Below are 57,671 nucleotides of genomic sequence, written 5' to 3' on the forward strand. Positions count from 1 at the left end.
CGGGCAAAGGTTTTAATAGACAAAGCAGCGGCACACATTGAAGCTTGTTATGATCCGGAAAGGAAGGTTTATACCAATGCCGTTGGAAGTCCGCATTTGGATGCCAGCACTTTACAATTGATTATGATGAACTATCTGGATCCGGCTTCAGATCGGGCAAAGGATCATTTAATTGCGTTGGAAAAAGAATTGAAAACGGAGGACGGACTGTTTTATCGTTACTTGCATGCTGATGATTTCGGGAAGCCGAAAACAACATTTTTAATCTGCGCTTTCTGGTATGTGGAAGCGTTGGCTTGCGTTGGGCGTACTGATGAAGCGATTAAGGAATTTGAAAACATCATTAAATATTGTAATCATCTACTGTTATTTAGCGAAGATGTTGATGCTAAAACAGGTAGTCAGTGGGGAAATTTCCCGCAAGCTTATAGCCATGTGGGTTTAATGAATGCGGCTTACCGTATTGCGATTAAACTGGATAGACCGATCTTTTTGTAAGATTGTAGATTAAAAGCTTTGACAACTTTACGCGCACAATGCATATTAAAGTTGTCAAAGCTTTTATAATTTATTTTTAATCTTATAGGGTGAAAAAGGTCTGTGGGGACACAGACCTTGGTTTTAGATTAATGCTATTTCGTTGGATTTCAGATAAAAAAGTCGTCATCTTGACTAGAACGCAGTGAAATAGAGAGATCTATCTAGAAATATTTCTCAATATAGATTTCTCGACTGCGTTGCACTTCGCTCGAAATGACGATTTATTTCGTGATAAAAAAGCTTTGACAACTTTAACGTGCACAACGCATATTAAAGTTGTCAAAGCTATTATAAAAAGGTCTGTAGGAGCGCAGACCTTTTTATAAAAATATTTCTATTAAGTTACGTCATTCCCGTGCATACGGGAATCTTAAAGCAATAAGCATTAAGATCCCCAATCGAGCTGGGGATGACGCTACCGAGAAGTTAACCCCGCTCCACAAATTCTTCCTTCACCAAACTCCAAAGCAACTTTCTGACTTCTCTAAAATCATTGAGGTAATACTTTGCTTCCGAAATGTTATTGCCAACTTTTATGGTAAAAGCATCATCTGGTAATACCCTGAAAATATCTTCATCGGTATGGTCATCGCCAAGTGCCAAAATAAAATCTGGTTTCTTATCGTAAAGCCAATTTAAGGCCGCTTTACCTTTGTTAACCTCCATGTTTTTAAACTCAATTACCTTATTGCCCGGCATCAATTGTAAGCCTTTATCTGCAGCAAGTATTTTCATATGGCTGATAATCTCATTCGCCCTTAAATCGCCTAATCCTTCTTCTGCTTTTCGGTAGTGCCAGACTAAGGAATAACTTTTTTCTTCAATAAACGATCCTGGGGTGCGGTCTGTGTAGGTTTCTAGTAAAGTCTTTATTTCCTGTTTCCATTGGTCGGTGAGTAATGGCAGGCTGTTCCATTTATCTCCGTACGATTTTTGCCAGGCTCCATGCTCTGCAATCAGGTCTACCTTTAAATGTCCAAACCACTGTTCCAGGGTTTCGTTTCTTCTTCCGCTGATAATCACCACTTTGTTGGCATTATCAATGGTTAGGTTTTCTATTAAATCATAAAGTTCATCATCTGGTGAGGCATCATCAATATTTCCGGTAAAATCTACCAGTGTACCATCATAATCCAAAAACAGTACCCGATCGGTTGTTTTGGCATATTTTGCAGCAATTACTTCATTAATGGTATTTACCGCATGTTTCGTTAGTAACGATTTTTGAGAATCTTTCACTTCGTTTAATCTTAAAATAAAATTGTTTACCCAATGTTTCACATTGAATTTTTCTACAATTGCCCGCATGGCTATCATGCGTTGCTGTTGCTCATCCAAAGGCATTTTTAATGCAGTTACAATGGCTTCCATAATGTCGCCAAGGTTGTTCGGATTAACTATTACGGCATCTGTTAATTCTTTTGAAGCACCGGCCATTTCGCTTAATATAAGCACACCGTCATTATTGTTCCTACTGGCAATGTATTCCTTGCTTACCAGGTTCATGCCATCACGCATTGGTGTAACCAAACAGATGTCGGCTGAGGCATAAAGTGCCGATAACACCTCAATAGGGAAGGAACGGTAAAAATAATTCACCGGAATCCAGTTAATAGATCGGTAACGTGCATTTAAATTACCTACAAACTGATCAATCTGATCCCTTAGCTCACTATATTGAGGTACTGTATCGCGAGAGGGTACGACAATCATAAAAAGTTCTATTTTTCCTATATACTCTGGATGAACCTGAAGCAAAAGTTCTAAAGCTTTTAACCTTTCTAAAATACCTTTGCTATAATCTAGGCGGTCGATAGAAAGGATTATTTTCATCTCTTCTTTTCCGGTCCTGAAATAATCAATTTCTTTTTTTACCTTTTCGGTACCCGTTAAGTTCGAAAATTTATCATAATCAATTCCCATCGGGAAAGCTTCTACCACAATCTGCCTTTCGTTGCTATTGAGTACGTTTGATGAGGAATTTACTGGGAGTAGGCGTGTTGCCGTGCTAATAAAGTGGCGAACATCATCAAAAGTATGGAAACCGATTAAATCAGCACCAATCAGTCCGTTTAAAAGTTCTTCCCGCCACGGGATTAACCTGAATATTTCGTATGATGGAAAGGGGATATGCTGGAAAAAACCGATGGTAGCATTAGGGAGTTTTTCTCTTAAAATACCAGGTAAAAGGAGCAGTTGGTAGTCTTGAATCCATATTTTATCTTTTCTGCCCAATACCTGCATGGCACTTTTTGCAAATTTCTCATTAACAGATTGGTAGCAGTCCCAATAACTTTGTTCGTAATGTGCGTAAGTAACCAGATAATGGAATACCGGCCACAATACTTCATTTGAAAAGCCTTCGTAATATAAATTGATTTCGTTTTGGGTGAGAAAAACCGGATAGAGGTTTAATGCAGCGAGTTTTTGTGTAACTTCTTCTTGACGTTCTTCCGGAACCTCGATTCCGGGCCATCCGATCCAGATGGAGTTGCCTGATTTGTATACGTCGCCAAGGCCGGTCGCAAGGCCGCCTTCGCTGGGAATAAACGTGTATTCGTCGTTCTCTTCGATGATTTTAACGGGTAGTCTGTTCGATATTATAACTGTCTTCATGCTTGTATTTGATGTATCTATATCATTAAAAGCATATCAAATTGGTTTTGTTTGAATTTTTAGGTCAAAAAAACATTCAAATGATTAAACGTAGTTAAATACCAATGAAAAAGTGGTACCACTTTCAGGAGTAGAAATTACTTCAATACTGCCTCTATGCATCTTCATAATGTTGCGGCTAATCGTTAGTCCAATGCCAGATCCGTTTTTTCTGGTGGTGTAAAACGGAACAAATATTTTTTCCAAATCACTGGCATCAATACCTTTTCCGTTATCGGTAACATCAATATACAGTTTAGTGTTTTCTAAACGGTAATTTACATTTATATAAGGCATTTCCTTATTTTCGACTGCATAAATGCTGTTTGTAATCAGGTTGATTAATACTTGCTCTACTAATTTCAGATCCAGCTGAACGGTGATTTTTGAGGAAGTCTGTTCTACATCTAGCACCACATTTTTAACTTTTGCAAATGGCTGCATTAAAACTTTAATGTGCTTTAATATTTCACCAATGGTGTGCGATTCGAGGTTTGGAGTAGGCAGTTCGGCAATTAAGCGGTAATCTTTTACGAAATCCAATAAACCCGATGAACGCCTTTGGATGGTCTGTAGAGCTGTTTTAAGGTCGTCCATTTCATCCTCGGTCAAGTTATTTTTATCGGTTACCATTTTATTGATCGTATCCGATAATGAGCTGATGGGCGTGATGGAATTTAAAATTTCGTGCGAAATTACGCCAATTAATCTATTCCATGCTTCCGTTTCTTTTTGCTCAATTTCATCTTTAATATTCTGGAAACTGATGATGGTATAGTTTTTCCCGTAAAGGTTTAAGGGGATTACCTCTGTTGATAACTGGATCAGTTTATCCTGGATTTTTAGTTCCAGAAACCGCTTTCCGCCCGTTAAAATCTGCTCTATTTCTGTTCCAAATGCCGGGAGATGCTGTTTTAACCGGTGCCAGTACTTATAAGCGGGTACACCCAAAAGGTTTGACGCAGCCTGGTTAAAAAAGGCAATTTCCTCATCTTTTTCTTCTTTTGTATTGTTCACTACGATTACACCAACCGGAACCTGTTCTAAAATGGTTTTAATCAGTTGAAACATGGCTTCCTGTTCTAATCTGATCTGCTTGTGCACCTGTAAAATATCACTAAACGATTCGTATAATTCAGGAAAACTGCCTTTAGTTACTTTGTTTTTGAAGTTTAAAGTATGATCGCGGGTTTTTACTGCCAAAATGAAACGGTTAATATCCGACCGGATCTGATTGATATAATAATATAGCGAAATAATAGTCCCCAATAAAATCAATGCAACACCGATAATGGTGAACCAGAGCTGAGTATTTTTGATGAGGTAAAACAGGAGGTAGCCCAGCAGATTGATGATCAGCAGGCGGAATATTAAACGGAAGGTAAAGCGTTGGTAAAACATGTTTTTAAAGCTGAAAGCTTAAAGGTGAAAGACTAAAGCTTTAAGCTTTGGTCTTTTAGCTTTCAGCTTAGATTCCAAATTTCTCAATTCTTCTATACAGTGCTGCGCGGGTTAAACCCAGTTCGGCGGCGGCTTTTGATATGTTTCCCTTGTGCTTGTCGATGGCTTTCTGCACCATCATTTTTTCCATATCCTCGAGCGCCATTTCGTCGGGCATTGAATTGTTCTGTGCAAAACGTTGTGGACTCAACTGTAAATCATCTTCCGAAATTTCGTTTCCATCGCTCATAATTACTGCACGTTCTAAAACATGCTGCAATTCGCGCACATTGCCAGGCCATTTATACTTTAAAAGTACATCTTCTGCTTTATGACTTAATTTACGGGTTTCTTTGTGGTATTTTGAACTGAAAACCTGCATAAAATGATTCGCCAGTAATAAAATATCGCTTCCACGTTTCCGTAATGGTGGCAATAGGAGTTCAACAGTATTGATACGGAAAAGCAAATCCTGCCGAAATGTATTTTTTGCTACCATTTCGTTTAGTGGCATATTGGTGGCGGTGATTAAGCGTACATTTACTTTACGTTCTTTACTTTCGCCCAAACGGGTAACCGTACGGTTTTGTAAAACGCTTAATAATTTGGCCTGAAGCGGTAGTGTTAAATTTCCAATCTCATCTAAAAAAATTGTTCCTCCATCTGCCAGTTCGAAACGTCCGGGTTTATCCTCTTTTGCATCGGTAAAAGCACCTTTGGCATAACCGAAAAGTTCACTTTCGAACAAATTTTCGTTCAAGGAACCCAAATCAACATGCATAAAAACCTGATTTTTGCGCTGCGAGTTTCCGTGGATTTCATAAGCAAAAACCTGTTTTCCGGTACCATTTTCTCCTAGAATTAACACATTTGCATCAGTAGGTGCAACTTTAACCAAAGTGGCCTGTAGGTGTTTAATGCCATCAGCCTGACCAACGATATTCTCAAAACCACGGGTAAGGTCTTTTTGCAAGGAAGAATGTATTTTTTCGAGTTTTTTAACTTTTCTGGTCGATTCGCGTAGTTTTGAGGCCGCAGAAATGGTGGCGAAAAGTTTTTCATTTTCCCAGGGCTTTAAAATAAAGTCGGTGGCTCCTTTTTTAATTGCTTTAACCGCAAGTTCAACATTTCCAAAGGCTGTCATTAAAATGACTACATAATCTTTATCAATAGATAAAATGTGTTCTAGCCAATATAGTCCTTCGCGACCATCACTTGCACCTTTTTGATAGTTCATATCAAGCAGGATGATATCTACTTCATTTTTACTTAGTAAAACATTGATTTCTTTAGGCGATTTACAGGTAATTACCTGCTTTACCTGCTGCTTTAAAAACAGACGGGCACTAAGCAGGATATCGTCGTCGTCATCGATAATTAAAACTGTGGCGTCTAACATAACCTCTCCCTATTAAAGTTAGTATATTTTTATTCTTTTTTGCTTTCCCTCTCCTGCAGGAGAGGGAATTGTGTTTCTGTGTTTTGAACCCATCGTCCTTGTTGGGTGTAATTTTTTGCATTCCTTTTAAGGAGAAAGGTAGCTTTTAATAGCGTTTATAACTCTATCCAAGCTATTATTTACTTCTTCATTCGTAAACCGGATTACAGTTATACCAATCTTCATAAGTTCAATAGTTCGATTTTGATCATATTCTTGATTTTCGGGATTGTTGTGTATTCCTCCGTCAATTTCAATGATTAATTTAGCCTCATGGCAGTAAAAATCTGCAATATATTGATGTAATGGATGCTGCCTTCTAAATTTAAAATTTAAGAGTTTTCTATTTCTCAAACATTGCCAAATGATTTCCTCAGTCTCCGTTTGATTCTTTCGTAGTGCCTTTGAAAATTCAAATAATTTCGAATTGGCACCATGAAATAGGTTGTTTTTATATTCCTCCATATCTTACAGATTAATCTTAACCTATTAAAGATAATGGTTTTGTTTTTACGTTGTTGTTTTTAACCTTCTCTTTCTGCACCCTACTATCTCCTCCCTGCCCCCTCTCCTCTAGGAGAGGGGATCAAGGGGAGAGGCAAAAGTAATAAAACTGTCCGCTCCCGCACATCAACTGTCCGATAATGAACAGATAAAAATAATAAAAACTTGTAATTTGTTGATTTATAGAATTTTAATTGTGGTTTTGGGTTTTGGCACAAGCTTGGCATAAGGGAAATCGAACAGTACAACCGAACACATGGATAAGAAAATAGAGAAAAAAAGATTTAGCACTAAGACCTTGTTAATTATAGGTGGAGCAATTGCTTTTGTTGCAGTTGTAATTTATGGCTATACTTTGTCCCTCAAAAAAGTTTACAGTGCCGATGCCGATAAATTAACCATCAGTAAAGTAGAATATGGCGATTTTGAAGATGTGGTGCTATTAAATGCCAGTGTAGTTCCTTTAACTTCAGTAATTGTAAGTTCGTCAGAAGGTGGTACAGTTGCTGAAATTTTTACTGAGAATGGAGCTTCGGTGGTGAAAGGAACGCCATTATTAAGAATCTCCAATTCAAATGCCATGTTGAGTTATACCTCTAGTCAAACTGCTGCTACTGAACAGATTAATCAGTTGCGGAAATCGCGGTTGGATTTAGAGCAAAATCAGCGGGTTTTAAATCAGGATGTTTTAGATGTAGAAAATAGCTTAAGAACAGCAACCCGTCAATATAGATTAGATAGTTCACTTTTCGCCAAAAAAGTAATTACGCTACAAGAATTTAACAAATCGAGTCAGGATTTTGAATATTACCAGGGTAAGCTTAAAATTGTGCGTCAGGCAGTTAAGCAGGAAAACCAGAGCAGAAAAATGCAGCTGGCACAGATTGATCAATCGATGGGGCAGATGAACGAAAGTTTGGAAATGATCCGTAAAAATATCGAAAACATGACCATCAAAGCCCCGGTATCTGGTAAATTGTCATCCTACGATCCTGTAATTGGTAAATCATATAATTCTAACGAAATGATCGGAAAGATCGACGTGTTGCAAGGTTATAAACTTCAGGCAGGAGTTGATGAATATTATATCAATCGGGTGAAAGAAGGACAAACCGCTAGCTGTGAGTTTAATGGTAAAACTTATAACTTAACGGTGAGTAAAGTAATCCCAGAGGTTACTGCGGGCCAGTTTCAGGTAGAAATGGTATTTAAAGGTGCTGCTCCCGAAGGTTTACGCCGTGGATTATCATTACAGACCAAATTGACCTTATCGGATAACAGCAAATCATTGCTTCTGGCGCAAGGACAGTTTTTCCAGAGTACAGGTGGCTCTTGGGTATTTGTAGTAATCAATGGTAAAGCAACCAAGAAAAATGTTAAAATAGGGCGGAAAAATTATCTGTACTATGAAATATTGGACGGTTTGCAAAAAGGCGACGAAGTAATTACTTCATCTTACGATCAGTTTAACCAGTACGATCAGGTGGAGATTAACAAATAGGGTTAGCGTTAGGCGTTTGGCGTCAATTAACCAAATAGACAATAAAATTAACAATATAATCAGGTCTTGATACCTGGTATTATATACTTGATACTAAAAAGCTATGATTAAAATAGAAAATCTGGAAAAAGTTTACAAAACAGAAGAAGTAGAAACTACTGCACTTAACGGAATTAACCTTCATGTGGCAGCAGGCGAATTTGTTTCCATCATGGGACCATCGGGTTGTGGGAAATCTACCCTGTTAAATGTAATGGGTTTATTGGATAAGCCTGAAAGTGGAAGCTACAAATTTATCGATACAGAGCTTTTAACGCTTAACGATAGGGAACGTTCAAATTTCCGTAAAAGAAATATGGGATTCGTTTTCCAGAATTTCAATTTGATCGATGAATTAACTGTTTTTGAAAACATTGAACTGCCCTTAATTTATAATAAGATTCCTGCCGGAGAACGTAAGAAATTGGTAAACGAAATTATCGAAAGAATGAATATTGTAAACCGTAGTGGTCATTTTCCTCAACAATTATCGGGTGGACAGCAGCAGCGTGTAGCAGTAGCAAGGGCTTTGGTTACTAAACCAAAGCTGGTACTGGCCGATGAGCCGACCGGAAATCTGGATAGCTCGCACGGTAACGAAGTAATGGAGTTGCTTTGCGAACTAAATGAAACCGGAACTACCATCGTGATGGTTACCCACTCTAGTCATGATGCCAGTTTTTCGAATAGGATCATCAACCTGAAAGATGGACATGTAATATCGGAGAAGATCAATAAAAGCAGGAACGAGGAACTGATATAGAGGCTTAAGGTAAAAGGTTTAAGGCGTAAGGGTTAGTCCACCTTAAACCTTCAGCCCTAAACCTTACACCTAATAAAAAAAGATTTTAGTTTAGTTAATAATAGCCGCCAACAATCTTCCCCGGATGGGGAGATTTTGGATCGGCGCTAAAAAGGTGAAAAATTTAGGCAATGGAATTAATACACTAGAACCTTCAGCCTTTCAACCTTCCAACCATCAACCTCAAAAATATGTTCAAATTAAACCTTAAAATAGCCTTACGTAACCTCTGGAAAAACAAGGGTTTCTCACTAATCAACATTGGTGGATTGGCCATTGGCCTGGCCAGTTGCATGGTTTTATTACTATATGTTGCTTATGAGTGGAGCTATGATAAACAATTCTCCAATCATGAAAAAACCTATGTAATCTATCACAACTCTGAGGCAAGTGGTAAAGTTTTTAGTTGGGCATGGACACCGGCAGTAATGGCCGATGAGGTTAGGGAAAAAATACCCGGTGTAGCATATTCTTCACACTCGAGTTATCCGAGCAATTATTTAGTTACCTATGGCGAAAAGAAATTTAAGGATAAAGGCGTATATACCGATCCTTCATTTCTTAAAATCCTGGATTATAAATTTATAAAAGGTAACCCCGATAAGGTATTAAATGAGGTAAACAGCATTGTTTTAACTAAATCATTTGCAGAAAAACTATTCGGAAACGAAGATCCCATCAACAAAACCGTAAAACTGGATAATGCGGATGTATTAAAAGTTGAAGCTGTTATTGAAGATGTACCCGCCAACAATAGTATCAAATTCGAATATTTATTGCCATGGGCACTGTTCGAAAAAAGAGAACCATGGGCGAGGGAAAAAAATTGGGGCAACAACATGTGCCTTACATTGGTACAGTTAGGGAATAATAACGCTTTCGAAAAAGCCAATTCAGAAATTGCAGGAATTTACAAACGTAACCTACCCGAAAATAAAGATGTTGCCTTATTATTCCCTTTAGATAAATGGCACCTTTACGATGATTTTGTAAACGGAAAATCGGTAGGTGGGAAAATCGATCAGTTAAGAATTTTTCTTATGCTGGCCTTTTGTATCCTGTTGATAGCCTGTGTAAATTTCATGAACCTGTCTACAGCACGATCAGAGAAAAGAGCTAAAGAAGTTGGTGTGCGCAAAGCAATAGGGTCGTCGCGCCAATCTTTAATCGCCCAGTTTCTGCTTGAGTCGGTTTTACTGGCCATTATAGCAACTGTTGTGGCTTTCGCACTGGCCGAAATCAGTTTGCCATACTTTAACAACCTGTTGAATATCAATTTGGTTATTGCTTATAACGACTGGGAATTCTGGACCGCATTGTTCTCTCTAATGGTATTTACCGGTTTGGTGGCAGGAAGCTATCCGGCACTTTATCTTTCCTCTTTCGAGCCGGTAAAAGTGCTTAAGGGTTTTAATATTAAAGTAGGTTCATCGGTTTCTATCCGTAAAATACTGGTTGTTTTTCAGTTTGTATTTGCGGTATGCCTCATTATCTGCACAACAATTATTTACCAGCAGTTAAACTACATTAAAAATAAACCGATCGGGTATAATAAAGGAAACCTGATCCAGATTGCCGTTCAGGGAAATTTAAGCGACGAAGGCAAGCGCAATCTGCTAAAAGATCAATTGATCAAATCGGGTGCGGCAACAAACGTAACCTTTTTTAGCAGGGGAATAAGCGAGGGTGGAAACAATACCACGGCGGTTTCGTGGCCTGGGAAAAATCCGAAGGAAGATATTTTTTTTAACCAAAGGGGAATTGGCTACGATTTTACCAAAACTATCGGTACCGAACTGATATCGGGTAGGGAATTTTCGGCCAGTCATCCAAATGATACCAATAGTGTGGTACTTAATGAATCGGCTGTAAAAGTAATGAACTTGAAAAATCCACTGGGAACTGTAATCGATTTTTGGGGAAATAAGCTAACCGTGGTTGGTGTAATGAAAGATTTTGTGGTCGAATCTGCCTATCAAAGCGTAGCGCCGATGTTGTTTTATACCAGTAGCAGAAGTGGCGCATCAACTATTATTGTACGTTTAAACCCATCAGCCAATGTGAGCAGTTCGCTGGCTAAAATTGATGAACTGGTCCAGGGAGTAGAACCTAATTTTCCGGTCGACAGAAAATTTGTAGATGAATCATTCGAAGAGAAATTCCAGAACGAGAAATTGTTAGGCACGCTATCCAACTGGTTTGGCGGTTTTGCCATCTTTATTTCCTGTTTAGGTTTACTCGGTCTGGCTTTATTTATGGCCGAGCAGCGTAAAAAAGAAATCAGCATCCGTAAGGTTTTAGGTGCAAGTACAGCCAACATCCTCACCTTATTAAACAAAGATTTTATAAAACTGGTGGCCATTGCAAATATTATTGCCTTTCCACTGGCTTATGTAATAATAAATAAATGGCTTTCGGCTTTCGAGTACCGTGTTATTATTTCGTTTTTACCTTTTCTGCTGGCTATCCTGATTTCCGTTGTAATTGCAGTTTTAACGGTCAGTTTGCAATCGGTTAAGGTGGCCAAGGCTAACCCGATAGATGCACTTAAATATGAATAAGCCATGCGCATAGCGTTTGGCGATCAGCGTGTATTTGTCGCCAACCGCCAGACGCGCTACGCTAACCCTCAAAAATATGTTTAGACTCAACCTAAAAATTGCACTACGCAACCTCTGGAGGAATAAAGGATTTACCTTAATAAACTTAGGTGGATTGGCCATTGGCTTAGCCAGTTGTATGATTTTGTTATTATATGTAGCTTATGAATATGGTTACGATAAACAATTTACAGATTATGATAAAACATACGTTTTGTATAATAATCAAAAAACATCTTCGGAAACTTTTAGTTTTATGTCGTTTCCAAGTAAATTAAGGGAAGATATAAAAACCAAAGTTCCGGGAGTTGCTACTGTTAGTCGATTGTCTCATCCTGAATACCAGCTGCTTACTTACAACCAAAATAATTTCAAGGCAAGTGCAAGCTTTGCTGATTCGGATTTTTTAAAAATGTTCGATTATAAGGTTTTGAAAGGAAATCCTGCGACATTTCTGAAGAACCCTGACGGTGTGGTTTTATCAGAAACACTTGCTAGAAATCTTTTTGGAAATGAAGACCCACTAAACAAAGTAGTTAAATTGGATAATAAGGAAAGTTTAAAGGTGGAGGGGGTAATTGAAGACAGACCCAAAAACAGCACTTTAGAGATTGATTATCTAATGTCATGGACATTGTTTGAAAAATTAAATCCATGGGTGAAAGATAGTCCCTGGGGCAACAATTTTTGTATGATGTTTCTTCAGTTACAGGACAATTCATTCTTTGATAATGTGAATACTAAATTACATGGAATGATAAAAGCCCATGACAAAGATGTTAATGGAGAGCCCTTTATCCATCCACTTTCTAAATGGCATTTATACGAGAAATTTGAGAACGGTAAAAATGTAGGGGGAAGGATAGATCAGCTCAGAATATTTTTCCTGCTTGCTTTCTGTATTCTTTTAATTGCATGCGTAAATTTCATGAACCTTTCTACCGCTAAATCTGAGAAAAGGTCAAGAGAAGTTGGCGTGCGTAAAGCGATTGGATCTACAAGAAAAAATCTTGTCGGCCAATTTATGTTCGAATCAATTTTACTAACCAGCTTAAGTATGTTAGTTGCTTTTGTTTTAATAGAAGTCAGCTTGCCCTATTTCAACAAATTGCTTGGCATCACACTTCAGATAAATTATGCTGAATGGCAATTTTGGGGAGTATTGTTAGGCCTGACCCTTATTACAGGTATTATTGCAGGTAGTTATCCGGCATTTTATTTGTCATCTTTCGATCCTGTAAAAGTGCTTAAAGGTTTTAAGCTCGGTGGTGGTTCATCTCTTTCTATTCGTAAGTTTCTGGTGGTTTTTCAGTTTGTATTTGCTGCGTGTTTAATCGTTTGTACAGCAGTAATTTACCAGCAACTCAATTATATTAAGAATAAGCCAATTGGTTATAACCGTAAAAATTTAATTCAGATTCCAACAGTTGGCGAACTTGGTAAAATAGAAAAGCGACAAATTTTAAAAGATGAGTTGTTAAAGTCGGGCGCCGCTATTGCAGTAACTGAATACAGTCATTCACTAACTGGCGGGGGAAACAATACTTACGGAATCAATTGGCCAGGTAAAAATAAGAAAGATAAAATTCTTATTAACACCAGATTCACTTCCCTTGATTTAACGAAAACAACCGGAATGGAAATTCTGCAGGGTAGAGATTTCTCCAAGGATTATGTTGATACCGCAAATGTTCTGGTTAACGAGGCCATGGTTAAGGTGATGGGAATGAAAGATCCTGTTGGTAAAATGATCGACTGGGGGCAACCATTGCGAATAATTGGTGTCATGAAAGATTATGTGATGGAGTCGGCCTATCAAAAACCGACACCTTTGTTAATTGCTCAAAATCCTTACAGAGCCACTACTTTAATTTTGAGGTTGAACGCTCGGAATAACATTTCTAATTCTGTTAATACTATAAGTGAAATTGTAAAAAAGATAAATCCAGCCTATCCTGTAGATATAAAATTTGTTGACGATAATTTTGAGGCCAAGTTTAAAAATGAAAAACTTTTAGGCACGCTTTCCAACTGGTTTGGAGGCTTCGCCATTTTTATTTCATGTTTAGGCTTATTGGGATTAGCCCTGTTTATGGCCGAGCAACGTAAAAAAGAAATCAGTATCCGCAAGGTTTTGGGCGCCAGTACTGCCAACATCCTTACGTTATTGAACAAAGATTTTATAAAACTGGTTGCCATAGCAAACTTAATTGCATTTCCGTTAGCGTATATTCTCATTAACAAATGGCTTTCGGGATACGAATACCGCATTTCAATTTCTGCAATGCCGTTTATTGTAGCGATTGCCCTGTCGATGATTATTGCTGTATTTACCGTGAGTATTCAATCAATTAAGGTGGTAAAAGCAAACCCGGTTGATGCACTTAAATATGAATAAGCCATGCGCATAGCGTTTGGCGATGAGCGTGGATTTACCGCTAACCGCCAAACGCTTTATGCTAAACCTCAATAATATGTTTAGACTTAACTTAAAAATCGCGTTGCGGAACCTGTGGAAAAATAGGGGCATCACATCAATTAACGTTGGTGGCTTAGCTATAGCTTTGGCTGCATTTATTTTAGTTATACTTTATTTTACCTATGAAACCAGTTTTGATAAAACCAATCCGAACTACCATAACATTTATGTAGTTGGACGGATTGAGCCTGATTTTAAAACGAACTACACTTCCCCGCCATTAGCCAAAGCCATTAAACAGAACTTCCCTGAAGTAGAAAATGCGGGAATTACAAAACGCGGCTTTTTTGAATTTACCATGAAGAATGGCAAGAACACGTTATTTGCCAAAAACTTTATGCAGGCTGATTACAATGCAGCTAAAATTCTCGATTTGAAACCTACAGGTGGTTTAGAAAAACCTGCAGGAGAGGTTGACAGACTTTCTTACCTGAGTAAGGAAAATATGAAAGTACTGTTTCCTGACAAAACGGATAACAAACCGGAAATGGTAGGAATGGGACCGAGCAATTCTGGCATTACCAGCAAAATCAATGGTTCAATCGCTAACAATTTGCATTCAAATGTTACTTTCGACGGCATTTCAATCGGTAATGAAATAGGACAAGGAGAGAATTATGGATATAACAATTACACGACCTATATTCAGGTAAAACCCGGAACGGATGTTGCGAACCTGGAACAAAAAATTACAGACTTATACCGAAAAGAATTATTAAAAGGCGAAACTGACCAAAAAACAATAGAAGAAATAAAGGGTGTTTCAACATTTTTAGACCCGCTTGCAAATTTGCACCTCAGGCCAAAGGCCGGTAATGATGCGCCTTATAAAATACTAATCGCCCTTTCTGTACTTGGAATTCTGATTCTGGTTATTGCCTGTATCAATTTCACTAATTTAAGCATTGCTCAGGCTACAAAAAGGGCTAAAGAAGTCGGCATAAAAAAAGTAATGGGTGCTTATCGTTTCCAGCTTACCACACAATTTCTTGCCGAAATATTTATTCAATGTTTTGTCGCTACAATTCTTGGGTTAATTTTAGCTGAATTGGCATTGCCATATTTCAATAACCTTTTTCAGGTTAGTTTATCCATCTGGAATATTGAAAATAACTTATTCTGGCAATTGCCTTCAATTTTATGTCTGATTACCTTAATTGCGGGCACGTATCCAGCTTTAGTTTTATCCGGTTTTAAACCGGCATTGGTATTAAAGGGTAATTTTTCTACAAGTAAACAAAGCTCCTGGCTGCGAAATGGATTATTGGTTTTTCAATTCAGTATAGCAGTGATTTTTATTATTGGGTTGTTTATTATCAACTCGCAACTCAAATACATGCGAAGTGAGGATTTGGGTTTTACGGCAAATCAGGTCGTGTACATTAAGAACATCAGTATGTTTAATAAGCCTGAAAAATTCGCTCCCGTTAGAGATAAAATTTTAAAAATTCCTGGGATAAAATCGGCAACTGTAGCTACAGGTGTTCCTGATGGCAGCGAAAATGGAGGTAATGGTTATACGGTGAATGGTGTCCAGAAAAGCATTGATTTTGTCGATGTGGATTTTGATTACTTTGAAACACTTGATGTTAAATTAAAAGAGGGACGGTTTTTCTCAAAGTCTTTCAGTACCGATACTACGAATTCTGTTGTGATAAATGAAAGTGCTGTTGCGAAATATGGAATTAAAAATCCAGTCGGACAAACAATAAGAGGCTGTAATATAGATTATAAGATTGTAGGGATAGCAAAAGATTTTAAAGCACAAGGATTTGAAAGTGCCGTTCAGCCTACTATTTATGCAATTAAAAATCCTTGCGGAAATTCAAAAACGCAAATTATGGTTAAAATTGAGGAAAATAAAATGGCTGATGCTTTAGCTGCTTTGAAAGCACAATGGCCACAAATAAATCCTCAGGACGGCGAAGACTTTCGATATGAATTTTTAGATGAACTTTACGGCAAACTTTTCAAAAAACAGGAGCAGTTACAATCCGTATTTTTCGCAGCGGCATTGCTCACTATCTTCATTGCTATTTTAGGTTTGTTTGCCTTTGCAAAATACATCACCAACGGACGTATCAAAGAAATCGCAGTACGCAAAATTTTAGGCGCAAGTGATCTTCAAATCTTCAAATTAATTAACAGTTCATTTTTTATCATGGTGCTTGCGGCTAACGTAATTTCCTGGCCGGTAGCTTACATCCTTACTAAGAAATGGCTCGAAACTTTTGCCTACCGGATTGATTTACCTGTGTTGCCCTTTGTTAGTAGCGCAACAATTACCATTTTATTAGCTGTGATAACGGTAAGCATCCAGGCAAATAAAGCGGTTAAAGCAAACCCTGTTGATGCGTTGAAATATGAATAATGGTGTAAGCTTTAAGGGAAAAAGGCGTAAGGTTAATACGCCCAAACCCTAAATCTTATGCCCTAAACCTTATACCTCATGTTTAGATTAAACTTAAAAATCGCTTTGCGAAACCTATGGAAAAATAGAGGATATGCTTTTGTCAGTATTGCTGGATTGGCTGTAGCGTTAACTATTTTTATTTTAACCATGCTTTATTCCAATTACGAAAAAGGATATGATTCTTGGAATATAGGATATGAGCAGATTTACAGGGTAAACTACAAATCTTCAACAGAAGATGTAGCATTGAGTCCTGGAAATATGGCTACTATTAGCAAGGAAAGAATTCCTGCGGTTGAGGCTTCCACAAGGATACAGGATTATTGGTTTGGAGATATGCTGATTAAAACGAAAGTAAAAAGTTTATACGTTAATGACGTAGTTCTGGCCGACAGTAATTTTTTAAAGGTTTTTAGCTATCCTTTAGTTTATGGCGATGCAAAAACTGCCTTGAGTAAGCCTCAAACTATCATTCTTACTAAAGCTATGAGTGAACGTATTTTCGGTAAAGGGGTTAATCCAGTGGGTGAAACCATTTTGGTTGATAATATTTTACCCAATGTTGTTACCGCCGTAATTGATGAAGGCAGATTTCCCTCTCATTTTCATTTTAATATGATTCGTAGATTTAGAAAAAGTGTTAACGATGAGTTTTACAGTAATAATTACTATACCTATGTTAAGTTAAATCCACAAAGTAATATTGCTCAGGTAGAAATTTTATTTAATAAAAACCGTACAGAGGTTTTAAATGCAGAACTTGCTAAAGTTCCAAATGATGAGAAACAGAATTTCACCGATTTTATAAACCAAAATAAGCTTTACCTCCAGCCAGTTAAAGATATTCACTTAACTAAAGCCAATGTAGAATACGAATTTCAAAATAATGGAATTGGTAAATACCTGTATTTGATGTTGGTTATTGCCAGCTTGGTTTTAATAATTGCTGCGGTTAATTTCACCAACTTATCGATAACAATTGCCACCAGAAGAGCAAAAGAAACAGGCGTTAGAAAGGTTTTAGGCGCACACAGAATGCATATTGGGCTACAGTTTATTTTGGAAACCGCAATGCAGTGTCTGTTGAGTTTGGGAGTGGCAATAATAATGGTGGAACTTTTTTTGCCAACTTTTAATGCTATGATTGGTTCTGCAATTCAGCTCGAAAATATTGCTGATTACAAAGAAATATCAGGTCAGATTTTAATTTTACTATTAACCATAACCTTAATTGCTGGCCTTTATCCAGCTTTGTTGATAAGCAATGTAATCCCTGCTAAAGTTTTAAAAGGAAATTTTTCCAACAGCAACAATGGTTATTGGATAAGAAATGGATTAATCGTTCTTCAGTTTTCCATTGCAGTACTATTTATTTCCGGAATTTGGGTAATTAATAATCAGCTCACTTATATGCAGCGGAAAGATTTGGGTTACAAGCCGAAGCAAGTTTTAGCCGTAACCATGCAAGATAAAAGTGAAGAGCATTTCAGAGCAGTAAAAAACATACTTAAAAATATTTCAGGTGTAAATAGTGTTTCCAGAGCAGATCACATTCCAGGTGAGGATATGGGCGGAAATACCTATTCCCATGCTGGCAAATCATATGATGCGAGTTTCATTTCGATAGATGTTGATTATTTTAAAACAATGGGGATGAAGTTATTAGAGGGAAGAGCATATAGCCAAACTAATCCTAGCGACACGTTAAATTCTTTGATTTTAACTGAAACTGCCGCTAAAAATTTTAACTTAATTAATCCTGTTGGCAAAAAAATGAAATTTCGAGGCAGGGATGTAAAAATAATCGGATTGGTTAAGGATTTTAATCATTACAGTCCAGAGAAAGAATTTCAACCAATTGTTTTTCAGTATATTAAAGGTAATCCATTGCGCTATGTTCTATTGGATATTTCAGCTCAGCAAAGTGCTCAAACTATAGCACAAATAGAAAGTGCCTGGACAAAGCTTGAACCGAATTTTCCAATAAAATATTCATTATTAGACAGATCTTTCGAGAAATTACTGCAAAAACAATCGCAGTTAAGATCAATAATTGGGCTGCTTTCTTTCATTACAATTACACTGGCTCTAATGGGGATTTTTGCCATCGCTGCATTTACTACACAAAGGCGAAGTAAGGAAATAAACATTAGAAAAGTTCTCGGCGCTTCAATATTTGACATTCTAAGCTTGCTAAATAAAGGATTTGCGAAATTGGTAATCCTGGCAAACGTAATTGCCTGGCCTTTTGCTTATTTCATTTTAAAAAAATGGCTTAACGGATTTGCATTTAGAATAGATATGCCGCTTTTGCCCTTTATTTTATCAGGAGTAATTACGCTGTTTCTCACCATTATAATTGTGAGTTTACAATCGTACAAAGCCGCTAACGCTAACCCTGTTGATGCGTTGAAATATGAATAAAGGCTGAAAGCTTAAAGACCAAAGGCTAAAGCGAATTGGTCTTGATACCTGATACTAAATACTTGATAATAAAATATGTTCAAATTAAACTTAAAAATCGCTTTGCGAAACCTATGGAAGAACAAAACGTCTTCTTTCATTAATGTAATCGGTTTGGCTATCGGCCTTGCAGCCTGTTTAATGTTGCTGTTATATGTTTCGTACGAATGGAATTTTGATAAGCAGGCGAAAAACTGGCGCAATGTTTATGTCGCCATGACGAATGTTCCTGGCGAAGGAAACAAAATTGCTGGTACTTTCAATGGTTCTACAACGGCTTTAGGTCCGCTCTTGAAAGAAAAATTGCCGGAAGTGAAATATGTTGTCCGAATGGATTACGGCAAAAAAAGCTTAATAGCAAACGGACAAAATAGTTATAAGAAAAATTCGAAGTTTGCCGAACCTGATATCCTTAAACTGTACGATTATGAGTTTATTGCGGGCGACCCGAAAACAGCATTAAACAATCCACTTTCGGTTATTTTAACCGAAAGTACAGCCAAAACCTTGTTCGGAACTGCTGATGTACTGAATAAATCCGTTCGTTATCAGGATATAGAAAACCTAACCATTACCGGTGTAATTAAAGATTTACCCGAAAATAGTTCTAATCGTTTCGAGTTTTTAATGCCGTGGTCATTTTACGAGATTATTGATGCCAGTGCAAAAGATTTAAACTGGACGAATTATAGTTTTGTAACCATGGTTTCGCTTAATCCTGATGCCAATATCGAGTTGGTAAACCGAAAAGTTGAGGATTTGGTAAAGGCCGCTACACCTCAAACCCCGCAATCGCAACCACATTTTTTATACCAGGCTAGCAGGCTACATTTATTTGGCAAGTTTGAAAATGGTAAAAGTGTAGGCGGCGATATTGAACAGATTTGGCTTTTTATGGGTTTGGCTTTTGGGATATTGCTGATCGCCTGCATCAATTTTATGAACATGGCTACGGCCAAATCAGAAAAACGGGCAAAAGAGGTGGGCATTAAGAAAACCATTGGTGCCAATCGCAGTTCATTAATTTTTCAGTTTCTAACCGAATCAATGGTGTTAACTCTGGTTGCCGTTGTCGTAGCAATAGCATTGATAGAACTTTGTCTGCCCGCGTTTAATCAGCTCCTGAATATAAATCTAGGGATTTCATACTTTAATACAGCAAGCTGGGTTGGTATCCTGGGAATCGTAATTGCCACCGGCTTAATTGCCGGCAGTTACCCGGCATTTTACTTGTCGGCTTTTAACCCAATTCAAACGCTAAAAAGAAAAATTTCGGCTAAAGGATTTTTAAGCATCAGCTTAAGGCAAGTGCTTGTTGTTGGTCAGTTTTGTTTTGCAATCATTCTGATCATCTCCACTTTGGTGATCTACCGCCAAATTCAATACATTAAAAATAAACCAGTAGGTTTTGACGTAAATGCTTTGGTGGAGATTCCTCAGGATGGAGAATTGAAAACCAAATTCGAAACGTTTAAATCAGAACTACTTAAATCCGGAGCGATAAAGTCGATGTATCAATCGTCAGTTAGTCTTTCTCATCATGGCCGCAACTTTATGGATATTACATGGGATGGCATGACGAAGCCCGAAAATACAGTGATGTTTAATCAGGTGGCTACCTCGTATGATTTTATCAAAACCAATGGTATTAAATTACTTGAGGGACGGGATTTCTCGAAAAACTTCGCATCAGATACCAGTGCCTTGCTGGTGAGTGCCTCGGCTGTGAAAGTATTTGGCTATAAAAACCCCATCGGTAAAAGGGTAAATCTGTATGGTACAAATGCTTATATTATTGGTGTTTTTGATGATTATGTTTGGGATTCGCCCTACAAATCTAACAACCCCCAGGTTGTATTTTTAAATCCAAAACAAACTGGCACCATTACGATGCGCCTGAATAACGAAAACAGTTTGCAAAGCAATATTGAAACCATTAGCAGAATCACAAAGGCTTTTAACCCAGCATATCCAACGGAAATTACATTTGTAAATTCATTATATCAAGAGAAATATAAATCTGAAAAAACCTTAGGCATTCTTTCCAATCTATTCGGTGGACTGGCCATTTTTGTGTCGTGCCTGGGTTTGTTCGGTTTGGTTGCATACAGCGCAGAGCAAAGAACCAAAGAATTTGGTGTGCGAAAAGTGCTCGGTGCATCTGTGGCCAATTTAATGCAACTGCTGTCATTTTCTTTCATCAAAATGATTATTGCTGCCATCATTATCGCTGTGCCGGTAAGTTATTTTGCAATGAATAAATGGCTGGGCAGCTTTGAGTTTCGTACTGAAATAAGCTGGTGGATAATTCCTGTTGCAGCAATAGGCACTTTAACGATGGCGATAATTACCGTAAGTTTTCAGGCGTATAAAACCGCAAAATCGAACCCGGTTGATGCATTGAAATATGAATAAAAGCTGAAAGCTTAAAGACAAAAGACTAAAGCGAACTGCTTGAGTCTTGATACCCGATACTCACTACCTGATACTAAAATATGTTCAAATTAAACTTTAAAATCGCACTTCGAAATCTTTGGAAAAACAAAGGTTTTACATTGATCAATGTAGGTGGCTTAGCTATCGGCATGGCCTGTTGTTTAATGTTACTTTTGTATGTATACTACGAATGGAGCTTCGATAAACAATATAAAAATGTCGATAGGGTATATTTTGCCGCATTAAATTTAAAATTTAACGGCAAGCTGGCTACTACCATGGCGGTTCCGAATAAACTAGCCAAAGCCGGCGCTTCAGAACTGCCTGGCATTAAAAGTGCAGCCCGCATGTCGATGAATAACGGAGAGAAGTTGTTCAGCCGTAATCAACATAATTTTAAACTTTCGGGGATGAATGTTGATCCCGATTTTTTAAAGATCCTCGATCACAAATTCATCTATGGAGATCCAAATACGGCTTTAAACGAACCGAATAACGTATTGATCAGCCAATCTACTGCTAAAAAACTATTTGGCGGGGAGAACCCGATCGGACAAAGTATCAAATATGATAACAGGATCAGTTTAAAAGTGACAGCCGTTATAGAAGACCTTCCCAAAAACCAGAGTATGCAATACGATGTGTTGCAGCCATGGGCTTTTTTTGAACAAGAAAATCCTTCGCAAAAAGAAAATGCATGGGGTGCCATTACCTGTTTAACCTTATTTCAGCTTAAAGATAACGCTTCTTTAGAAGCAACAAACGCAGCATTAAAACACTTCATCGTAAACAAAGAACCCGATTTAAAAGAAATGACATACGAACCTTTTCTTTTTCCTTTAAGCAAATTTCATTTATACGATGATTTTGATAATGGGAAATCGGTGGGAGGTAAAATTGACCAGTTGCGATTATTTACTTTTCTGGCCATTTGTGTATTATTTATCGCTTGCATCAATTACATGAACCTTTCTACCGCCAAATCTGAAAAACGGGCGAGAGAAGTAGGGGTGCGAAAAGCTTTAGGATCTACCCGCAACACCATCATGGGGCAGTTTATGGTAGAATCATTCCTGCTGTCGTTTTTAGCCATGTTGATCGCGTTCACGCTACTCGAGGTTTCATTACCTTATTTTAACAACCTGCTCGATATTTCAATCAAAATTAATTATGGCGCAACCGGCTTTTGGGCAGTATTGCTTGCTATGATTTTGATTACCGGTCTGCTTGCCGGCAGTTATCCCGCATTTTACCTCTCCTCTTTTATCCCTGTAAAAGTACTTAAGGGATTTAAAGGCTCAACAGGTTCATTATCCATCCGTAAAATCTTGGTCGTGGTACAGTTTAGTCTTTCCATCTGCATGATTATTTCGGCTATTGTAATTTACAGCCAGATCCAGCACCTTAAAAATAAGCCTTTAGGTTTTGATGAAACGGCATTGGCACAGATCGACCTGGAAGGAGAATGGACAGAACCCGAAAAACTCAAAACCTTTAAAAACGAACTGGAAAGGGAAGGCGCCATTGTTGCTGCAACCGAATATGCCAACTCTTTTACCAGTGGCGGTTCAATTACGGGCAATATTCAATGGCCAGGCAAACCCAAAAATGATGTCTCGATTATTAATTATAGAAGTACAGGTTTCGATTTTGCCAAAACAACTGGTGTAAAGATTCTTGCAGGTAGAGATTTTGATCCTAAATTTTCAGCTGATACCTCTACATCACTACTCCTCAATCAAAGTGCTGTTAAAATAATGGGGTTAAAAAATCCTGTCGGCACCGTTATCCATTGGGGCGATAACCCACCGCTTAAAGTGGTAGGAGTGGTGCAAGATTATTCTAACGAATCGCTTGCTTCTAAAATACAGCCAACAGTTTATTATTACAATATTAAAACGAGTCGGGTTTTGCTGCTTAAGCTCAATCCTAAGCAGTCGCTTTCAACTTCTATCGGAAAAATTAAATCGATAAGTCAGAATTTAAACCCAGCTTACCCTATAGAGGTGAAAATGGTTAGCCAGGGCATGGCCGAAAAACTCCGGAGTGAAAGGTTACTTAGCGTACTTTCGAACATTTTTGGAGGATTTGCCATTTTTATCTCCTGCTTAGGTTTATTGGGTTTAGCACTTTACACCGCTGAACAGCGCAGCAAGGAAATCAGTATCCGTAAAGTATTGGGCGCTAATCTTTCTGATATCCTTGTCCTTTTGAACAAAGATTTTATGAAACTGGTAATCATTTCCAATGTGATCGCTATCCCCGTTTCCTATATTCTTGTTGCCAAATGGCTGGAAAAATATGATTATAAAACAGCAATAACACTTTGGCCATTTATACTCGCTGTTTTAGCTTCTGTTTTTATAGCTGTTTTAACCGTGAGTCTGCAAACGTTCAAAGTAGCAAAAGCAAACGCAGTAGATGCACTGAAATATGAATGAAAGCTTAAAGACAAAAGACTAAAGCAAGCTGTTTGAGTCTTGATACCCGATACTCACTACTTGATACTAACACTACGAAAATGTTCAAACTTAACCTCAAAATCGCCTGGCGAAACCTCTGGAAAAACAAAGGTTATACGTTTATTAATGTTATAGGCTTATCAATCGGGATGGCCAGTTGTATTTTGATCTTTATTTTTATCCGTTATCAAATGAGTTTTGATGAAGGATTTAAAAATGAGAACAGGATCTTCAGAGTTGTTACCAACTGGAAATACAATTCATATGATGACTTTTCCGCAGGTGTTCCAATACCTTTTTCTGCCGCCGCCAGAAATGAGATCGCAGGATTTGAAAAAGTTGGAACCATTTTAAAAAGGGGTAGTGTTATCAGCGTAAAAGATGCAGCTGGTAAAGAGAAACTTAAGTCACGCGAAGCTGTTTATTATACCCAGTCTGATTTTTTTGATGTTTTTAGTGATATAAAATGGATTTATAGTGCTCCGGAATTGGCATTGTCAAAACCAAATTCAGCTGTTTTATCAGAAAAATACGCGATTAAATTTTTTGGCAGTGTAAAAAGTGCTATTGGGAAAACCATAACTATAGGAGATAAAACCAATTTACTGGTTGCCGGAATAATTGAAGACCTGCCACAAAACAGTAGTTTTCCACTTGGTGTTGTAATTAGCTATGAAACCTATGCCGGGAGATTTAACGAGAACTGGGACTCTGTAAATTCAAGTACTTCAAGTTATGTGTTATTAAAAGATGGACTAACAGCCAAAGATGTTCAGGCATCGTTAAGCAGGTTTAATCAAAAATATTATCCGATTCAGAAAATAACGGGCAATCAAACAAATAAGCTTCAGCCGTTAAGAGACATACATTTTAGTGAGAAGTACGACAACTTCGCCGATTCATCAATTAATAAAAGTGAACTCTATGGACTTGCTGTAATTGGCTTATTTCTCATCATCACAGCCTGTATAAATTTCATTAATTTAACCACGGCACAATCAGTTAACCGCTCAAAAGAAGTTGGCGTTCGCAAGGTGATGGGCAGTAAAAGAAAACAACTTGTAAGCCAGTTCCTGACAGAAACTTTCGCCGTGAGTCTGGTTGCCTTGCTCATCGCCTGTGTTATCACTGAACTGGCTATTCCGCCGATGCAGAATTTGTTTAAAGGCAGGATCGAATTCAGCCTGTTCGCTCATCCGGTAATATTCATTTTTATGGCTATTCTTGTTGCGTTTGTGAGTTTTCTGGCAGGTTTTTATCCGGCAATAATTATTTCGAAGTTTAATCCTGCGCTTGCCATCAAAAACAAAATTTCGCTCAATAACGGAGGTTTAAGTCTCCGGAAAATTCTGGTTGTGGTTCAGTTTTCAATAACCGTTATATTGATTATCGGAACTTTAGTAATCATTAGGCAAATGCAATATGTTCAGGAAAAATCCTTAGGATTTAATCCGAACGCTGTAGCGATGGTTGGCATACCGACTGATAGTTTAAGCAAAATCAAATACAACACTTTTAAGGAGAGAATACTTAGAATTCCGGGGGTAAAAGAAATGAGTTTTTGCCAGTCGGCCCCATTATCAAGCAATATTAATTCCAGTGATTTTACTTACAACGGTATTAAAAATGGGGATTTCGAATTGAGGAATATGCGTGCCGATGAAAATTTCTTCAAAGTTTTTGATTTGAAATTGATAGCTGGAAAAATCTTTCGTAAGAGTGATACGGCGAATGCTTGTGTAGTAAACGAAACTTTTTTGAAGAAGATGCACATCCTTAATCCGCAGGATGCGATTGGAAAGGTGATTCTTGCGAGTGGAAACACCGTTCCGATATCTGGTGTGGTGAAAGATTTTAACGACCAGTCTTTAAAAGAACGTATTTCCGGATTAGCAATTTTTCCTGGTAATGATCAATATTGGAATGTTGCGATAAAAATGGATGCTGAAAAATTGGTTTCTTCAATGAAAGAAATTGAAGCAGTTTGGAAAGAAAGTTTTCCCAATGGGATTTTCGATTCGGGTTTTGTAAATGAAAGTATAAATAGCTATTATGAAAGTGAGCAAATCATGGGAACATTATTTAAGGTTTTCGCAGGCGTGATCATCTTCATTTCCTTCATTGGTTTATTTGGATTAATTTCTTTTGTCGCTACACAACGAACCAAAGAAGTTGCCATTAGAAAAGTATTAGGCGCTTCAACCATCGAATTGGTCAAAATGCTGAACGGTTCATTCCTGATTATGGTTTTTATCGCAAATCTGGTGGCCTGGCCGCTTGCATATTTATTTGTTTCAAAATGGCTTTCGGGCTTTGTCTATCGTGTTGATATCAGTGTCTGGCCATTTGCATTGGCAATGGCAATATCAATGGCAATAACACTAATAACAGTAAGCATCCGATCTTATAAGGCAGCTGTCGCCAATACAATTGATGCCCTTAAGTACGAATAGTGATTTGCGGATAGCGCCTGGCGTTATGCGATAAGTCTTCGCTAACCGCCATACGCTCTACGCCCAAACCCTTTACCTTATGTTCAGACTCAACTTAAAAATCGCACTGCGTAGTCTATTTAGAAACAAAGTTTATGCAGCCATAAACATTGGTGGTTTGGCTATTGGTTTAACCTCTTGCTTACTACTGTTATTATATGCCGGTTATGAGTGGGGTTATGACCGACAATTTAAAAACTCACCGCATATTTATCAGGCGATGATTAATTTAAATGACCAGAAAGGAGAGGTGATCAGAACAATAAACCAATCGCAGAATGTGATGTTGGCTGCACTTAAAGAAGAATTTCCTGAGGTATTATACGGTACCAGAATTACCGATGTTTATAAAAGATTGGTGGCCAATGGACAAGAAAGTTTAAAATTAGATAGCAGGTACGTCGACCCCGATTTTTTAAAATTATTTGATTATCATTTTATCAGTGGAAATCCTACAAAGGCATTAAATGATCCCAATTCCATTGTTTTAACTGAAACAGCAGCAAAACGGATATTCGGTACAACAGATGTGCTTAATCAAAAAGTAAGATTTGAAAATCAGGTTGACTTAAAAGTTACAGGTGTAATAAAAGACCTTCCTACCAATATTACCTATGGTTTCGAATCGTTAACCACATTTACTTTATATGAAAATTTAAACCAGTGGCCAAAAAAACCAAATTGGGGTAGTCATGATTACTACACTTTAATAAAAGTAAATGAAAATACAGATATAGAAGCCTTTAATTTAAAGTTAAAGGGCTTTGTAGGCAAACACTTTGCTGCAGCCAAAGAGGATGTATTTATTTATCCTTTAACAAAATTACACCTATATGGAACATTTTTAAATGGTAAAAGCATTGGGGGCAATATTAAGCAGTTGCAACTGTTTGTTGGTTTATCGATAGGTATCCTACTTATTGCCTGTATTAATTTTATGAATTTGGCAACTGCCAGCACACAAGGCAGGGCAAAAGAAATTGGCGTCAAAAAAACTATGGGTGCATCCAGATCAAATCTGGTTTTTCAGTTTATGTTGGAATCATTCATTTTAACCTTAATAGGCATTCTGTTAAGCATTATTCTACTCGAATTCAGTTTGCCAATGTTTAACCGGTTATTAGGGATTGAAATTGTGTTTGATTACCTCAATCCAATCAATTGGATATTGATTTTTAGTGTTTTGGTTATAACCGGCTTCATATCAGGAAGCTATCCTTCATTTTACCTTTCTGGTTTTAACGTGATACAATCACTCAAAAAATCCTTAAATTTTAAAAAAGGATATGCCTTAACTTTCAGGCAGGTTTTGGTTGTCATACAATTTGGCTTTTCGGTGGTATTAATTATGGCAACCATAACCATTTATAAACAAATCCAGTTTATTAAAAACATGCCTTTAGGTTACAGATCAAATGGACTGCTGGAAGTAGCTCACGAAGGATTGTTGTATGAAAAATTCAACCTGTTAAAAACAAGATTACTTTCTAGTGGCGCTGTTGTAGGTGTAACACAATCATCTGGCAGTATTTCTAACAAAAACAGCAGTGTAAGAGGTCTGGGTTGGGTTGGGATGAGCGAAAGTGATAAAATGATCGATTTTGACCAGATCTACACCACTTATGATTTTACTAAAACGGTAAACATCAGGTTGTTGGCAGGAAGGGATTTTGATCGGAAATTTGCTTCAGATACAGCGGCAATACTTTTGAGCAAAAAAGCGGTTGAAGTAATGCACCTGAAACGTCCGGTTGGTACCAGCATTGTATACCAGGGAACAAAAAGAAATGTGGTAGGGGTTTTTGATGATATTGTTTGGGATAACCCAAGTAAAGTTGCCGCACCTATGGTTATTGCTTATGCAGATATCAGTGATGTAATTACCATGCGCCTAAATCCCGATAAAAGTTTAAGTGAAAGCACTAGCATTATTAATAAGCTGGTAAAAGAATTAAACCCAAATTTTCCTGTCGAAATTAAATTTATCGATGGTTTAAACGAAATTAAACTAAAAAATGAAAAGATTTTGGGCACTTTGGCAAATCTTTTTGGATGTTTGGCCATTTTCATATCTTGCTTAGGTTTATTCGGTCTTTCATCTTTTAGTACAGCGCAAAGAATAAAAGAAGTAAGTATCCGTAAAATCTTAGGCGCTTCCATTACAGAGTTGATGACTTTACTTTCTTTGAGTTTTTTAAAATTAATATTTATCGCAATCGTAATTGCAATTCCAGTTGCCTATTATATTATGAATAACTGGTTAATGCATTTCGAACTCAGAACAAGCTTAAATTTGTGGGTGTTTATAGCAACAGCAACACTTACACTGTTAATTTCAATTTTAACAATTACCTGGCAAACCTATCGCGCCGCAAAAACAAATGCAGTTGAGGCTTTAAAATACGAATAATACCTGCGGATAGCGTTTGGGGCTCAGCGTGGATTTCCCGCCAACCGCCAACCGCTTTGCGCTTAATCCTAAAAATATGATACAATTAACCAACATCGAAAAATACTACGCAAACAAAGGCGTTAAAAATTATGTACTCCGTTTGGTAACCACAACCATTAAACAGGGAGAATTTGTTTCCATTATGGGGCCATCAGGTGCCGGGAAATCGACCCTGCTCAACATCATTGGCATGCTCGAAGAACCGACCTACGGTACTTACGAATTTTTGGGAGAAGATGTAACTTCACTTAACGAACGTAAACGCATTGAACTTTACCGCAATCACATCGGTTTTGTATTTCAGGCTTACCATTTAATAGATGAGATGACAGTGTACGAAAACATTGAAGCCCCTTTATTGTACAAAAAAATTGGTAGTTCTGAACGCGCCAGCAGGATTGCAGATCTTTTAGACCGTTTTAATATCGTGGCCAAAAAGGATCTGTTTCCTAACCAGCTTTCTGGCGGACAACAGCAATTGGTTGGTATTGCAAGGGCACTAGCTGCTCAACCGTCAATTATTTTGGCAGATGAACCAACCGGCAACTTGCAATCTGCACAGGCAGAAGAAATTATGACGCTGTTTAAAAAGTTAAACCAGGAAGATGGGATTACCATTATCCAGGTAACGCATTCGGAGAAAAATGCACAATACGGAAACAGGATTTTGCACATTGCCGATGGTGTGGTGAAGGAAGACTTAGCCGTCTTAAGTTAGGTCAACATTAAAATATTAAGGGTAAATACAGCTTTTGAATGTAATAAATTCTATCTGTGTTTACCCTTTTTATCTGTGGTTAAATTAACTTTGCTTCATGCAAAAATCTTTTATCGATCAAATGGGCAGGGAAATTTCTATCAATTTCCCACCAAAACGGATTATCTCTGTGGTACCCTCACAAACAGAATTATTATTTGATTTAGGGTTAGACCAGGAAATTATCGGATTGACCAAGTTTTGTATCCATCCGATAGAAAAATTTGCAGAACGGACCAAGGTGGGCGGTACAAAAAAGCTGAATATCGATTTGATTAAAGATTTGCAGCCCGATCTCATTATCGGTAATAAGGAGGAAAATACGCAGAGCGATATTGAAGAATTAGCCGAATATTTTCCTATATGGATGAGTGATATCTTTACTTTGGATGATGCCATGAAAACCATTGCACAGATAGGGGAGCTCGTAGACCGGCAGCCGGAAGCGAGTTACCTCAATCATTTAATATCGGCAGGTTTTAACGATTTAAAAACACTTGCCCTCCAAAATCATATTGATAAAAAGGTAGCCTATCTCATCTGGCGTAAGCCGTATATGGCCGCAGGAAAAAATACATTTATTGATGATGTTCTGCTGATTAACGGTATGACGAATGTGATTACGGAAGAACGTTATCCATCGGTTATACTAGCAGAACTGAAAACTTTAAACTGCGAACTGATTCTACTCTCGTCAGAGCCTTATCCATTTGGAGAAAAACATATAGAAGAAATCAGGGAGGCAATTCCTAATGCCAAAATTTTATTGGTTGATGGTGAGATGTTCAGCTGGTATGGAAGCAGGTTGGTTAAAGCCGTACAGTATTTTTTCGAATTCCAAAAACAACTTTATTAATCATCCCGTTTTAATTTTTGTAAATTGTAGCATAAAATTAAATCAACCCGTTTAAACAATCATGAAAAGAATATTAGTATTATCCTTATTTATTGCTGCAATATCTGGCTGTAGTACTATGAAAGACGCACGCCATACCGGTTCTATTACTGAAAGCGGAACTATTGAAAAACTTGGAGTGAGCACCTTTCAATACGGTACACATTTATTAAAAGCCGACAATAAAACTTATGCTTTAAAAAGTGGTTCGATCAATCTTGATACTTATTTAGATAAAAAGGTTACGATTAAAGGAAAAAAGGTTGCTGGTTATCCTGTTGACGGTGGACCGGAACTGATCGATGTAACGCTGGTGAAATTTTAGGTAAGATGGAAATGCAAGAAGGATAGCGGGTTGAGTTTACTGCGTCTCACAGACCATCTATGATCAAATTTTTATAAGTCATAAAAATTTGATTTTTCAATTTAGTTTCTATCTTTGCAATCCTTAAAACATCCTAACTGCGGAAGTGGCGTAATTGGTAGCCGCACCAGACTTAGGATCTGGCGCTTCACGGCGTGGGGGTTCGAGTCCCTTCTTCCGCACAAAAGATAAACCGTTCCGATTAAAGATCAGAACGGTTTTTTTGTGGCATAGACTTTATTTCGTAATCAGTATTACCTTAGCTATTTTTAACCACAGATGCACACAGATAAACACAGATTTTATATCTGTGTGCATCCTTTTCATATTAGTCAGTGATGTTTACGCCTGCTTTTATATGCTGGAGGCTAAATTATGCTTCTTTTCAGTCCCAGAGGAGAATGTCATTATATTAAGGCTTTTAACCACAGATATATACAGATGGTATATTTTTTACCTGCCGTTAGTTATGTTTACGCCTGCCTTTTATGCTGGAGGCTAAATTATGTTTTATTCCCGTCCCAGAGGGACGTCTCATGGGTAGCCAATTGCAAATTGGCGTTTTCGTTCCGTAGGAACGTTTGGTGTTTAAACATCAATCTCTCTGCCGGCTCTGCCGTCTAAACCTGATCGAAGTGGTTCCGATTTTTCATCGGAAAGAACGGAGAGCAGGGCTGTATTACCCTAAACGCTATTGAATCTGCTTTCCAAAAAGAATAAAGGCTTAAATGAACCAATATTTTATTTCAGCAATAGGCCAGCTTTAATTTAAAAATCATTATGGTTTTTGCCTGCCTACATCATCACAAAAGCAACCAGCAAATCTTTTGAGTAATTTTTTCTCCTTAAAAATTAAAGAGTTAGCGGTTTTTGACCAAAATAATCAATAAAATATTGCAGATGCCTTTTGATTATTCAATCTTGTTTCTATCTTTGCAGTCCTTACAACATCCTAACTGCGGAAGTGGCGTAATTGGTAGCCGCACCAGACTTAGGATCTGGCGCTTCACGGCGTGGGGGTTCGAGTCCCTTCTTCCGCACAACAAGATAAAGGCCGTTCCGATTTAAACATCGGAACGGTTTTGTTTTTAAAAACATTGATTAATAAAAATTGATGTGCCGTGCCGGTTATGTCGATATATGGTTTTTCTCAAATCTCATATCTCATATCTCCCGTCTAACTGTACATCACACTATATCTCAGAAAAAATGAATATTACACAGGAAAAAACCGGCAACTTAAATGCTGTTGTAAAAATCAAGATTGCACCTGCTGATTACACTGGAAAAGTAGAGAAAGCCATTAAAGATCAAGCTAAAAAAGCACAATTACCTGGTTTCCGTAAAGGAATGGTTCCTGCTGCCCACATTAAAAAAATGTATGGCAAAAGTATCCTGGTAGAAGAGGTTAACAACTTGTTAAACGATACCTTATCTAACTATATCGCTGAGCAAAAATTAGAAATTTTAGGTCAACCACTTCCTAAAATGGATGATGAGCGTGAATTTAAATGGGACAATACAGATGATTTCGAGTTTGATTATGAGTTAGGTTTAGCGCCTGCTTTTGATGTAAACCTTTCGTCTAAAGATAAATTTACAGAATACGTAATTAAAGCTGATCAGGAAACTTTAGAAAGCCGTATCAAAAATATCCGCCGTAGTTATGGTAAAATGACTAATCCGGAGGTTTCGGCTGATGATGATGTACTTTACGCCGAATTAACCCAGGTAGCTGAAGATGGTACCGCTGTTGAAGGTGGTATTACCAGTACTGCGAGTGTTCGTTTAGATCAAATTAAAGATAAAAAAATCCTTAAATCGCTTATCGGTTTAAAGAAAGATGACGAAGTTACCATCGACATTCAAAAAGCATTTGAAGATGCTGCTGTAATTGCAAAAGCTTTAAATATTTCGGAAGAAGAAGCTGCTGCTTTAAAAGCAAACTTCAAACTTCACGTTAAAAATGTTAACCGTTTAGAAGAGTCTGATTTAAACCAGGAGTTTTTTGATAAATTATTTGGTGAAGGTACGGTAACTGACGAAGCTGGTTTCAGGGCTAAAATTACCGAAGAAGTAGAAGGTCTGTTTAAACAAGATGCTGAACGTAAATTATCAAACGATATTTATGAAGCACTTTTAACTAAACACGCTTTTGAATTGCCTGATGAATTTTTACGTCGCTGGTTAAAAGCTACAAACGAAAAATTAACCGACGAAGAATTAGCTGAAGGTTATGATGATTTCGCTAAAAACCTTAAATGGACTTTAATCGAAAACAAAATCATTAAAGATAATAGCATTGAAATCAAATATGAGGATGTAGTTCAGGCGGCTAAAGCTAAATTAGATGCACAGTTCAGAATGTACAGCCCAAGCCCACTTCCTGAAGATCAACTGGCTCAATATGCTGTTCAGTTTTTACAGGAAAAAGAAAATGCAAATCGTGTTTTCGAAGAGGTAAAAGCATTAAAGACTTTCGAACAAATCAAATCTGTTGTTACTTTAGAGCAAAAAGATATTGATTACGATAAGTTTTTGGCGCTAGTGGAGAAAAAAGCATAGGGCATAGCGCTAAGAGCTTTTAATATCATAATATAAAATCTTATTTTGCTATATGGCAAAATTTAGATTTCAAGACTTGCTAATTTGGCAGAGAGCCATTATAGTGGGCAATAAATTAATTGATATTTCTGAAAAATTAGAAGAAATAAAAAAGTTTAGATTCGCAGAGCAGCTTCGAGGAGCTGCTCTTAGCGTATCCAATAATATCGCAGAAGGGTCTGGTTCCAATTCTGCTGCCGATTTCAAACGTTTTTTAAACTATGCACATCGGTCCGTTTTTGAAAATGCCAATATTCTTTTGGTGTTAAATTTAAGATTACTAGTTTCTGACAAGGATTTGGCAGATTTATTGGAAGATTTGGATATTTTAGCGAGGATGATTTCCAGCTTTTCTAAAAGTTTGAAGTAGCAGGGTGCTATATTGTCATAGATTTCGATATGGTATACTCTTTGTCTAAACCAACATAATTAAAATATTATTTATATTTTGGTTTTTTTATTATTCACGAAACGATGGGGAACAGGAGCTTAAAACTCTATGCCCTCTGCTAAAAACTCATAACTCATGAACATAGATTCACAAGAATTCAGGAAATTTGCCGTTAAACATCAGGGAATTGGTGGTTTACACGTAGATAAATTTATTGCTCAGGCTAATTTGGATCCTAAGAGCATGACGCCATATATTATTGAAGAACGCCAGCTTAACGTAGCGCAGATGGATGTTTTCTCAAGATTAATGATGGACCGCATTATCTTTTTAGGTGATGCCATTTACGATCAGAATGCCAATATTATCCAGGCGCAGTTGCTGTTTTTACAATCTGCAGATGCTGATAGAGACATTCAGATTTATATTAACTCACCAGGTGGTTCAGTTTACGCAGGTTTAGGTATTTATGATACCATGCAGTATATCCAGCCTGATGTAGCAACCATCTGTACCGGTATGGCTGCATCAATGGGAGCCGTTTTATTGGTGGCAGGTGCAAAAGGTAAACGTGCTGCATTGCCGCACTCAAGAGTAATGATCCACCAGCCATCAGGAGGTGCACAAGGTGTGGCATCTGATATGGAGATCAACTTGAGAGAAATGTTGAAATTAAAAAAAGAATTATACGATATTATTTCAGAACACTCTGGTCAAACTTATGATTGGGTAGAGAAAGCTTCAGATCGCGATTACTGGATGACTGCCGATGAGGCAAAAGGTTTTGGTATGGTTGATGAAGTATTATCGAGAAACGCAAAGAAAGATGGCGAAACAAAATAAAGAATCCCGTTGCTCGTTCTGCCATTCTGGCAAGCATGAAACTTTAATGCTGATTGAAGGCATGGATGCATTTATCTGTGATAAATGTGTTACGCAGGCCAATCAGTTGCTTGCACAGGAATTAGGAACCAAAGGGACAAAAAATATTCAGGAGGCGATTAACTTATTAAAGCCTCTTGAAATTAAACAACACCTTGATCAATATGTAATTGGTCAGGATGATGCTAAAAAGGTACTTTCTGTTGCCGTTTACAATCACTACAAACGTTTAAATCAAAAAATTGATAAAGACGAGATTGAGATCGAAAAATCGAATATCATGTTGGTGGGCGAAACCGGAACAGGTAAAACGCTTTTGGCTAAAACCATTGCTAAAATTTTGCATGTGCCTTTCTGTATCTGCGATGCAACTGTTTTAACAGAAGCTGGTTATGTAGGTGAAGATGTTGAAAGTATTTTGACGCGTTTGCTTCAGGCTGCTGATTATGATGTGACGGCTGCGGAACGCGGTATCGTTTACATTGATGAGGTAGATAAAGTGGCACGTAAAAGCGATAATCCATCCATTACCCGTGATGTATCAGGTGAAGGTGTTCAGCAGGCCTTATTGAAGATTTTAGAAGGTACGGTAGTTAACGTTCCACCTCAGGGCGGACGTAAACACCCAGATCAGAAAATGATCCCTGTAAATACGAATAACATTCTATTTATTTGTGGTGGGGCATTTGATGGTATCGAACGTAAAATTGCCAACCGTTTGCGCACGCAGGCTGTAGGATATAAGGTAAAGAAAGATGAGACCGTTTTGGATCTTAAAAATCTTTATAAGTATATTACACCTCAGGATTTAAAATCTTTTGGATTAATTCCAGAATTAATTGGTCGTATACCGGTTCTTTCTCACTTAAATCCATTGGATAAAGAATCTTTAAGAAACATTTTAACCGCACCTAAGAACTCATTGATCAAGCAGTATGTGAAGCTTTTTGCTTACGAAGACGTGAAGCTTGCTTTTGATGAGGATGTTTTAAATTTTATTGTAGATAAAGCAATGGAATATAAACTGGGCGCACGTGGTTTAAGATCGATCTGTGAAGCGATTATGTTGGATGCGATGTTTGATACGCCGACGCAGACGGATGTCAAGGAACTGCATATCAATCTCGATTACGCGATAGAGAAATTTGAAAAGGCCGATTTTAAAAAGCTTCAGGCCGCTTAAAAAATCAAATCCTTCCCGTAATTCGGGAGGGATTTTTTGTAATATAGTATTGTTAACGCTATGCGCCATGCGCCTGGCTCTAAACCAAAAAATATGAACGAAGAAAAAGACGTAAAAAAAAACGAGGAAATTGTAGAAAAATCTAAAAAAGTAAAAGAAGTAGAAAGTCCTGTTAAATCTGGATTAAAATCCAAAGATGAAATTGTTAAAAACTGGTTGCCACGTTATACTGGCAGGACCTTAGATCAATTTGGCGATTATATCCTGTTAACTAATTTCAGTAAATATGTAAGTATGTTTTCTGAATGGAACGACAATGCGCCGATTATGGGTTTAGATAAGCCTATGCAAAGTGTTACCGCAAATGGTATTACAATTATCAACTTTGGTATGGGAAGTCCCCTGGCTGCAACCATGATGGACCTATTAACGGCCATTAAACCTAAAGCAGTTTTGTTTTTGGGTAAATGTGGCGGTTTGAAAAAGAAAAACCAATTGGGCGATTTAATCTTGCCGATTGCGGCCATTAGGGGAGAAGGTACTTCAAATGATTACCTGCCGGCAGAAGTGCCTGCTTTGCCAGCCTTTGCGCTGCAGAAAGCGATTTCTACTACCATACGCGATCATGGTAGAGATTATTGGACAGGAACCTGTTACACTACAAACCGCAGGGTTTGGGAGCATGACAAAGAGTTTAAGAAATACTTGAAAACTTTAAGGGCGATGGCGGTAGATATGGAAACGGCAACGATTTTTACCACGGCCTTTGCGAATAAAATACCGGCTGGTGCCTTGCTTTTGGTTTCCGATCAACCTATGATTCCTGAGGGAGTTAAAACTGCAGAAAGTGATAGCACTGTGACAGAAAAATATGTAGAAACGCACCTACGTATTGGTATCGATTCATTAAAACAATTAATCAATAATGGATTAACGGTTAAACACTTGTTGTTTTAGCGTGTAATTAAGCTGACCACAAAGACTCAAAGCTCGCCAAGACATTTTCTTAGTGTGTTTAGTGTCTTGGTGGTAATTGGCCTATATTTAAGCTTTAAAACCTGGCAAGTAGCCATGCGTCACCAGGTCATCCTCATTATCGATGTTGTAATTACATTTGTTGTGCAACAGTACAATTCTATCAGAAATATCCAAAATGGACTTATAGTAATGATCGGTAATAATAAAGCCCTTATATGCTTTTGTTCTATTGATGTGTTTCTTTAACTCTTCAATCCAAATCGGAGATAATTGTGAAAATGGTTCATCAAGAAGTATATATTCGGCATCGCTATAAATCATTAGTAAACATTCCATAAACCTTCGTTCTCCGCCAGATAGATTATAAAATCTGGCATTTAAATTACTGGCAACAAATTCAATTTGCTTTAATTCTGCATGTCCGCGTTTGCAAAAAGTATTAATGGCCTGCAAAATAGAAATCTTGCCTGGGATAAAGTTATCCTGAGGCAGATAGGACAGGTTTTTAGATAGGTAACCTTTTTCGTATACTTTGTTGTTTATATTAAGGTGCTTGAAGTTCGCTTTGACGCTTCCAAAAATGATTTTTAATAAGGTTGATTTACCCGATCCATTCCTGCCCAATAAACCAACTACTTCGCCAATTTTACAGTTTAAGTAAACACTGCTTAATACTTCGCGGTCTGCAAAAGATTGGTTAACACTGTCGATAAAAAGTCCCTGCATGTTGATGATACAATTAAAATTCCGATAAAAACTATTAAATCATATAAAACCAGGTTTGTCATGATTTTTCTAAATCCTACGCCCTGATTTTTGAAATAATATGCGGTAGATTGATAAAACATAAAGTAGATGGCTATTGAAAATAACCAGCCAATAAATTTGATGAATAGGGCAAAGCTGTAAATCCCTGGCTCCTTAAAGCCATTTAAAATGAAAAATACCGATGTGAGTAAGCTAACCAGTACATTCCATAAAAAAATGGGCTTGTATACAGTTAAGGATTTTTTGAGTAAACCAATCGACATAATTTAAAGATATAAAATCATAACGATAAACTTAGTTGTCTGTAAATAAAAAAGATCGGTAGGGGGTAATCGTCATTTCGTCCGTAGCGGAGAAATCTAATAAACAAAAAAAGACCAGCCTTAGCTGATCTTTTAATATTGATATACATCTAATCTCTTATCCTAAATAAGATTTTAAGATTTTGCTTCTTGAAGTATGACGTAAGCGTTGTAATGCTTTATCTTTAATCTGACGAACACGCTCGCGTGTCAAGTTAAATTTCTCACCAATTTCCTCTAACGAAAGTGGGTGGTTAGAACCTAAGCCGAAGAATAAAACGATAATTTCTCTTTCTCTCTCAGTTAAAGTAGATAAAGAACGTTTAATCTCTTCAGATAAAGATTCGTTGATCAATGAACTATCCGTATTTGGCTCATGGTTTTCCAATACATCCAATAATGTATTTTCTTCACCTTGTACAAAAGGAGCATCCATAGATACATGACGACCAGAGTTACTTAAAGTATCTGAGATTTTATCTACAGTTGTCTCTAAAATATCTGCTAATTCTTCCGGAGAAGGCTCACGTTCGTATTCCTGCTCAAGCTTAGAAAACGCTTTGCTGATTTTACTTAACGAACCTACCTGGTTTAGAGGCAAACGAACAATACGGCTTTGCTCAGCAATTGCCTGCAAAATAGATTGACGGATCCACCAAACTGCATAAGAAATGAACTTGAAACCTTTAGTTTCATCAAAACGTTTTGCCGCTTTAATTAAACCTAAGTTACCCTCGTTAATCAAGTCTCCTAAAGTTAAACCTTGATTTTGATATTGTTTTGCAACAGACACAACGAAACGTAAGTTGGTTTTAGTTAAGCGCTCTAATGCGGCCTGATCGCCCTCACGGATTTTCCTTGCTAAAATTACTTCCTCTTCTGCTGTTATTAAATCTACTTTACCAATTTCGTGTAGGTATTTATCTAACGACTGACTTTCACGGTTGGTTATGGATTGCGTTATCTTGAGTTGTCTCATTTATACGTTTTGTGTGCTCTTTAATTATTGAAGTGTGCAAAGTTACGAAATTGTACGGCAATCCGAAAGGATAAAATGCTGAAAATGTTACCGTTTGCACATGTTTTTTACACTTTTACTTACAACAAAAATCATTCCAATAAAGTTTTTGACATATTTTAACCAATACAAAGGATTATAGTTGTATTTCAATTATTATTTATTGTAAATCAATAAATATATTTTGATTTGTAATAATTAATTTTTTATGTTTGTCTGGTAAATAATTAAATAAATATGACGTTTCTTAAATTTCTATTTCTCAGGTTAAAAAATGTGCCTGTCAATTATTGGGTGATTTTAGCCCTAAGATTTTTTGTCAGATTACTAGGCGTAATAACTGTGTTTTACTTTTTGGTCTGCCTGGATTCTGAAAGAGCGAATGGGACAAAGTATCTTTATAACTTAATTTCTACAGTTTTTTATGCACTGTTTTTTGTGTTTTTAGAATGGTATTTAAAAGCTTCATTAAAAAATGATCAAAAGAATGAGGTACTTAAATGGCTTAATATTTTAAAATGGGTTCCACTTTGTGTTACAGTAATTTTAGTATGTTTAACGGCGAAACTCAACTCCTTTATCTGGCCAAAAGAAACTGTTGAATATATAATTTATTCTTACACCCGTGTGTGGCCAATGGTTTTTATCCCAAATTTAAGTTTTATCATTATCACCCTGCTAATTTTTTATGCTTCAGCGATACTCGTTAGGAATAAGCAGCTAAAAGAAGAAAACGATTTAACGATATAACTATGAATAAACTTCTAAAAATTTTTAGGTATGCCGGATTTAGCCTGATTTTTATAGCACTGGTATCTATCGTCAGTCATTTAATTAGTGCTGTGGGTAATTACAACGCCGGACAAATTTCGATTAACCTAACTGAAAATAATGTTGCACAGCAAGTAAAAACCATTGGGGCTGCCAAGTTTACCAATAGTCATTTTGGCACTTATGCATTTAAACCGACTTTAAAGCAGGCCATTATTTTATCAGACAAGGAACTTGATGGCATTGGAGCCTATGCTGCTTTTTACCTTATTATTGGAAGTGTGATTCTGTTTTTAGCTTATACCAGACCAAAATGGCTTGAAGATCTTACTGAAAATAGATTATGGCAATTGGTGGGGGCAGGGGGGATTTTATTTTTTGCTTTAAAATTTCTGTGTTTTTTCCTGATGAAGGGTTATGTTGAGGATTTGATTGGTAAAGCATTTACATATCAGCCTATGGATGCCGGAAATATCAATTTAGGTGTAATCTCGATCATTGCCATATTCAGTATTATTTATGAGTTGCTCTCGTACTCGAGGAACCTTAAACAAGAAAACGATTTAACGATATAATTATGAAAACGCAGAATCAAATTAGGTTAATTAAAATGGGTTATTTGGCAACACTTTTAATCGTAATATTGTTTTCGCTTAAAGATGCATCCAAGAGCTTTGAAGAAGGATATAAAGACGGTGGGAAAGGCGGTCTGTTGGGTATGGTAGAGGGTTTATTTATATTGATCATTATGTTCTTTAGCTCAAGGGTGTTGGTTTATCTCTATCGATTTATTAATTCGGTAGAGATGGGCAATGTTTTTAGTACCGAAAATACAGGGCGACTTACGCGTATGGGATGGTATTGCACTATGATTCCGTTTCTGCTGTTTATTTACAACGCTATGGTTTATGCAAATCAATCAAATAATCTACAGGATATAGTATTCAGGATAATTGAAAATGTTGATTTTCAGATCTGGCTGTTGATTTTTGGTTTAACCCTTTTAACAATAGCATTTGTATTTAGAAAAGGTATTGAGTTGAAACAAGAAAACGATTTAACGATATAAGCCATGCCTATAATTATAAATTTAGATGTAATGTTGGCGAGGCGTAAAATGTCGTTAACCGAATTGAGTGAGCGGGTAGGGATTACGATGTCTAATTTATCGATATTAAAAACCGGTAAGGCGAAAGCAATCCGTTTAGAGACTTTAGAATCTATCTGTGCAGTTTTAGATTGCCAGCCCGGAGATATCCTTGAATTTAGAGGGGAGTAAACCTCGCAGGTTTTTAAAACCTGCGAGGTTTGATCAGACCAAGGACCACAAACCGTTCTTATTAAACCTGATAGAGCGGAAAGCCCACAGCGCAGCGAGGACTTGAAGAGATAGCAGGACTGTCGCTTGCCAATTAACAAAGGAACTTACATTTCCAAAAAAAATGACCACCTAAGGCATCTTAGTACATTTAAGCTAATTGCCATTAGATTTAGATCTATCGGGTTTTCTGACAATGATAGTTTAAAGAACACCCCGTCCTGCGGACACCCCTCTAAAAGAGGGGAATAAAAAAACCTTCCAGTTTTCACTGAAAGGTTTATACGATATGATTAATGCTTTAAGCTTATTACGCTTGTTCAGCCAATACTTTAGTTACTAAATCAGCAGCTTCTTTTAAAGCGATTGCTGAGTAAACCTGTAAGCCAGACTCATCGATTAATTTTTTAGCTTCTTCAGCATTTGTACCTTGTAAACGGCAGATAATTGGTACAGGGATATTACCAATTTCTTTATAAGCATCAATTACACCCTGAGCAACACGGTCGCAACGAACGATACCACCGAAAATGTTGATCAAAATTGCTTTAACGTTTGGATCTTTCAAAATAATATTGAAAGCCGCTTTAACTGTTTGCGCATTTGCAGTTCCACCCACGTCTAAAAAGTTAGCAGGCTCACCACCAGCCAATTTAATAATATCCATGGTTGCCATTGCTAAACCAGCACCGTTAACCATACAACCTACGTTACCATCAAGGTTAACGAAGTTTAGGTTCGAGGCACTTGCTTCAACTTCCATTGGATCTTCTTCTGTTACATCGCGCATTGCTGCGTAATCAGGGTGACGGAATAATGCGTTTTCATCTAAATTAACTTTAGCATCAACAGCAATTACTTTGTCATCAGAAGTTTTTAATACCGGGTTAATTTCGAACATTGAAGAATCTGTAGCTTCGTAAGCTTTGTATAAAGCAGTTACAAATTTAACCATTTCTTTATGTGCAGCTCCGCTAACACCTAAGTTGAAAGCTATTTTACGGGCCTGGAAACCTTGTAAGCCAACTTTAGGATCAATTTCTTCTTTGAAAATTAAGTGTGGCGTATGTTCGGCAACTTCTTCGATATCCATACCACCTTCGGTACTGTACATGATGATATTGCGACCTTTTGCACGATCTAACAAAACAGAAATATAGAACTCTTTGGTTTCAGAAGCACCTGGATAATAAACATCCTGAGCCACTAAAATTTTACTCACTAATTTACCTTCTGGGCCGGTTTGAGGAGTAACTAGTTGCATACCAATAATATCGGTTGCACGTTGTTTAACTTCTTCAAGGTTTTTGGCTAATTTAACACCACCACCTTTACCGCGACCACCAGCATGGATTTGCGCTTTAATTACAACCCAGTCAGAATTGTAATCTATTTTAAGTTGCTTAGCAGCCTCAACAGCTTGCTCAGGAGTATCGGCAACTATTCCTTCTTGAACGTTAACACCGAAACTTTTTAATATTTGTTTACCCTGGTATTCGTGAATATTCATTTGCTACAAAATTTGCCCAAAGCTACAATTTCAAACCCTTTAAACAAATAGAAATTGCCGATTTTTTCAGAAAATGAACGTTTTATGTTAATCGGGAAATTAGTGCCGGTAATGTGCGGTAGTTTATGGTATCCAGCTGATTTCGCAGAGATTTTTCATTTGAAAGTGAGGGGCCGGTTCTTCGTGGCGGCTGGTGGCCCTGCTTTTCGCTATAAGTCCTCACTACGCTCCGGGCTTACCGCTGCAATCAGGCTTAAAAACAAAGTTGGTTCCTGCAAATGCAAAAAAAAATATTTCCTCTGCGCTAATCATCTTAAATCTGTGGTAACAAAAACGGTTAATAGTGTTCTTTAACTTCCCGCAAACGGTGTCCCAAAAATACCAACCGCTAGTTCTGCCCAGATGAGAAATAGCGCCAGTAAAATGACAACAAGAACTATTGTTCTTAAAGTGCCGGCTTTTAAATTTCTAATCACCAGTTCGATGGCCAAACCCGTGCTGAGCAATAAAACTCCTGCGGTTACAAAATCAGATAGCGTCCAATCCACTTCATTTGTAAATTGCATAGCCACCAATGGAATGGCCAATAAAAATGCCGTTATGCTTAAAATGATGATCATTCTTAGTTTGCCTAAGCTAAGTTTTTCTTGATTTTTCATGGTTTTTATAATTATAATATACGATTTAAATAGTTGAAAATTAAACCTTTGCTTCCCGGTGCTAAATTGCACCGGGAAAACCAAATCCAACAAAAGTTTAGCAAAGGCGAGAGGTTAATTATAAAAGATTTTGATTTAATTCTTTAAATGAAAGTGGCTGTTGCTCTTCTTTTTCATAAAGGATAGATTTACCCGCAACCTTACCTAATTTATATTTCATCCTGTTGAAATAGCGATAAAAGTTAAGCTTACCTGCTTTAAATAATGTTTTATGTGCCTGCCAAACCACTAAACTTGTACAAAGGAAGAAGCACGAATAGGCATGGTAAGCAATCCATTTCATGAAAGCATTCTTTTGATTAAAAATGATATACAAACGTTCTCTTTGAAAAGTAATGTGAGCAGCCTCATCGATTAGTATATCGGTACAGATTTGTTTGAGCAATGTGCAATTTGTGGCATCTTTTAGTGCCTGGTAAAATATTTGTGCGGCGCTTTCTACGGTAATTACTGCGATTGTCCAAAGCTCCATGTTGGTGTTGAAATATCTTATTTTTCGGAATAACGTATCGCCCCAATTTTTCTTAATTCTCTTTTCTTCGATTAAATCGAGGTATTTACCTAAGTTGTTGCCATGTTTTTGCTCTTCTTTAATGAAAAGTTTAACAGCCTCCAGGTATTCTTCATCATTTATAGCTTTTGCATATTTTTTTGAAGCGTTAATCAAGTGCTTTCCTTCCGACGTTTCCCCAAGCTGCCGAGCCTGCAGGGACTTTAGTATGTTTTGTTTTTCTAAATCAGAAATTTCCGGTTCAAGCGTCCAGTCAATCCTGTTAATTTTGCTGTTATTTGAGAAGTAATTGGTCCAGTATGCTGAGGTTTGTGTTTTCATGATATTGCTGATTAATTTATTCTTCAGTCGATGTGCAGATTGAAAATTTTATGAACAGTATGGTTCAAAACGAACCACGCCAGTGCAATTAATGCTGATGCCATGGCTATTATTTTATATCGTCTATTCATTTAGTTTTTATTTATTCAAGCCAAAATATTCTGCCGTATTCCAATCCTGTAAATTCCATGATAACCAGCTTGATTTTTCATAATGCTCTTTAAAATAACCAATCCGTTGATCTAATTTTCTCATCAATGCTTCTTCCGGCTGGTCTACTTTAGCAATTTCCGAGTCATTATTCTTAGAAGGATGGATCTTTGACCGGTTTTTATCAAGAATAGGGAGTGTTTTTTCTGACAGAGAGGTTAAATAATACGGATCGATCGAAACGGCATCAACATGATTCAGGTTATATTTCACGATTAAAACATCCCAGTTAATGAGCGTAAAAGTCAGCAATAATGCAAACCAGATATTTCCGTTCACCTTGAAAAGGTAGAATATGGTTTTCTGTCTGGCTACTTTAAAATAAACAGTTGCCAAACCAATGATACAAAGAGTGGCAAATACCAAAACACCGATTCTTTTATGCGTTAAGCCGTGAAATTCGATATAATAGCCATCGCGGATGAATACTGAGATGATGAGGATAAAATTCTGAACCATCCAGGTATAGGCCAATAACCTTAAGGTTTTACTTTTATGATAAAAGTTTAAGTTTCCCCTAAAATAATAGAGGATTACAGCCATGGCCATTACAATACTGAAAATCAATGAATTCGTGCCCTGGTGCAGTTCTCCCGAAAAATTGCCTGAAGGTTCGTAGCCAAACCAAAGTGTGGTAATATCAATGGTATTTAACATGAGCAATAAAAGGTTAAGTGCAGTGAACGAAATGATTCCCACGATGTACTCCGTTTTTAGTGCCATTTTTCGGGTCAGCAAGTTGCCGGTAAATGTTTCTACCACATTGTACCATATCGTTTTCTGACCTAAGCTTCTTCTCATCCGTACCAATTGCTCTTTACATTTCAACTCAGCTTTTTCGAGGCTTTTATCAAAAAATGCGAGCAGTAAACCTGCTGTTAAAGCCAATCCAAAGCAAAAATGTATGATGCGTTCAAAACTCAAGTCTTTAAAAAAGAAGTGGAATACGTTATCTAAAAAGTTGCTAATGCTCGTTAAGATGGTCTCAGCATAATGTGCGAAAACATCACTTGCAGCTGCATACAGACATGAAAATATGATTACAATGATGATGGGTATGAAAATATATTTAATCAAAGTAAAAACGGGCTTAAGGCTCACATTGCCAATACTGATTTGGCTTAGTTGTTTTATTGCATTAAACGGCACTGTTACCATCTGTAAAATGCCCGCTAAAAAAGCAGTAAAAACTGTCCTGATCTGTTGATTATGGGCAAAACCAATAAACATTAATAAGCTGATGTAATAAGTTGCCACAGATAAATCGGAATTGTTAATGACTACCAGTATTGCTGCCAGCAAGTGTGCCAGCCCGTAAATTTTCAGTTTGGTGCTTTTGGCTACATCCGGATTAATAAAGGTAGTTACCAAGAGGTATATGCTATAAATAAGCAGATTGAGCGCAAGTCTTTCTTCCCAAAAGAGAAAAGTAAACAGCAGGCCGCCCAGTAGGACAGATAATAACATGAGGTTAGACTTATTTTTCATTTTTTAAAAGTTTTGATGGTTAGTTTAGGGCTAAAAAGCAATAAAATATGCTTAGGGGAATGTTTAGGAGCATGAAGAGCATTATAGTCGCAATTTTTCGCCAATGGTTTTGTTGCCTGAAGCACTCGAGGAGGAGGACGAGGAAAAATACCCCATTTATTACGGTAGCAAAATAAATGTAGAACAGTCCGATGAACATAAGTCCGTTAACTTTTAGTGCAAAGTATGCCAAAAGTATGATGGTGCCAATCAAGGCAGAACACACGGCCATCCATTTGCCAGTTTCAATGAGTTCAGGTCTTTTTATTTCTTCTTTTTTCATTTTTTAAAAGTGCTTTGTATTTCAAAGTAAATAGTTAAAAAAAATAGTTTATAGCTTTCTAATCATTTTTTCAAGTGCATCCAAATGTGCTTTAAAGGCTTGTTTGCCCAAAGCGGTAATAGAGTAGGTGGTGCTGGTTTTGCGGCCGATAAAACCTTTATGTACTTTAATAAATTCAGCCTGTTCCAAAGTATTCAGGTGCGAGGCCAGGTTGCCATCAGTCAACTCAAGCATTTGTTTCAGGTCGTTAAAACCAATTTCATCGTTTACCACCAGGATAGACATTACGCCCAACCTAATCCGGCTATCGAATATTTTATTTAAATCTGCTATAGGGTTTTTCATTCTTACTGACCTCTCTCATATTTAAAATACATTAAAAGACCATAAACAATGTGCAATACACCAAAGCCAAAAGCCCAAAAAATTAAGCCATAACCCACGTAAAACATGCATATCAATCCAAGTATTACCTCGCAAAGCCCCAGGTAGCGAATGTCGCTGTAAGTATATTTACTGGCGTTAATCAGCGCTAAGCCATAAAAGATTAAACAGCTCGGCGCAATAATGGTATAAGTATTCGGATGGTTAATTAATAAAGCAATGATGAATAAACCTCCTGCAAACAGCGGAATAAATAAGTTAATTAAAAGTGATTTAGAGGTTTTATCCCAGATGGGAAGATTGTTTTTCTGACTTTTTCTATAAGTAAACAGAATGCCGCCGGCTAAAGCAATTACTAAAACAAAGATACCAAGTTTTATCAGGTTAAACTCCAGGTCCATTTCACCATCTACGCCATAACCGTAACCCCGTTTATTAATGAATTTGTTAATTTCATCATTTGCAAAATAAGCTCCAATTAAAGCGATAGCGCCTGCAAAAACACCAGATAATCCACTTAAAGAAATAAATCTTGATGACCTGTCCATCATTTGTCTGATATCTTTCAGGGTATTTAATTGTTCTTCCGGAGTGTTCATTTTAAAAGTGCTTTGTTTTTCAAAGTTAAATAGAAAATTGATATCTGCAAATCTTTTTTGTTTTTTTTTGGTTAATGGTAGGTTAGTAGTTGGTTAATGGTCACATAGTTCATGGCTGATAGTCTGAATATTCAAGAGATATATTTAATGGTAATTGTTCAATAATCAATGTGAAATATGCAATAAACTATTGTCAGTTAAAGCGTAAGCTAATCAACTATTAGGCGCTTATTCATGAATCAATAAAGATTAAACTATTGGAAAAGTACCATGAACTAATAAACTATCAACTATGAACCAATAAACCTTTGGCCAATGAACTATTGAACTAACAAACCATTTTACTAAATTTGAACCATGCTAAAAGCCACTGGAATAAGAAAATCGTACGGAAATCTGCAAATTTTAAAAGGCGTAAATTTTGAAGTACAAAAAGGGGAGATTGTAAGTATTATTGGGCCATCTGGTGCAGGTAAAAGCACTTTATTGCACATTTTAGGAACATTGGATAAACCAGATGAAGGATTCGTAGAATTAAAAGGTACGGTTATAAACAAATTGAGTGGCGATTTATTGAGCACTTTCCGAAATCAAAACATCGGATTTGTATTTCAGTTCCATCATTTGTTGCCAGAATTTAGTGCCATTGAAAATATCTGCATTCCGGCATTTATTGCCAAAATCAATAAAAAACAGGCTGAAAACAGGGCGCTTGAGCTGTTAGATCTGTTCGGGCTTAAAGATAGGGCGCAGCATAAGCCCAATCAACTGTCTGGCGGTGAACAACAACGCGTGGCCATTGCCAGGGCGCTGATCAATAATCCTTCAATTATATTGGCTGATGAACCTTCAGGGAATTTAGACTCTGAAAATGCAGCAGGATTACACCAGCTGTTTGTGACGTTGCGCGATAACTTTCAGCAAACTTTTGTAATTGTTACGCACAACGAACATCTTGCAAAAACCAGCGACCGTGTAGTGAGCATGAAAGACGGTTTAATTGTCTAAGGTCATGATCATTCTCTAATTCACTCATTCGATCACTTAATCATTCATTAATTACTAATTTATTCATTCAATTATTATACCTTGAAAATACTGATAACAGGAGGGAACAATGCCAAAGCTTTAAAGCTGATGAAAGCGTTCCCCAGCCATTTTGTGCTATTGGCCGATTATGGTGATGTGCCGGCGATAGTTACTGAAAACTATGCCTTTTCATCTCTGGGGCTGCTCAATAAAGATAGCATTGCCCATATTCTATTAAATTTTTGCATCACAGAAGCCATAGATTGTATTATTCCTCTGCACGACTATGAAGTTCTGCCCCTGGCTAAATCTGCAGTTCTTTTTGGGGAGTATGGAATCCAGGTACTTTTGCCCCATGCTGATGTAATTGCTGACTATTTAACTACAGAAAAGATTACCCGTCAAAATTTTGCGGTGTTTATTCATGGTGACCGGATTTTTTCAACCGAAGAGAGCCTTGTTTCTGTAAATGGTTCTTCAAACCTGAATGGGGTTTTTGGCTTTAACAGTGCCGATGATTTAAAACTTTTTACAATTTAACATGGATGCAAACCAATACGTCAAAGATAAGCAGATCGTAATTTTTGAGTTAGATGATGTGCTATTTCCGGAGAAAGATTATTTACTACAGGTTTATTATCTGTTTGCCCAGTTTATAGAGTACACCGAGCAAAAAAGCGCACAGCCCATTCTCGGGTTTATGCGTATCGAATATGAAAATAATGGCACAGAAAAGCTTTTTGAAAAAACAGCAAACCAGTTCGGCATTGATCCAAAATATAAGTATAATTTCGACCTGCTGCATCAAAATGCCCGCTTGCCTTTAAAGCTTTTGCTTTATAAAAATATGCTCAAATTTATGCAGGAACTTGTAATAGACCGTAAACAAATTGTTATTGTAACGGCTGGCAACCCTGAACAACAACTTAATAAAATTAAGCAAACAGAATGGAATGGTCTGGAGCAATATCTAACCGTATACTTTGTTGATGAACTTGGTCAATCTAAAGCAGAAATTTTTCAGAACATATTAAACAACAACAATTTATCCGTCAACGAAGCGTTAGTTGTTGGTGCAAATAATTTTGATGAGCAACAATCTAAATTAATTAATTTGCCGTATATTGTGTCACTAGAAATTTACAAGTAAATATGCTTAGAAAATTTATTTCGCAAAATGCATTTTTATATGCTTTGCTTATTGTGGTTGGATTTACTGTGTCGTGTAAAAAATCGGCGAACGATACTGTTGCCAATACTGTTCCGCAAGGTGCTTCAGGAACCAGGGAAGAATTGACAAAAGATTCGATTTACCTATATGCACAGCAAACTTACTTTTGGAATGTGGGGATGCCAAGCTACACTTCTTTTAATCCGAGGCAATACACTTCAAATAATGCTGTTTTAAATGCCATTAAAGCTTTGCCTAGTACAGGCGGAAAAGATAAATATTCTTTTATTGATGATGGGAGCGTTGCTAGTCAACTTGGTGGGGTAGGTGGTGATTATGGTTTCTCTGCCAATTTTGATGCTACAGATTTATTAAGAGTGAAGTATGTTTATCCAGGTTCTCCGGCTGATTTGCAGGGATTAAAACGTGGCTATCAGATTACCAAGGTTAATGGTGGTGGAACTTCCAGATCGAGCAGTATCGATATTGCCAACTTGAACACTTCAATATTTGGAGATAATCCTTCTATTTCATTAACAGTTGTAAAACCGGGTGGGGGCACGCAGGACATTGTAATTAACCGTGCCACTTACACTATAAATCCTGTTTTATATACCAATACTTATACAATAGGCGCGAAAAAGGTAGGCTATATTGTATTTAACAGTTTTACCACTAACGCCATTCCTGCTTTAGACGCTGCTTTTGCGAAATTTACAACAGATGGTGTAACCGAACTTGTTGTAGATTTAAGGTATAATGGTGGTGGCTCGGTATCTACGTCCGAAACATTTACAAACCTGATTGCACCACCGTCACAAAATGGGAAGGTAATGTACACCACCTACTGGACCAAGACCATGCAGGATGGGGACGCAACCATTTTACAGAACCAGAAGTTTTATGCCAAAGGGAACGATGGTGTAACCAGGCTTTATTCTTATGCCGATGTATCTTACAAACCAACTTTAGCTGCAGGAAATCAAGAAAGTTTCGCGAAAAGAGGTAGTTTAAACGGTTTGACCAGGGTTTACTTTTTAGTTTCAAGTGGTACGGCATCAGCCAGCGAGTTATTGATCAATAATTTAAAACCTGTTATTGATGTTAAATTAATTGGTAAAACCACCTATGGCAAGCCTGTTGGCTTTTTCTCTATCAGGATTGATAAAAATGACCTGTATATTCCGCAGTTCCAGACTAAGAATCAATTAGATCAAGGCGATTATTTTTCGGGTATGACGGTTAATAAAGATGTTGCAGATGATTTAAGCAGGGATTTTGGAGATCCTGAAGAAAGAATGTTGGCACAGGCCTTATATTATTCTGCAAACAATAACTTTACGGCACTTGCAAAAGATAATATCTTAAGCAGCACTTCGGGCGCTACAAGGGCCAAGATAGATGCCGCAAACGAAAAGCTTAATCATGAGTTTAAAGGAATGGTTGAAACCAGGGCGTTGAAATTTAAATAGTTAATACATATTATAAATAAAAGGGCCAGTTTTGTATCTCAAATCTGGCCCTTTTTTATAGTTACTGCAATATTTGAGTAAATAAGTATTGCTTTTTTTCTAAAAAATTGATAAGCTTGTTTAACATTAATCGTTAAAGAGACCCATGCCAATAGAAATTGTAGAAAAGGAACATATCAGTTATTTAAATATTATCAATGCTAAGGAAGATCACTCCCATGAACTTCAAACCAAACTTGATGAAGCGCAAAGGTTAGGTAATGAATTTAAATCAAAAGCCGTCATTACTTTTAATACAACCATCGGCCCGAAACGTGTTGACACAACAGTTTGGGCAGTAACAGAGAAATATATACAGCTAAAAAACAATATTCATATTCCGTTAAAAAGTTTAATTGACATTGATTTTTAAGCTTGCTTTAAGGAAATAAATCATCCCGAATTTATTTAACCTTATTACATTATGAGCACGCTACATAAAATTGCCTTAACCTTTATTAAATCTATTGGCCCGGTAACGGCCAAAAACCTTCTTGCCTATTGTGGAAGTGCCGAGCAAATATTTTCGGCAAATAAAAAGCAGCTCTTGCAGATTCCAGGCATTGGAGAAAAAACAATTGAAGCCATTCGTGGTACCGATGCCTTGATCAGGGCCAGGCAGGAATTGGATTTTATTGAAAAACATGGGATAGAAGTATTATTTTTTTCAGACGAGAGATATCCTAAAAGGTTAAAGAATTGTATCGATTCGCCCATCCTGCTTTATGCCAAAGGTACAGTTGATTTTAATCAGCAGCGTATCGTTAGTGTAGTTGGAACCCGTAATGCAACAGGTTATGGAAAAAATCTCTGTAAGGAATTGTGCGAAGTTTTAGCGCCATATCATGTTTTAATTGTTAGTGGCCTGGCTTACGGTATTGACGTAACCACACATAAAGAATGCCTGGCAAATCATATTCCTACTGTTGGGGTACTCGGTCATGGTTTAGACCGGATGTATCCAAAAATTCATAAAACAGTTGCCCAGAAAATGGTTTTGAATGGAGGCCTGCTCACCGAGTTTCCAATCCTGACAAATCCTGACCGTCCTAATTTCCCACAAAGAAACCGGATTATTGCCGGCATTGCAGATGTTACCGTTGTAGTTGAAGCATCAATAAAAGGCGGAGCCTTGATTACCGCAGAAATCGCAAACTCTTATAATAAGGATGTGTATGCTTTTCCGGGTAGAACAAATGACGTTTTCTCAGAAGGGTGTAATTTCCTGATTAAGACTAATAGAGCCGGATTAATCACGAATGCTAATGACCTGATTTATTACCTGGGCTGGGATGATGAGGTAAAGGTAAAGCATAATGTTCAACAAACCACCTTACAGCTAAGCCTTACGCCTAACGAGGAGCGGGTTATTAGCGCCTTACAAAATGGTCAGCTTTCTATAGATGAACTTTGCACGCAATTGAATATTCAGCAAAGTAAACTGGCCATTGTAATCCTTACCTTAGAGATGCAGGGCGTTATTGTTTCGTTACCAGGGAAAATTTACAAGTTGGTGTAATGAAGACTAGATATTAGATTTCTCCATTCCGTTTCACTCCAGTCGAAACGAACCTACTTTCGCAATTGCGTTTTGCCCAATAATCAATCTATAATGCCTATCATAATTATAGATTATGCAATTAAATTCTTTTTAATTTTAATTTTCGAAATTATGTTTCAAATAAAATATAGTTTGTAAAATACTTAATGCCATTGCTTAATTTTGTAATATGTGGTACAATAATATTTTAGAAACTATTGGCAATACGCCATTAGTTAAATTAAATACGATAACAAAAGGAGTTCCGGGAACAATTCTGGCGAAAATAGAGACGACTAATCCAGGTAATTCAATTAAAGACCGGATGGCGGTTAAAATGATTGAGGATGCCGAGAAAAGCGGAAAACTAAAGCCAGGTGGTACAATTATAGAAGGAACATCAGGTAATACAGGTATGGGTCTGGCTATGGCAGCCATTATTAAGGGTTACAAATGTATTTTTACTACAACTGATAAACAATCTAAAGAAAAGGTTGATGCTTTACGTGCTTTTGGTGCCGAGGTAATCGTTTGTCCCACAAACGTTGAACCGGAAGATCCCCGTTCCTATTATTCGGTTTCTTCGCGTTTAGAACGTGAGGTTCCAAATTCATGGAAACCTAATCAATACGACAATTTAGCCAACTCACAGGCACATTATGAGCAAACCGGTCCTGAGATATGGGAACAAACAGAAGGGAAAATTACACACCTGGTAGTTGGTGTAGGTACAGGCGGAACCATTTCCGGAACGGGAAAATATCTGAAAGAAAAAAATCCGGATATTAAAATCTGGGGAATTGATACCTATGGCTCAGTCTTCAAAAAATATAAAGAAACAGGTATATTTGATAAGGATGAAATTTATCCTTACATCACAGAAGGTATCGGCGAAGATTTCCTTCCGGCAAACGTAAATTTTGATGTAATCGACTTGTTTGAGAAGGTTACGGATAAAGATGCTGCTTTAATGACACGCGATATTGCGCGCAAAGAGGGTATTTTCGTGGGTAACTCTGCCGGTGCTGCTATTGGTGGATTAATTCAGTTAAAAGATAAACTGAAGCCGGAAGATGTGGTTGTAGTCATTTTTCATGATCACGGCAGTCGTTACATGGGCAAAATGTATAATGAAGACTGGTTACGTGAACGCGGATTTTTACAGGACGAAAAATTAACTGCCAAATCTATTCTGGCTAAAAAAGAAAACACAGAGATTGTAACACTTGATGCCCAGAAATCAGTACTCGAAGCTATCAATACCATTAAGTCGATGAATATTTCTCAAATTCCGGTAACCCAGCAAGGAATGATTGTAGGTAAAATTGCCGAAAGTGATATTTTATCTGCATTACTTGAAAATCCTGGACTAAAATCAGCTCCGATTTCAGAAATCATGACGGCTACTTTCCCATTTGTAGATTTAAATACCTCAATTGATAAAATTTCTTCGTTGATTAATAAAGAAAACTCAGCAGTTTTAGTGGAAGATGAATCTGGAAAGATCGAAATTATCACTCAGTACGATATTATTAATGCGATATCAGGATAAGTGGATGTAAGATGTGAAATGTGAAATGGATGATGGTGTAATTCCTACGATCGTCCTCCTGAACTTGTTTCAGGATCTTTCAAGGAGTTATCCCTTTCGAGTGGAGTGCAACGGAACCGAGAAATCTGTCAAGTTAGATCTCTCCATTTCGCTGCGCTTCAGTCGAGATGACGAAAAACCATAAAAAAACGTCCGGTAATTATTACACGGACGTTTTTCATTATGCTATTTTCGCTTTAAGCTTTAGTCTTTCTGCTTTAAGCTTAATGACCAGGCGCATCAGCATTTACACGCTTAATTTGTGCACCTAAGGCACGTAAACGGGTATCGATATCCTGATAGCCCCGTTCAATCTGTTCGATGTTATAAATGGTCGATTTACCTTCGGCAGATAAAGCTGCAATTAACAATGAAACTCCGGCCCTGATGTCAGGAGAAGTCATACTGATTCCGCGAAGTTTATATTTCTTATCAATACCATTAACGGTTGCACGGTGCGGATCGCAAAGGATGATTTGTGCACCCATGTCAATCAGTTTATCCACGAAGAACAAACGGCTCTCGAACATTTTCTGGTGAATGAGTACGTTTCCTTTTGCCTGTGTAGCCACAACCAAAACAATACTCAATAAATCAGGTGTAAAACCTGGCCATGGCGAATCGGCAATGGTTAAAATCGAACCATCAATAAAGGTGTCAATTTCGTAGTGTTTTTGCGATGGGACATAAATATCATCGCCGCGACGCTCTAATTTGATCCCTAGTTTTTTGAAAACCTCCGGTATTACGCCAAGCTCATCATAACAAACATTTTTAATGGTAATTTCCGATTCTGTCATTGCGGCCATACCGATGAAAGAGCCAATTTCAATCATATCAGGCAGCATTCTGTGCTCGGTTCCTCCCAATACTTTAACGCCTTCAATAGTAAGCAGGTTTGAGCCAATGCCTGAAATTTTTGCGCCCATGCGGTTAAGCATCTTACAAAGTTGTTGTAAATATGGTTCGCAAGCCGCATTATAAATAGTAGTGGTACCTTTAGCTAAAACAGCAGCCATTACAATGTTTGCTGTTCCGGTTACCGATGCCTCATCTAATAGGATATAAGCACCTTGTAAATTGGTGGCATCAACGTTAAAGAAAGCTTTTTTGCTATCGTAAACGAATTTCGCACCTAGTTTTTCGAAACCGATAAAGTGGGTGTCCAATCTTCTGCGACCAATTTTATCACCACCTGGTTTCGGAATTGCTGCTTTGCCAAAACGCGCCAATAATGGCCCTACAATCATAATCGAACCACGCAAACCACCACCTTTAGCTTTAAAAGTATCAGATTCGAAGAAATTTAAATCGATGTTTTTGGCTTCGAAGGTATAGGTGTCTTTATTAATGCGTTCAACAGTAACGCCTAAATCGCCCAATAACTCGATCAGTTTGTTTACATCCTTAATATCAGGGATATTGCTGATGGTAACTTTTTCTTCGGTAAGCAATACTGCAGATAAAATCTGTAATGCTTCGTTTTTGGCACCTTGGGGAGTGATTTCGCCTTTTAATTTAATTCCGCCTGTTATTTCAAATGCGTTCATATTTTTTGTATTTAGTATCAGGTATCAAGTAATGGTGTCGGTTTTTAACTTTTCACCTTATGCCCTTTTGCCCTTCAGCCTTAATATTTAGGTTTATTGTTATTGTTGCGTTGACGGTTGTTATTGTTGTTGTTATTTTGACGGTTTTTACCGTTGTTGTTATTGTTGTTGGTTCTGCCGCGGTTATTGTTATTTTGACGCGGATTTTGAGCCCTAAACTCAACTTTAGCAAGGTTAACGCCTTCATCAAGTGATAACAATCCGCCAGAAAGGTATTTTAGGTCCTTGATAATGGTGTCATCACTTACGTTGTCCTTATTCCAGGTAACATAAGCCATTTTCATAAAGTTTGCGATGCTCTGCACCATTGCCTTTTTAATTTCGGCATCCTCCTCACGCATGGCTTTTTCGATCAGGGTTTCAACAGTTTTACCATAGTGTTTGTAGGTAATTCTTTGTTGAGGATAGGCTAGTGGAGCTGGTTTAATGTAAGCATTTTCGATTAATGGCTTTGGGTATGGGCTATCTACATCAATCTGGTAACCAGAAATAATGTGTAAGTGATCCCAAAGTTTATGCTTAAAATCGGCAACATCACGCAAATGTGGTTGCAAAAAGCCCATCAGGTCGATTACCGCCTGGGCATATTTATTACGTTCTTCAATGGTGGGTAATTCACAGATATACTTCACCATATTTTGTACGTTACGGCCATATTCCGATAAAATTAAATGGCTACGCGTAGTATTATAATCAAAATTCATGTACAGATAAATTAATGGATAAATTTTCTGGCGATACGAATTATGAAATAACCAGAGGAGTTTAGGTTATGAATTCACCGAAATGTCTATTGCCAGATTTTCGTTTTATATAGTCAAAGTTAATAAAATTATTTGATTTGTGATAAGCTTATCTAAATTGTGATAATTTAAGTTGGGCGATCATCTATCGTCCTCGTTTGTAACGAGGATGCAAGGGAATAGCGATTCTATCACTTCTTTGCACTTAATTTGCATTACAAATGCGTCTCTCACTAATCCTCGTTGCAACGAGACCTATTTAAAGATTATTTGATTTGTGATAAGCTTATCTAAATTGTGATAATTTAAGTTGGGCGATCATCTATCGTCCTCGTTTGTAACGAGGATGCAAGGGAATAGCGATTCTATCGCTTCTTTGCACTTAATTTGCATTACAAAATGCGTCTCTCACTAATCCTCGTTGCAACGAGACCTATTTAAAGATTATTTAATTTGTGGTATGCTTATCTGAATTGTGATAATTTTTTAAGTGGGGCGATCATCTATCGTCCTCGTTTGTAACGAGGATGCAAGAGAATAGCGATTCTATCGCTTCTATGCACTTAATTTGCATTACAAATGCGTCTCTCACTAATCCTCTTTGCAACGAGAACTATTTAACGATTATTTAATTTGTAGTATGCTTATCTAAATTGTGATAATTTAAGTGCGGCGATTTTTTTTTGGAAATGTTCGTTCAGTAGTTCTTGGCTTCTTCAGTCCCGCTGTCCCTGCTGCCGAAGAAAAATCGGCATTCGTTCCCATCGGGTTTATTTAACTCTGGATTGTGCTTGTCGCGAAAACCTTTCTAGCGCCAAATATGTCTAAGCCGTTAGAAGTTTATATTCTGTTCGTTGAAGCCAATCTGTAAGAATTTAAACCTTAATACTCTTAACTCCTTAATGGTGAAAGCCTTAAATTTCATCACTATTCTTCGGGTAATCAAAAAACACCAATTCTCCTGTTCCTTTGCTTACCATCTGCCACGAATCAAAAGGAAAAGAAATTAATACCATGCCTGCAGTCGGAATGTTATAAATGTCGGCATCGCATAACTCGTTCGCAAAATCTGTAAAACCAGGATTATGACCAAACATCACGATATGATCTGCACCATTATTCAAACCGTTAACCACTTTCAGAAGGGCGGTAGTATTGGCCTCGTAAATAGATTCTTCAAATTGGATCTGATCAATGTTGTAAGCTTCTGCAAAATATTTGGCGGTAGATTTGGCTCTTTTTGCCGGACTGCTCACAATCTGATCGATTTTAAAACCGCGGTTAATCAATCTTTCAGCCATTTCAGGAGCGTTTTCCTTGCCGCGCTTATTTAATGGTCGATCGAAATCTTTTAAATCTAAATTTCCCCAATCCGATTTGCCATGACGGACCAAAAGTAGTTGCTTAGCCATTTAATTTCTCTTTAATTTTGTTAACGATGGTTTCAGGCTTAATTAAGTCTATA

47 protein-coding genes and 2 tRNA genes (2 of these 49 only partly in view) are annotated in these 57,671 nt (G+C 37.2%); 32 read left to right on the forward strand and 17 right to left on the reverse strand.

Going from position 1 to position 57,671, the window contains the following annotated elements; translation table 11 throughout:
• Nucleotides 1–498, forward strand: the final stretch of a protein-coding gene (locus tag ACUN24_RS12655; RefSeq protein WP_445562805.1) for a glycoside hydrolase family 15 protein. Its footprint begins 1,287 nt before the window's first position; the window shows 498 of its 1,785 coding nt (coding positions 1,288–1,785); its start codon lies off the left edge, out of view; its stop codon occupies nt 496–498.
• Nucleotides 499–966: 468 nt separating this feature from the next.
• On the opposite strand, the gene ACUN24_RS12660 is transcribed toward ACUN24_RS12655, so the two are convergent.
• The 4 genes from ACUN24_RS12660 to ACUN24_RS12675 all read right to left on the reverse strand — a co-directional run bounded on the left by ACUN24_RS12660 (nt 967) and on the right by ACUN24_RS12675 (nt 6,538).
• A complete protein-coding gene (locus ACUN24_RS12660) occupies nt 967–3,156 on the reverse strand; it encodes a bifunctional alpha,alpha-trehalose-phosphate synthase (UDP-forming)/trehalose-phosphatase (protein ID WP_445562806.1) in 2,190 nt (729 codons plus the stop codon).
• 84 nt (nt 3,157–3,240) lie between these two features.
• Nucleotides 3,241–4,596, reverse strand: a complete 1,356-nt coding sequence (locus tag ACUN24_RS12665) for a sensor histidine kinase (protein ID WP_445562807.1) — start codon at nt 4,594–4,596, stop codon at nt 3,241–3,243.
• A 67-nt stretch (nt 4,597–4,663) separates the two neighbouring features.
• On the reverse strand, nt 4,664–6,034 hold the full coding sequence (locus ACUN24_RS12670; protein WP_445562808.1) for a sigma-54-dependent transcriptional regulator: 1,371 nt from the start codon (nt 6,032–6,034) through the stop codon (nt 4,664–4,666).
• Nucleotides 6,035–6,160: 126 nt separating this feature from the next.
• Nucleotides 6,161–6,538 (reverse strand): endonuclease domain-containing protein, encoded by a 378-nt coding sequence (locus ACUN24_RS12675; RefSeq protein WP_445562809.1) that lies wholly within the window; start codon nt 6,536–6,538, stop codon nt 6,161–6,163.
• A 295-nt stretch (nt 6,539–6,833) separates the two neighbouring features.
• Between ACUN24_RS12675 and ACUN24_RS12680 the strand changes: the two genes are divergently transcribed.
• The 20 genes from ACUN24_RS12680 (at nt 6,834) to ACUN24_RS12775 (ending at nt 36,749) form a co-directional block, all read left to right on the forward strand.
• On the forward strand, nt 6,834–8,078 hold the full coding sequence (locus ACUN24_RS12680; protein WP_445562810.1) for an efflux RND transporter periplasmic adaptor subunit: 1,245 nt from the start codon (nt 6,834–6,836) through the stop codon (nt 8,076–8,078).
• 103 nt (nt 8,079–8,181) lie between these two features.
• Nucleotides 8,182–8,880 carry an ABC transporter ATP-binding protein gene (locus ACUN24_RS12685; protein WP_055903687.1) on the forward strand — a complete coding sequence of 233 codons (699 nt, stop codon included), beginning with the start codon at nt 8,182–8,184 and terminating at the stop codon, nt 8,878–8,880.
• A gap of 230 nt (nt 8,881–9,110) precedes the next feature.
• Nucleotides 9,111–11,480 carry an ABC transporter permease gene (locus ACUN24_RS12690; RefSeq protein ID WP_445562811.1) on the forward strand — a complete coding sequence of 790 codons (2,370 nt, stop codon included), beginning with the start codon at nt 9,111–9,113 and terminating at the stop codon, nt 11,478–11,480.
• 76 nt (nt 11,481–11,556) lie between these two features.
• Nucleotides 11,557–13,917 carry an ABC transporter permease gene (locus ACUN24_RS12695; protein ID WP_445562812.1) on the forward strand — a complete coding sequence of 787 codons (2,361 nt, stop codon included), beginning with the start codon at nt 11,557–11,559 and terminating at the stop codon, nt 13,915–13,917.
• A 76-nt stretch (nt 13,918–13,993) separates the two neighbouring features.
• Nucleotides 13,994–16,369 carry an ABC transporter permease gene (locus ACUN24_RS12700; RefSeq protein WP_445562813.1) on the forward strand — a complete coding sequence of 792 codons (2,376 nt, stop codon included), beginning with the start codon at nt 13,994–13,996 and terminating at the stop codon, nt 16,367–16,369.
• Between the two features lie 78 nt (nt 16,370–16,447).
• On the forward strand, nt 16,448–18,835 hold the full coding sequence (locus tag ACUN24_RS12705; RefSeq protein ID WP_445562814.1) for an ABC transporter permease: 2,388 nt from the start codon (nt 16,448–16,450) through the stop codon (nt 18,833–18,835).
• A gap of 75 nt (nt 18,836–18,910) precedes the next feature.
• A complete protein-coding gene (locus ACUN24_RS12710) occupies nt 18,911–21,289 on the forward strand; it encodes an ABC transporter permease (protein WP_445562815.1) in 2,379 nt (792 codons plus the stop codon).
• 80 nt (nt 21,290–21,369) lie between these two features.
• Nucleotides 21,370–23,751 carry an ABC transporter permease gene (locus ACUN24_RS12715; protein ID WP_445562816.1) on the forward strand — a complete coding sequence of 794 codons (2,382 nt, stop codon included), beginning with the start codon at nt 21,370–21,372 and terminating at the stop codon, nt 23,749–23,751.
• Between the two features lie 80 nt (nt 23,752–23,831).
• Nucleotides 23,832–26,225, forward strand: a complete 2,394-nt coding sequence (locus ACUN24_RS12720; protein ID WP_445562817.1) for an ABC transporter permease — start codon at nt 23,832–23,834, stop codon at nt 26,223–26,225.
• A gap of 79 nt (nt 26,226–26,304) precedes the next feature.
• Nucleotides 26,305–28,674 (forward strand): ABC transporter permease, encoded by a 2,370-nt coding sequence (locus ACUN24_RS12725; RefSeq protein ID WP_445562818.1) that lies wholly within the window; start codon nt 26,305–26,307, stop codon nt 28,672–28,674.
• 76 nt (nt 28,675–28,750) lie between these two features.
• Nucleotides 28,751–29,434 (forward strand): ABC transporter ATP-binding protein, encoded by a 684-nt coding sequence (locus ACUN24_RS12730; protein ID WP_121282754.1) that lies wholly within the window; start codon nt 28,751–28,753, stop codon nt 29,432–29,434.
• Between the two features lie 97 nt (nt 29,435–29,531).
• On the forward strand, nt 29,532–30,329 hold the full coding sequence (locus ACUN24_RS12735) for a helical backbone metal receptor (RefSeq protein WP_445562819.1): 798 nt from the start codon (nt 29,532–29,534) through the stop codon (nt 30,327–30,329).
• A 61-nt stretch (nt 30,330–30,390) separates the two neighbouring features.
• Nucleotides 30,391–30,693: a hypothetical protein gene (locus ACUN24_RS12740; RefSeq protein ID WP_445562820.1), complete on the forward strand. Its 303-nt coding sequence runs from the start codon at nt 30,391–30,393 to the stop codon at nt 30,691–30,693.
• Nucleotides 30,694–30,832: 139 nt separating this feature from the next.
• Nucleotides 30,833–30,914 (forward strand) — tRNA-Leu (locus ACUN24_RS12745).
• 776 nt (nt 30,915–31,690) lie between these two features.
• Nucleotides 31,691–31,772: transfer RNA gene (locus ACUN24_RS12750), tRNA-Leu, on the forward strand.
• A 169-nt stretch (nt 31,773–31,941) separates the two neighbouring features.
• The gene (gene tig / locus ACUN24_RS12755) at nt 31,942–33,297 is read left to right on the forward strand and encodes a trigger factor (protein WP_445562821.1); all 1,356 of its coding nucleotides are present in this window, start codon (nt 31,942–31,944) and stop codon (nt 33,295–33,297) included.
• 52 nt (nt 33,298–33,349) lie between these two features.
• Nucleotides 33,350–33,706, forward strand: coding sequence for a four helix bundle protein (locus ACUN24_RS12760; protein WP_205058986.1), 357 nt, complete (start codon nt 33,350–33,352; stop codon nt 33,704–33,706).
• Nucleotides 33,707–33,862: 156 nt separating this feature from the next.
• Complete coding sequence (clpP, locus tag ACUN24_RS12765) at nt 33,863–34,570, forward strand: ATP-dependent Clp endopeptidase proteolytic subunit ClpP (RefSeq protein WP_025142954.1); 708 nt, start codon at nt 33,863–33,865, stop codon at nt 34,568–34,570.
• Nucleotides 34,554–35,792, forward strand: coding sequence for an ATP-dependent Clp protease ATP-binding subunit ClpX (clpX, locus tag ACUN24_RS12770; RefSeq protein ID WP_445562822.1), 1,239 nt, complete (start codon nt 34,554–34,556; stop codon nt 35,790–35,792). The genes clpP and clpX overlap by 17 nt, the downstream gene beginning before the upstream one ends.
• 93 nt (nt 35,793–35,885) lie before the next feature.
• A complete protein-coding gene (locus ACUN24_RS12775; protein WP_193424865.1) occupies nt 35,886–36,749 on the forward strand; it encodes an AMP nucleosidase in 864 nt (287 codons plus the stop codon).
• 87 nt (nt 36,750–36,836) lie between these two features.
• On the opposite strand, the gene ACUN24_RS12780 is transcribed toward ACUN24_RS12775, so the two are convergent.
• Both ACUN24_RS12780 and ACUN24_RS12785 read right to left on the reverse strand, forming a co-directional pair.
• The gene (locus tag ACUN24_RS12780; RefSeq protein WP_445562823.1) at nt 36,837–37,496 is read right to left on the reverse strand and encodes an ATP-binding cassette domain-containing protein; all 660 of its coding nucleotides are present in this window, start codon (nt 37,494–37,496) and stop codon (nt 36,837–36,839) included.
• A gap of 462 nt (nt 37,497–37,958) precedes the next feature.
• Nucleotides 37,959–38,819, reverse strand: a complete 861-nt coding sequence (locus ACUN24_RS12785) for a sigma-70 family RNA polymerase sigma factor (RefSeq protein WP_010601359.1) — start codon at nt 38,817–38,819, stop codon at nt 37,959–37,961.
• Nucleotides 38,820–39,152: 333 nt separating this feature from the next.
• Here ACUN24_RS12785 and ACUN24_RS12790 point away from each other — a divergent pair, with 333 nt between their 5' ends.
• Genes ACUN24_RS12790 through ACUN24_RS12805 form a run of 4 tightly spaced genes read left to right on the forward strand, consistent with a single transcriptional unit; the run spans nt 39,153 to nt 40,908 of the window.
• Nucleotides 39,153–39,608, forward strand: coding sequence for a hypothetical protein (locus tag ACUN24_RS12790; RefSeq protein WP_445562824.1), 456 nt, complete (start codon nt 39,153–39,155; stop codon nt 39,606–39,608).
• Between the two features lie 2 nt (nt 39,609–39,610).
• Complete coding sequence (locus ACUN24_RS12795) at nt 39,611–40,204, forward strand: hypothetical protein (RefSeq protein ID WP_445562825.1); 594 nt, start codon at nt 39,611–39,613, stop codon at nt 40,202–40,204.
• 2 nt (nt 40,205–40,206) lie between these two features.
• Entirely contained in the window at nt 40,207–40,698 is a 492-nt protein-coding gene (locus ACUN24_RS12800; protein ID WP_445562826.1) for a DUF2975 domain-containing protein, read from the forward strand.
• 3 nt (nt 40,699–40,701) lie between these two features.
• Nucleotides 40,702–40,908 carry a helix-turn-helix domain-containing protein gene (locus ACUN24_RS12805; RefSeq protein WP_121282765.1) on the forward strand — a complete coding sequence of 69 codons (207 nt, stop codon included), beginning with the start codon at nt 40,702–40,704 and terminating at the stop codon, nt 40,906–40,908.
• A gap of 349 nt (nt 40,909–41,257) precedes the next feature.
• On the opposite strand, the gene sucC is transcribed toward ACUN24_RS12805, so the two are convergent.
• The 7 genes from sucC to ACUN24_RS12840 all read right to left on the reverse strand — a co-directional run bounded on the left by sucC (nt 41,258) and on the right by ACUN24_RS12840 (nt 47,011).
• Nucleotides 41,258–42,457: an ADP-forming succinate--CoA ligase subunit beta gene (gene sucC, locus ACUN24_RS12810; protein WP_121282766.1), complete on the reverse strand. Its 1,200-nt coding sequence runs from the start codon at nt 42,455–42,457 to the stop codon at nt 41,258–41,260.
• 350 nt (nt 42,458–42,807) lie between these two features.
• Nucleotides 42,808–43,116, reverse strand: a complete 309-nt coding sequence (locus ACUN24_RS12815) for a hypothetical protein (RefSeq protein ID WP_445562827.1) — start codon at nt 43,114–43,116, stop codon at nt 42,808–42,810.
• Nucleotides 43,117–43,234: 118 nt separating this feature from the next.
• Entirely contained in the window at nt 43,235–44,008 is a 774-nt protein-coding gene (locus ACUN24_RS12820) for a ferritin-like domain-containing protein (protein ID WP_445562828.1), read from the reverse strand.
• Between the two features lie 138 nt (nt 44,009–44,146).
• Nucleotides 44,147–45,706, reverse strand: coding sequence for a DUF4153 domain-containing protein (locus ACUN24_RS12825; protein WP_445562829.1), 1,560 nt, complete (start codon nt 45,704–45,706; stop codon nt 44,147–44,149).
• A gap of 19 nt (nt 45,707–45,725) precedes the next feature.
• A complete protein-coding gene (locus ACUN24_RS12830; protein ID WP_445562830.1) occupies nt 45,726–46,028 on the reverse strand; it encodes a hypothetical protein in 303 nt (100 codons plus the stop codon).
• 48 nt (nt 46,029–46,076) lie between these two features.
• Entirely contained in the window at nt 46,077–46,373 is a 297-nt protein-coding gene (locus ACUN24_RS12835; protein ID WP_183763636.1) for a winged helix-turn-helix domain-containing protein, read from the reverse strand.
• Between the two features lie 2 nt (nt 46,374–46,375).
• Nucleotides 46,376–47,011 (reverse strand): hypothetical protein, encoded by a 636-nt coding sequence (locus ACUN24_RS12840; RefSeq protein ID WP_445562831.1) that lies wholly within the window; start codon nt 47,009–47,011, stop codon nt 46,376–46,378.
• Nucleotides 47,012–47,368: 357 nt separating this feature from the next.
• Between ACUN24_RS12840 and ACUN24_RS12845 the strand changes: the two genes are divergently transcribed.
• From ACUN24_RS12845 to ACUN24_RS12875, 7 genes are all read left to right on the forward strand, one after another.
• The gene (locus ACUN24_RS12845; protein ID WP_445562832.1) at nt 47,369–48,019 is read left to right on the forward strand and encodes an ABC transporter ATP-binding protein; all 651 of its coding nucleotides are present in this window, start codon (nt 47,369–47,371) and stop codon (nt 48,017–48,019) included.
• Between the two features lie 81 nt (nt 48,020–48,100).
• Nucleotides 48,101–48,580 carry a hypothetical protein gene (locus ACUN24_RS12850; protein ID WP_445562833.1) on the forward strand — a complete coding sequence of 160 codons (480 nt, stop codon included), beginning with the start codon at nt 48,101–48,103 and terminating at the stop codon, nt 48,578–48,580.
• Nucleotide 48,581: 1 nt separating this feature from the next.
• Entirely contained in the window at nt 48,582–49,190 is a 609-nt protein-coding gene (locus ACUN24_RS12855) for an HAD family hydrolase (protein WP_445562834.1), read from the forward strand.
• 2 nt (nt 49,191–49,192) lie between these two features.
• Nucleotides 49,193–50,683, forward strand: a complete 1,491-nt coding sequence (locus ACUN24_RS12860; protein ID WP_445562835.1) for a S41 family peptidase — start codon at nt 49,193–49,195, stop codon at nt 50,681–50,683.
• A gap of 145 nt (nt 50,684–50,828) precedes the next feature.
• Nucleotides 50,829–51,095: a hypothetical protein gene (locus ACUN24_RS12865; protein WP_132401083.1), complete on the forward strand. Its 267-nt coding sequence runs from the start codon at nt 50,829–50,831 to the stop codon at nt 51,093–51,095.
• A 51-nt stretch (nt 51,096–51,146) separates the two neighbouring features.
• The gene (gene dprA / locus ACUN24_RS12870) at nt 51,147–52,241 is read left to right on the forward strand and encodes a DNA-processing protein DprA (protein ID WP_445562836.1); all 1,095 of its coding nucleotides are present in this window, start codon (nt 51,147–51,149) and stop codon (nt 52,239–52,241) included.
• Nucleotides 52,242–52,452: 211 nt separating this feature from the next.
• On the forward strand, nt 52,453–53,814 hold the full coding sequence (locus ACUN24_RS12875; RefSeq protein ID WP_445562837.1) for a pyridoxal-phosphate dependent enzyme: 1,362 nt from the start codon (nt 52,453–52,455) through the stop codon (nt 53,812–53,814).
• 263 nt (nt 53,815–54,077) lie between these two features.
• Here ACUN24_RS12875 and murA read toward each other — a convergent pair whose 3' ends face one another.
• The 4 genes from murA to ACUN24_RS12895 all read right to left on the reverse strand — a co-directional run.
• Nucleotides 54,078–55,403 (reverse strand): UDP-N-acetylglucosamine 1-carboxyvinyltransferase, encoded by a 1,326-nt coding sequence (murA, locus tag ACUN24_RS12880; protein ID WP_121282781.1) that lies wholly within the window; start codon nt 55,401–55,403, stop codon nt 54,078–54,080.
• Nucleotides 55,404–55,483: 80 nt separating this feature from the next.
• Complete coding sequence (locus ACUN24_RS12885; protein ID WP_445562838.1) at nt 55,484–56,167, reverse strand: DUF4290 domain-containing protein; 684 nt, start codon at nt 56,165–56,167, stop codon at nt 55,484–55,486.
• A 953-nt stretch (nt 56,168–57,120) separates the two neighbouring features.
• A complete protein-coding gene (locus tag ACUN24_RS12890) occupies nt 57,121–57,618 on the reverse strand; it encodes a SixA phosphatase family protein (protein ID WP_445562839.1) in 498 nt (165 codons plus the stop codon).
• Nucleotides 57,611–57,671: the final stretch of a glycosyltransferase family 9 protein gene (locus ACUN24_RS12895; RefSeq protein ID WP_445562840.1), read on the reverse strand. 971 nt of this gene lie beyond the right edge of the window; 61 of the gene's 1,032 nt are visible here — the last part of the coding sequence; its start codon lies beyond the right edge, outside the window — the gene reads right to left on this strand; it ends in the stop codon at nt 57,611–57,613. Before ACUN24_RS12895 ends, ACUN24_RS12890 begins: the two co-directional genes overlap by 8 nt.

Source organism: Pedobacter sp. WC2501, from assembly GCF_052682415.1.

Bases quoted from the DNA above. Each gene is read 5' to 3' on its own strand.
- ACUN24_RS12840 (WP_445562831.1), bottom strand. From the start codon at position 47,011: ATGAACACTCCGGAAGAACAATTAAATACCCTGAAAGATATCAGACAA.
- ACUN24_RS12830 (WP_445562830.1), bottom strand. From the start codon at position 46,028: ATGAAAAAAGAAGAAATAAAAAGACCTGAACTCATTGAAACTGGCAAA.
- ACUN24_RS12665 (WP_445562807.1), bottom strand. From the start codon at position 4,596: ATGTTTTACCAACGCTTTACCTTCCGTTTAATATTCCGCCTGCTGATC.
- ACUN24_RS12735 (WP_445562819.1), top strand. From the start codon at position 29,532: ATGCAAAAATCTTTTATCGATCAAATGGGCAGGGAAATTTCTATCAAT.
- ACUN24_RS12670 (WP_445562808.1), bottom strand. From the start codon at position 6,034: ATGTTAGACGCCACAGTTTTAATTATCGATGACGACGACGATATCCTG.
- ACUN24_RS12885 (WP_445562838.1), bottom strand. From the start codon at position 56,167: ATGAATTTTGATTATAATACTACGCGTAGCCATTTAATTTTATCGGAA.
- ACUN24_RS12730 (WP_121282754.1), top strand. From the start codon at position 28,751: ATGATACAATTAACCAACATCGAAAAATACTACGCAAACAAAGGCGTT.
- ACUN24_RS12695 (WP_445562812.1), top strand. From the start codon at position 11,557: ATGTTTAGACTCAACCTAAAAATTGCACTACGCAACCTCTGGAGGAAT.
- ACUN24_RS12845 (WP_445562832.1), top strand. From the start codon at position 47,369: ATGCTAAAAGCCACTGGAATAAGAAAATCGTACGGAAATCTGCAAATT.
- ACUN24_RS12690 (WP_445562811.1), top strand. From the start codon at position 9,111: ATGTTCAAATTAAACCTTAAAATAGCCTTACGTAACCTCTGGAAAAAC.
- tig (WP_445562821.1), top strand. From the start codon at position 31,942: ATGAATATTACACAGGAAAAAACCGGCAACTTAAATGCTGTTGTAAAA.
- ACUN24_RS12805 (WP_121282765.1), top strand. From the start codon at position 40,702: ATGCCTATAATTATAAATTTAGATGTAATGTTGGCGAGGCGTAAAATG.
- ACUN24_RS12740 (WP_445562820.1), top strand. From the start codon at position 30,391: ATGAAAAGAATATTAGTATTATCCTTATTTATTGCTGCAATATCTGGC.
- ACUN24_RS12825 (WP_445562829.1), bottom strand. From the start codon at position 45,706: ATGAAAAATAAGTCTAACCTCATGTTATTATCTGTCCTACTGGGCGGC.
- ACUN24_RS12890 (WP_445562839.1), bottom strand. From the start codon at position 57,618: ATGGCTAAGCAACTACTTTTGGTCCGTCATGGCAAATCGGATTGGGGA.
- ACUN24_RS12715 (WP_445562816.1), top strand. From the start codon at position 21,370: ATGTTCAAATTAAACTTTAAAATCGCACTTCGAAATCTTTGGAAAAAC.
- ACUN24_RS12675 (WP_445562809.1), bottom strand. From the start codon at position 6,538: ATGGAGGAATATAAAAACAACCTATTTCATGGTGCCAATTCGAAATTA.
- ACUN24_RS12660 (WP_445562806.1), bottom strand. From the start codon at position 3,156: ATGAAGACAGTTATAATATCGAACAGACTACCCGTTAAAATCATCGAA.
- ACUN24_RS12855 (WP_445562834.1), top strand. From the start codon at position 48,582: ATGGATGCAAACCAATACGTCAAAGATAAGCAGATCGTAATTTTTGAG.
- ACUN24_RS12780 (WP_445562823.1), bottom strand. From the start codon at position 37,496: ATGCAGGGACTTTTTATCGACAGTGTTAACCAATCTTTTGCAGACCGC.
- ACUN24_RS12835 (WP_183763636.1), bottom strand. From the start codon at position 46,373: ATGAAAAACCCTATAGCAGATTTAAATAAAATATTCGATAGCCGGATT.
- ACUN24_RS12710 (WP_445562815.1), top strand. From the start codon at position 18,911: ATGTTCAAATTAAACTTAAAAATCGCTTTGCGAAACCTATGGAAGAAC.
- murA (WP_121282781.1), bottom strand. From the start codon at position 55,403: ATGAACGCATTTGAAATAACAGGCGGAATTAAATTAAAAGGCGAAATC.
- ACUN24_RS12705 (WP_445562814.1), top strand. From the start codon at position 16,448: ATGTTTAGATTAAACTTAAAAATCGCTTTGCGAAACCTATGGAAAAAT.
- ACUN24_RS12680 (WP_445562810.1), top strand. From the start codon at position 6,834: ATGGATAAGAAAATAGAGAAAAAAAGATTTAGCACTAAGACCTTGTTA.
- ACUN24_RS12795 (WP_445562825.1), top strand. From the start codon at position 39,611: ATGAATAAACTTCTAAAAATTTTTAGGTATGCCGGATTTAGCCTGATT.
- ACUN24_RS12685 (WP_055903687.1), top strand. From the start codon at position 8,182: ATGATTAAAATAGAAAATCTGGAAAAAGTTTACAAAACAGAAGAAGTA.
- dprA (WP_445562836.1), top strand. From the start codon at position 51,147: ATGAGCACGCTACATAAAATTGCCTTAACCTTTATTAAATCTATTGGC.
- ACUN24_RS12720 (WP_445562817.1), top strand. From the start codon at position 23,832: ATGTTCAAACTTAACCTCAAAATCGCCTGGCGAAACCTCTGGAAAAAC.
- sucC (WP_121282766.1), bottom strand. From the start codon at position 42,457: ATGAATATTCACGAATACCAGGGTAAACAAATATTAAAAAGTTTCGGT.
- ACUN24_RS12860 (WP_445562835.1), top strand. From the start codon at position 49,193: ATGCTTAGAAAATTTATTTCGCAAAATGCATTTTTATATGCTTTGCTT.
- ACUN24_RS12775 (WP_193424865.1), top strand. From the start codon at position 35,886: ATGAACGAAGAAAAAGACGTAAAAAAAAACGAGGAAATTGTAGAAAAA.
- ACUN24_RS12785 (WP_010601359.1), bottom strand. From the start codon at position 38,819: ATGAGACAACTCAAGATAACGCAATCCATAACCAACCGTGAAAGTCAG.
- ACUN24_RS12700 (WP_445562813.1), top strand. From the start codon at position 13,994: ATGTTTAGACTTAACTTAAAAATCGCGTTGCGGAACCTGTGGAAAAAT.
- ACUN24_RS12875 (WP_445562837.1), top strand. From the start codon at position 52,453: ATGTGGTACAATAATATTTTAGAAACTATTGGCAATACGCCATTAGTT.
- clpP (WP_025142954.1), top strand. From the start codon at position 33,863: ATGAACATAGATTCACAAGAATTCAGGAAATTTGCCGTTAAACATCAG.
- ACUN24_RS12800 (WP_445562826.1), top strand. From the start codon at position 40,207: ATGAAAACGCAGAATCAAATTAGGTTAATTAAAATGGGTTATTTGGCA.
- ACUN24_RS12725 (WP_445562818.1), top strand. From the start codon at position 26,305: ATGTTCAGACTCAACTTAAAAATCGCACTGCGTAGTCTATTTAGAAAC.
- ACUN24_RS12820 (WP_445562828.1), bottom strand. From the start codon at position 44,008: ATGAAAACACAAACCTCAGCATACTGGACCAATTACTTCTCAAATAAC.
- ACUN24_RS12760 (WP_205058986.1), top strand. From the start codon at position 33,350: ATGGCAAAATTTAGATTTCAAGACTTGCTAATTTGGCAGAGAGCCATT.
- clpX (WP_445562822.1), top strand. From the start codon at position 34,554: ATGGCGAAACAAAATAAAGAATCCCGTTGCTCGTTCTGCCATTCTGGC.
- ACUN24_RS12865 (WP_132401083.1), top strand. From the start codon at position 50,829: ATGCCAATAGAAATTGTAGAAAAGGAACATATCAGTTATTTAAATATT.
- ACUN24_RS12815 (WP_445562827.1), bottom strand. From the start codon at position 43,116: ATGAAAAATCAAGAAAAACTTAGCTTAGGCAAACTAAGAATGATCATC.